53 protein-coding genes and 1 pseudogene (2 of these 54 running past the window's edge) are annotated in these 56,706 nt (G+C 63.8%); 26 read left to right on the top strand and 28 right to left on the bottom strand.

Features of this window, described 5'->3' with window-relative positions; translation table 11 throughout:
• Nucleotides 1-491, bottom strand: the beginning of a protein-coding gene (gyrA, locus tag FJ964_RS00510; protein ID WP_140548249.1) for a DNA gyrase subunit A. Its footprint begins 2,308 nt before the window's first position; the window shows 491 of its 2,799 coding nt (coding positions 1-491); it begins with the start codon at nt 489-491; its stop codon lies beyond the left edge, outside the window.
• A gap of 183 nt (nt 492-674) precedes the next feature.
• On the bottom strand, nt 675-1,505 hold the full coding sequence (locus tag FJ964_RS00505; RefSeq protein WP_140548247.1) for an AraC family transcriptional regulator: 831 nt from the start codon (nt 1,503-1,505) through the stop codon (nt 675-677).
• A gap of 87 nt (nt 1,506-1,592) precedes the next feature.
• Between FJ964_RS00505 and FJ964_RS00500 the strand changes: the two genes are divergently transcribed.
• Together FJ964_RS00500 and FJ964_RS00495 are read left to right on the top strand one after the other, a co-directional pair.
• Nucleotides 1,593-2,129, top strand: coding sequence for a hypothetical protein (locus FJ964_RS00500; RefSeq protein ID WP_140548245.1), 537 nt, complete (start codon nt 1,593-1,595; stop codon nt 2,127-2,129).
• A gap of 324 nt (nt 2,130-2,453) precedes the next feature.
• On the top strand, nt 2,454-3,083 hold the full coding sequence (locus FJ964_RS00495) for a MarC family protein (RefSeq protein WP_140498833.1): 630 nt from the start codon (nt 2,454-2,456) through the stop codon (nt 3,081-3,083).
• A gap of 5 nt (nt 3,084-3,088) precedes the next feature.
• Here the strand turns inward: FJ964_RS00495 and FJ964_RS00490 are convergent, their stop codons facing one another.
• Both FJ964_RS00490 and FJ964_RS00485 read right to left on the bottom strand, forming a co-directional pair.
• The gene (locus FJ964_RS00490; protein ID WP_140548243.1) at nt 3,089-3,514 is read right to left on the bottom strand and encodes an OsmC family protein; all 426 of its coding nucleotides are present in this window, start codon (nt 3,512-3,514) and stop codon (nt 3,089-3,091) included.
• Nucleotides 3,515-3,589: 75 nt separating this feature from the next.
• Nucleotides 3,590-4,111 carry a single-stranded DNA-binding protein gene (locus tag FJ964_RS00485; RefSeq protein WP_140548241.1) on the bottom strand — a complete coding sequence of 174 codons (522 nt, stop codon included), beginning with the start codon at nt 4,109-4,111 and terminating at the stop codon, nt 3,590-3,592.
• A gap of 236 nt (nt 4,112-4,347) precedes the next feature.
• Between FJ964_RS00485 and FJ964_RS00480 the strand changes: the two genes are divergently transcribed.
• From FJ964_RS00480 to FJ964_RS00445, 8 genes are all read left to right on the top strand, one after another.
• Nucleotides 4,348-4,662 carry a metalloregulator ArsR/SmtB family transcription factor gene (locus tag FJ964_RS00480; RefSeq protein ID WP_140548239.1) on the top strand — a complete coding sequence of 105 codons (315 nt, stop codon included), beginning with the start codon at nt 4,348-4,350 and terminating at the stop codon, nt 4,660-4,662.
• Entirely contained in the window at nt 4,659-5,162 is a 504-nt protein-coding gene (locus FJ964_RS00475) for an SRPBCC domain-containing protein (RefSeq protein WP_140548237.1), read from the top strand. Before FJ964_RS00480 ends, FJ964_RS00475 begins: the two co-directional genes overlap by 4 nt.
• Before the next feature lie 32 nt (nt 5,163-5,194).
• Complete coding sequence (locus tag FJ964_RS00470; RefSeq protein WP_140498846.1) at nt 5,195-5,800, top strand: ATP-dependent Clp protease proteolytic subunit; 606 nt, start codon at nt 5,195-5,197, stop codon at nt 5,798-5,800.
• 101 nt (nt 5,801-5,901) lie between these two features.
• Nucleotides 5,902-6,183, top strand: a complete 282-nt coding sequence (locus FJ964_RS00465) for a hypothetical protein (RefSeq protein ID WP_140549356.1) — start codon at nt 5,902-5,904, stop codon at nt 6,181-6,183.
• A 708-nt stretch (nt 6,184-6,891) separates the two neighbouring features.
• Nucleotides 6,892-9,813, top strand: coding sequence for an excinuclease ABC subunit UvrA (gene uvrA / locus FJ964_RS00460; RefSeq protein WP_140498850.1), 2,922 nt, complete (start codon nt 6,892-6,894; stop codon nt 9,811-9,813).
• A gap of 28 nt (nt 9,814-9,841) precedes the next feature.
• Entirely contained in the window at nt 9,842-10,321 is a 480-nt protein-coding gene (locus FJ964_RS00455) for a GNAT family N-acetyltransferase (RefSeq protein WP_140548235.1), read from the top strand.
• Nucleotides 10,322-10,354: 33 nt separating this feature from the next.
• Nucleotides 10,355-11,158, top strand: a complete 804-nt coding sequence (locus tag FJ964_RS00450) for a DUF72 domain-containing protein (protein ID WP_140548233.1) — start codon at nt 10,355-10,357, stop codon at nt 11,156-11,158.
• A 148-nt stretch (nt 11,159-11,306) separates the two neighbouring features.
• Nucleotides 11,307-12,458, top strand: a complete 1,152-nt coding sequence (locus FJ964_RS00445) for a GGDEF domain-containing protein (protein WP_140548231.1) — start codon at nt 11,307-11,309, stop codon at nt 12,456-12,458.
• A gap of 51 nt (nt 12,459-12,509) precedes the next feature.
• Here the strand turns inward: FJ964_RS00445 and FJ964_RS00440 are convergent, their stop codons facing one another.
• The 6 genes from FJ964_RS00440 to urtA all read right to left on the bottom strand — a co-directional run bounded on the left by FJ964_RS00440 (nt 12,510) and on the right by urtA (nt 18,746).
• Entirely contained in the window at nt 12,510-12,686 is a 177-nt protein-coding gene (locus FJ964_RS00440) for a hypothetical protein (protein WP_140498860.1), read from the bottom strand.
• A 230-nt stretch (nt 12,687-12,916) separates the two neighbouring features.
• Nucleotides 12,917-13,612, bottom strand: coding sequence for an urea ABC transporter ATP-binding subunit UrtE (urtE, locus tag FJ964_RS00435; RefSeq protein ID WP_140548229.1), 696 nt, complete (start codon nt 13,610-13,612; stop codon nt 12,917-12,919).
• 69 nt (nt 13,613-13,681) lie between these two features.
• On the bottom strand, nt 13,682-14,428 hold the full coding sequence (urtD, locus tag FJ964_RS00430; RefSeq protein WP_140548227.1) for an urea ABC transporter ATP-binding protein UrtD: 747 nt from the start codon (nt 14,426-14,428) through the stop codon (nt 13,682-13,684).
• A gap of 6 nt (nt 14,429-14,434) precedes the next feature.
• Complete coding sequence (urtC, locus tag FJ964_RS00425; protein WP_140548225.1) at nt 14,435-15,664, bottom strand: urea ABC transporter permease subunit UrtC; 1,230 nt, start codon at nt 15,662-15,664, stop codon at nt 14,435-14,437.
• Nucleotides 15,661-17,277, bottom strand: coding sequence for an urea ABC transporter permease subunit UrtB (urtB, locus tag FJ964_RS00420; RefSeq protein WP_140548223.1), 1,617 nt, complete (start codon nt 17,275-17,277; stop codon nt 15,661-15,663). The genes urtC and urtB overlap by 4 nt, the downstream gene beginning before the upstream one ends.
• Before the next feature lie 158 nt (nt 17,278-17,435).
• Nucleotides 17,436-18,746 (bottom strand): urea ABC transporter substrate-binding protein, encoded by a 1,311-nt coding sequence (gene urtA, locus FJ964_RS00415; RefSeq protein WP_140548221.1) that lies wholly within the window; start codon nt 18,744-18,746, stop codon nt 17,436-17,438.
• Nucleotides 18,747-19,058: 312 nt separating this feature from the next.
• Between urtA and FJ964_RS00410 the strand changes: the two genes are divergently transcribed.
• Nucleotides 19,059-19,457 (top strand): hypothetical protein, encoded by a 399-nt coding sequence (locus tag FJ964_RS00410; protein WP_140548219.1) that lies wholly within the window; start codon nt 19,059-19,061, stop codon nt 19,455-19,457.
• A 49-nt stretch (nt 19,458-19,506) separates the two neighbouring features.
• Here the strand turns inward: FJ964_RS00410 and FJ964_RS00405 are convergent, their stop codons facing one another.
• The 3 genes and pseudogenes from FJ964_RS00405 to FJ964_RS00395 all read right to left on the bottom strand — a co-directional run bounded on the left by FJ964_RS00405 (nt 19,507) and on the right by FJ964_RS00395 (nt 21,517).
• Nucleotides 19,507-20,229 carry a DeoD-type purine-nucleoside phosphorylase gene (locus FJ964_RS00405; protein WP_140548217.1) on the bottom strand — a complete coding sequence of 241 codons (723 nt, stop codon included), beginning with the start codon at nt 20,227-20,229 and terminating at the stop codon, nt 19,507-19,509.
• A gap of 159 nt (nt 20,230-20,388) precedes the next feature.
• Nucleotides 20,389-20,590, bottom strand: a pseudogene (locus tag FJ964_RS00400) (transposase); the annotation flags it as partial.
• Nucleotides 20,591-20,674: 84 nt separating this feature from the next.
• Entirely contained in the window at nt 20,675-21,517 is an 843-nt protein-coding gene (locus FJ964_RS00395; RefSeq protein WP_140548215.1) for an oxidoreductase, read from the bottom strand.
• 50 nt (nt 21,518-21,567) lie between these two features.
• Here FJ964_RS00395 and FJ964_RS00390 point away from each other — a divergent pair, with 50 nt between their 5' ends.
• Entirely contained in the window at nt 21,568-22,194 is a 627-nt protein-coding gene (locus FJ964_RS00390) for a TetR/AcrR family transcriptional regulator (protein ID WP_140548213.1), read from the top strand.
• A gap of 55 nt (nt 22,195-22,249) precedes the next feature.
• Here FJ964_RS00390 and FJ964_RS00385 read toward each other — a convergent pair whose 3' ends face one another.
• On the bottom strand, nt 22,250-24,826 hold the full coding sequence (locus FJ964_RS00385; RefSeq protein ID WP_140548211.1) for a response regulator: 2,577 nt from the start codon (nt 24,824-24,826) through the stop codon (nt 22,250-22,252).
• Nucleotides 24,827-25,071: 245 nt separating this feature from the next.
• On the opposite strand from FJ964_RS00385, the gene FJ964_RS00380 reads away from it, so the two are divergent.
• On the top strand, nt 25,072-25,809 hold the full coding sequence (locus FJ964_RS00380) for a flagellar biosynthetic protein FliO (RefSeq protein ID WP_181172322.1): 738 nt from the start codon (nt 25,072-25,074) through the stop codon (nt 25,807-25,809).
• 132 nt (nt 25,810-25,941) lie between these two features.
• On the opposite strand, the gene dksA is transcribed toward FJ964_RS00380, so the two are convergent.
• Nucleotides 25,942-26,358, bottom strand: coding sequence for an RNA polymerase-binding protein DksA (dksA, locus tag FJ964_RS00375; protein WP_140498888.1), 417 nt, complete (start codon nt 26,356-26,358; stop codon nt 25,942-25,944).
• 271 nt (nt 26,359-26,629) lie between these two features.
• Here dksA and FJ964_RS00370 point away from each other — a divergent pair, with 271 nt between their 5' ends.
• From FJ964_RS00370 to FJ964_RS00355, 4 genes are all read left to right on the top strand, one after another.
• The gene (locus tag FJ964_RS00370) at nt 26,630-27,133 is read left to right on the top strand and encodes a histidine phosphatase family protein (RefSeq protein WP_140548209.1); all 504 of its coding nucleotides are present in this window, start codon (nt 26,630-26,632) and stop codon (nt 27,131-27,133) included.
• 62 nt (nt 27,134-27,195) lie between these two features.
• The gene (locus FJ964_RS00365) at nt 27,196-28,674 is read left to right on the top strand and encodes a YcjX family protein (protein WP_140548207.1); all 1,479 of its coding nucleotides are present in this window, start codon (nt 27,196-27,198) and stop codon (nt 28,672-28,674) included.
• The gene (locus FJ964_RS00360; protein WP_140548205.1) at nt 28,671-29,792 is read left to right on the top strand and encodes a YcjF family protein; all 1,122 of its coding nucleotides are present in this window, start codon (nt 28,671-28,673) and stop codon (nt 29,790-29,792) included. The genes FJ964_RS00365 and FJ964_RS00360 overlap by 4 nt, the downstream gene beginning before the upstream one ends.
• 90 nt (nt 29,793-29,882) lie before the next feature.
• Nucleotides 29,883-30,434, top strand: a complete 552-nt coding sequence (locus tag FJ964_RS00355; RefSeq protein WP_140498896.1) for a hypothetical protein — start codon at nt 29,883-29,885, stop codon at nt 30,432-30,434.
• 83 nt (nt 30,435-30,517) lie between these two features.
• On the opposite strand, the gene FJ964_RS00350 is transcribed toward FJ964_RS00355, so the two are convergent.
• The gene (locus FJ964_RS00350) at nt 30,518-30,784 is read right to left on the bottom strand and encodes a hypothetical protein (RefSeq protein WP_140548203.1); all 267 of its coding nucleotides are present in this window, start codon (nt 30,782-30,784) and stop codon (nt 30,518-30,520) included.
• 264 nt (nt 30,785-31,048) lie between these two features.
• Here FJ964_RS00350 and FJ964_RS00345 point away from each other — a divergent pair, with 264 nt between their 5' ends.
• Nucleotides 31,049-32,887 (top strand): monovalent cation:proton antiporter-2 (CPA2) family protein, encoded by a 1,839-nt coding sequence (locus FJ964_RS00345; RefSeq protein ID WP_140548201.1) that lies wholly within the window; start codon nt 31,049-31,051, stop codon nt 32,885-32,887.
• A 9-nt stretch (nt 32,888-32,896) separates the two neighbouring features.
• The gene (locus FJ964_RS00340; RefSeq protein ID WP_140548199.1) at nt 32,897-33,442 is read left to right on the top strand and encodes a DUF924 family protein; all 546 of its coding nucleotides are present in this window, start codon (nt 32,897-32,899) and stop codon (nt 33,440-33,442) included.
• Here the strand turns inward: FJ964_RS00340 and folK are convergent.
• The 3 genes from folK to folP are packed head-to-tail and all read right to left on the bottom strand — an operon-like array spanning nt 33,434 to nt 35,159.
• Nucleotides 33,434-33,961, bottom strand: coding sequence for a 2-amino-4-hydroxy-6-hydroxymethyldihydropteridine diphosphokinase (gene folK, locus FJ964_RS00335; protein WP_140548197.1), 528 nt, complete (start codon nt 33,959-33,961; stop codon nt 33,434-33,436). The two genes, FJ964_RS00340 and folK, sit on opposite strands and share 9 nt — an antisense overlap.
• On the bottom strand, nt 33,945-34,304 hold the full coding sequence (folB, locus tag FJ964_RS00330; protein WP_140498905.1) for a dihydroneopterin aldolase: 360 nt from the start codon (nt 34,302-34,304) through the stop codon (nt 33,945-33,947). Before folB ends, folK begins: the two co-directional genes overlap by 17 nt.
• Nucleotides 34,305-34,307: 3 nt before the next feature.
• Nucleotides 34,308-35,159, bottom strand: a complete 852-nt coding sequence (folP, locus tag FJ964_RS00325) for a dihydropteroate synthase (RefSeq protein ID WP_140548195.1) — start codon at nt 35,157-35,159, stop codon at nt 34,308-34,310.
• A gap of 119 nt (nt 35,160-35,278) precedes the next feature.
• On the opposite strand from folP, the gene FJ964_RS00320 reads away from it, so the two are divergent.
• Together FJ964_RS00320 and FJ964_RS00315 are read left to right on the top strand one after the other, a co-directional pair.
• Complete coding sequence (locus FJ964_RS00320) at nt 35,279-35,896, top strand: DUF922 domain-containing protein (RefSeq protein ID WP_181172321.1); 618 nt, start codon at nt 35,279-35,281, stop codon at nt 35,894-35,896.
• 238 nt (nt 35,897-36,134) lie between these two features.
• Nucleotides 36,135-37,610, top strand: coding sequence for an MDR family MFS transporter (locus FJ964_RS00315; protein WP_140548191.1), 1,476 nt, complete (start codon nt 36,135-36,137; stop codon nt 37,608-37,610).
• 11 nt (nt 37,611-37,621) lie between these two features.
• Here the strand turns inward: FJ964_RS00315 and FJ964_RS00310 are convergent, their stop codons facing one another.
• The 3 genes from FJ964_RS00310 to FJ964_RS00300 form a co-directional block, all read right to left on the bottom strand.
• A complete protein-coding gene (locus FJ964_RS00310; RefSeq protein ID WP_140548189.1) occupies nt 37,622-38,656 on the bottom strand; it encodes an NAD(P)/FAD-dependent oxidoreductase in 1,035 nt (344 codons plus the stop codon).
• 334 nt (nt 38,657-38,990) lie between these two features.
• Nucleotides 38,991-39,311 carry a 2Fe-2S iron-sulfur cluster-binding protein gene (locus FJ964_RS00305; RefSeq protein WP_137931040.1) on the bottom strand — a complete coding sequence of 107 codons (321 nt, stop codon included), beginning with the start codon at nt 39,309-39,311 and terminating at the stop codon, nt 38,991-38,993.
• Between the two features lie 98 nt (nt 39,312-39,409).
• Nucleotides 39,410-39,778, bottom strand: a complete 369-nt coding sequence (locus FJ964_RS00300) for an Hpt domain-containing protein (protein ID WP_140548187.1) — start codon at nt 39,776-39,778, stop codon at nt 39,410-39,412.
• A gap of 272 nt (nt 39,779-40,050) precedes the next feature.
• On the opposite strand from FJ964_RS00300, the gene FJ964_RS00295 reads away from it, so the two are divergent.
• Nucleotides 40,051-46,203, top strand: coding sequence for a kinesin (locus FJ964_RS00295; protein WP_140548185.1), 6,153 nt, complete (start codon nt 40,051-40,053; stop codon nt 46,201-46,203).
• A 96-nt stretch (nt 46,204-46,299) separates the two neighbouring features.
• The gene (locus tag FJ964_RS00290) at nt 46,300-46,914 is read left to right on the top strand and encodes a 3'-5' exonuclease (RefSeq protein WP_140548183.1); all 615 of its coding nucleotides are present in this window, start codon (nt 46,300-46,302) and stop codon (nt 46,912-46,914) included.
• Between the two features lie 32 nt (nt 46,915-46,946).
• On the opposite strand, the gene FJ964_RS00285 is transcribed toward FJ964_RS00290, so the two are convergent.
• From FJ964_RS00285 to FJ964_RS00270, 4 genes are all read right to left on the bottom strand, one after another.
• A complete protein-coding gene (locus FJ964_RS00285) occupies nt 46,947-47,546 on the bottom strand; it encodes an ABC-type transport auxiliary lipoprotein family protein (protein ID WP_224624716.1) in 600 nt (199 codons plus the stop codon).
• 94 nt (nt 47,547-47,640) lie between these two features.
• Complete coding sequence (locus tag FJ964_RS00280; protein WP_140498920.1) at nt 47,641-49,014, bottom strand: MlaD family protein; 1,374 nt, start codon at nt 49,012-49,014, stop codon at nt 47,641-47,643.
• Between the two features lie 14 nt (nt 49,015-49,028).
• On the bottom strand, nt 49,029-49,847 hold the full coding sequence (locus FJ964_RS00275; RefSeq protein ID WP_140548181.1) for an ABC transporter ATP-binding protein: 819 nt from the start codon (nt 49,845-49,847) through the stop codon (nt 49,029-49,031).
• Between the two features lies 1 nt (nt 49,848).
• Nucleotides 49,849-51,036 (bottom strand): ABC transporter permease, encoded by a 1,188-nt coding sequence (locus tag FJ964_RS00270; RefSeq protein WP_140548179.1) that lies wholly within the window; start codon nt 51,034-51,036, stop codon nt 49,849-49,851.
• A gap of 77 nt (nt 51,037-51,113) precedes the next feature.
• Here FJ964_RS00270 and dgcA point away from each other — a divergent pair, with 77 nt between their 5' ends.
• Nucleotides 51,114-52,097, top strand: coding sequence for an N-acetyl-D-Glu racemase DgcA (gene dgcA, locus FJ964_RS00265; protein ID WP_140548177.1), 984 nt, complete (start codon nt 51,114-51,116; stop codon nt 52,095-52,097).
• On the opposite strand, the gene FJ964_RS00260 is transcribed toward dgcA, so the two are convergent.
• Nucleotides 52,068-53,282 carry an MFS transporter gene (locus FJ964_RS00260; protein WP_140548176.1) on the bottom strand — a complete coding sequence of 405 codons (1,215 nt, stop codon included), beginning with the start codon at nt 53,280-53,282 and terminating at the stop codon, nt 52,068-52,070. The genes dgcA and FJ964_RS00260 overlap by 30 nt on opposite strands.
• Before the next feature lie 129 nt (nt 53,283-53,411).
• The gene (locus FJ964_RS00255; RefSeq protein WP_140548174.1) at nt 53,412-54,227 is read right to left on the bottom strand and encodes a UDP-2,3-diacylglucosamine diphosphatase; all 816 of its coding nucleotides are present in this window, start codon (nt 54,225-54,227) and stop codon (nt 53,412-53,414) included.
• Nucleotides 54,228-54,345: 118 nt separating this feature from the next.
• Between FJ964_RS00255 and FJ964_RS00250 the strand changes: the two genes are divergently transcribed.
• Together FJ964_RS00250 and FJ964_RS00245 are read left to right on the top strand one after the other, a co-directional pair.
• Complete coding sequence (locus FJ964_RS00250) at nt 54,346-55,125, top strand: SDR family oxidoreductase (protein WP_140548172.1); 780 nt, start codon at nt 54,346-54,348, stop codon at nt 55,123-55,125.
• Nucleotides 55,126-55,286: 161 nt separating this feature from the next.
• Nucleotides 55,287-56,706 carry the 5' portion of an NADP-dependent malic enzyme gene (locus FJ964_RS00245; RefSeq protein WP_140548170.1) on the top strand. The gene runs 905 nt beyond the window's last position, so the window shows 1,420 of its 2,325 coding nt (coding positions 1-1,420); the start codon lies at nt 55,287-55,289; its stop codon lies beyond the right edge, outside the window.

Below are 56,706 nucleotides of genomic sequence, written 5' to 3'. Positions count from 1 at the left end.
TCGCTGCCGGAAGCATCGTAAGTATCCTGGAAATCGACCGTATCCTTGTCGATATCCTCCAGCAGTTCATGCGCGACCTTGGTCAGCCGCGACTCGGTGTAGCGCATGGCCGCCGGCGGATCGCCGTCGATCGAGCCGAAATTGCCTTGCCCGTCGATGAGCGGCACGCGCAGTGACCAGTCCTGCGCCATGCGCACCAAGGCGTCATAGATCGAGGCGTCGCCATGCGGATGGTATTTACCCATCACATCGGCGACCGGGCGCGCCGACTTCACATATTTGCGGTTCCAGTGATAGCCGCTCTCATGCGCGGCGAAGAGAATGCGGCGATGCACCGGCTTCAGGCCGTCGCGCACGTCGGGCAGCGCGCGGCTGACGATCACGCTCATGGCGTAATCGAGATAGGAGCGCTGCATCTCCTCGATAATCGATATCGGCTCGATGCCGGTGGGGCCGCCGTCGGCGCCGCGCGGTGTTTTTTGGTCGGTCAAATCGGATCACAATCTAAACAGGAATCACTTGCCGTATATATAGGAAGCGCGGCCGAAACTCCAATGTCGCCGGCACTTTTCCAGTGTCGGTTTTGGCGGTGATTTCAAAAGGATACCGGTGATTGCGACGATATGGCCGAGATGCTTTTCGGAGCCGTCGACGCAGAGGCCCGCCATCTCGTGTCAGCGCCGGCCCGCGCGGCGGGCGCGATAGCCACCGGGTGTCTCCCCCATTTCGCGCCGGAAGCGGCGATTGAAGGTCGACAGGTCCCCGAAGCCGGCCTCGAAGGCGACGGTCGAGATCGCCGCGTCCGAAGCGCAAAGCCGCACCGCCGCCCGGTGCAGCCTGGTCCTCAGCAGAAACCGGTAAGGCGTCATGCCGGCAACCTGCCGGAATGTGCGTAGGAAATGATACGGACTGGTCGCCGTCTCCCGGGCCAGCACGGCCAGCGAAAGTGGCCGGTCGGCATCGATCTCGATACGCCGAACCGCCTTTGCGACCCGTTTCTGGTCGCGGCGGCTGGGTGTCCGCGCCACCTTGGTGGGCCCTGAGCTCGCGGCGACCACCGCCCCGGCAATGCGCAAGCCAAGTTCCTCGAAGGCGGCGGTTTCGCCCACATCGCGCGCGGCCTCCGCTTCGGCCAGCAGCGGCATCAGCGCCGGCAAGGGCGGCAGGCGCGGCGTCTCGAAGGCCAGCGCCCTGGCGCCCGGCACGCCTTCAACGATCCGTTCCATATAGGCTGGACTGAAATGGAAGGAGAGGCAGCGGTCGCCGGCGCCGTGCTCGTGGCCGCATTCGTAGCATGTGCCGGGATTGCCCAGCAGCACCGCGCCTGGCGCGAGCATCGCGGTGCCCTGGCTGGCCCGGTAGCGGAAGGTGCCGCTGGTCACCGCGGCGATGCAGAACGTCCGGTGCTCTTCCTCGAACGGCCGGTCGCCGGCGCCTGCCGTGCACACCACGTCCGACACCTGCCAGCCTGGTCCCGAGGCAATGACCCTGTCGCTCGTCGTCATGGCCCGAAAGATAGCAATTTTTCCCAAGCGCAGAACCCCGCCCCGGCCTATCGCTCGCAGTCTCCTGACAGCATGAAGGCACCAGCCATGACCAACCAGCCCACTTTTACCGAAGTCCTTCATTGCGACGGGCCCGCCCCCGGCCTTGCCGAGAACCTGGATCTCTACGGCCGCTTTGTCGGCGCCTGGACTTTCGATGCCAGCCGTCATCTCGAGGACGGGACGGTGTTGACAGGGCGCGGCGAGGTGCATTTCGGCTGGGTACTGGAAGGCCGCGCGATCCAGGACGTCTGGATCCTGCCCGCACGCGATGCCGGCCCTTCGCCTTCCCTCGGCAAATGGACGTTTTATGGCACGACCTTGCGCGTCTACGATCCCGGCGCAAACGCCTGGCATATTTTCTGGAGCGATCCGCGCAATCAGTATTACAGCCGTCAGCTCGGCCGCGCCGAAGGCGACACGATTGTCCAAGTGGGCGCCGACGGCACCGGCTCCTCGGTACGCTGGAGCTTTTCGCGGATCACGGAAAATTCCTTCCGCTGGCTCGGCGAGCGCTCGCACGATAATGGCGCGACATGGCGGCTCGAAGTGGAGTTTCTGGCGCGGCGCATGGGTGGAAATTGATCATCTTGAACGCCGTAGCGATACGAAATGAGAGCCGTAGCGATCCTTCGCGCCCCCTCTGGCCTGCCGGCCATCTCCCCCACGGGGGGAGATTGGCAGCTTAAGCGACGGCACCCTTCCTGCAACGTTTGAGATAGGCGAAAGCGGCGATTACAGCCGATCTCCCCCTTGTGGGGGAGATGGCCGGCAGGCCAGAGGGGGCGCTGCCCGCCAGCACTAAAAGGTTGAACTTCCAGTCATTCGCTGTCCCTGCAGTTCCCACCGACTGGGCTTTGCTCTACCAATGCAACTGGTGCGGGCTCGGCCCGGCGGGAGGGGTGAGAAATGCCGAGTTTCGACAGCCTGTTCAACGCCTTCGTCACCATTCTGGTGACCATCGACCCGCCGGGGCTGGCGCCGCTGTTTCTGGCGATAACACGCGGCATGAACCGCGAGGAGCGCCAGCAGGTCTCGGTCCGTGCCTCGGTCATCGGCTTCCTGGTGATGGCGCTGTTCGCGGTTGCCGGCGCTTCGATCCTGTCGGTGTTCGGCATCACGCTGCCGGCCTTCCGCGTCGCCGGCGGCTTCCTCTTGTTCTTCATTGCTTTCGAAATGGTGTTCGAGCGCCGGCAGGACCGCAAGGAGAAGATCGGCGACGTCGCCATCACCAAGGACATGATCCACAACATCGCCGCCTTCCCGTTAGCGATCCCGCTGATCGCCGGCCCCGGCGCGATTTCGGCGACTGTGCTGCTCTCAGGCTCGTTTCAGGGTTTTGGCGCCCAGGCGGCACTGGTCGGCATCATCTTCGTCTGCCTCGCCATCACCTATCTGGTGTTCGTGCTGTCGGAGCGCATAGACCGCATCCTCGGCCAGACCGGCCGTTCGATCCTGACCCGCCTGCTCGGCGTCATCCTGGCCGCCCTTGCCGTGCAGTTCGTGGCCGATGGCATCAAGGCACTGATGGCCTCGTAGGCCGCTTATTTTGCGGTCGTATCGATGACTTCAAAGTCGTGGGTAATCGTCGCCGTCTTGGCCATCATGGCCGAGGCCGAACAGTATTTTTCGATCGAGAGATCGATCGCCCGCTTCACCTTGTCGTGCGACAACGCCCTGCCTTTGACGATGAAATGCATGTGGATGCGGGTGAACACCTTCGGGTCGGTTTCGGCCCGGTCGGAATCGAGCTCGACCACGCAATCCTCGACCGCCTCGCGCCCCTTTTCGAGAATATGGACGACATCATAGGCCGAGCAGCCGCCGGTGCCGATCAGCACCAGTTCCATCGGGCTCGGCCCCGGCGTTCTCCCTTCAGGGCCGAACGCGGTCCCCAGCACGACCTTGTGACCCGTGCCGGATTCGCCGACGAAGGTGCGCTCCTCGACCCACTTTACCCGTGCTTTCATTGAATGTGTCTCTCGCTGGAATCCATCGGCCGGCGCGCTCGCCGCGTGCCGGTCATGCTATGATTTATCTGTCTCTCAGAACGGGATTTCGTCGTCCAGCTCGCGCGAAGAACCGCCGCCGCCACCGCCCTTGGGACCACCGCCGCCGCGGCTAAAACCTTCGTTCGGACCGGACTGGCCGAAGTCGGAACCGCGGCTGCTGCCGCCGCCGGAATAACCGCCGACCTGGCCGCCCTCGCCCTGGCCGCGCGCGTCGAGCATCTGCAGCTCGCCGCGGAATCTCTGCAGCACGACTTCCGTCGTGTATTTGTCGGCACCGGTCTGGTCCTGCCATTTGCGGGTCTGCAACTGGCCCTCGACATACACCTTCATGCCCTTTTTCAGGTACTGCTCGGCAACCTTGGCGATGCCTTCATTGAAGATGACGACATTGTGCCACTCGGTTTTTTCCTTGCGCTCGCCGGAATTCTTGTCGCGCCAGCTTTCCGACGTTGCGATGCGGATGTTGACGACCGGCTCGCCCGAATTCAGGCGGCGGATCTCCGGGTCCGCTCCGAGATTGCCGACCAGAATGACCTTATTGACGCTACCCGCCATGATACTTCTCCGCGCTCGTCCGAAACAAATTTTTGTCGCAGCACCTTACAGCTTGCGCACACCCCTTGCCTGCTGTGGCTGCCTTTTCCCACAAGGTTTTTGTTCTCTTTTCGTTCCTATATGCATCGCCGCTCATTGTCAAGGATTGGCAGCAATGCCGCAGCAGCCCGCTCCCTCTCATATGGGCCGCAAAAGACCGCTTGCCAAACCGATAAGTATCGACTTATGCTTTTGCCATGATCGAAGCGGAAATTTTCCGGGCGCTGGCTGACCCCACCCGACGCGCCGTCTATGAACGCCTCGCCACCAGCGAGATGACGGTGTCGCAACTGCGCACCGGCATGACGGTGTCGCAGCCAGCTGTGTCGCAGCACCTGGCCGTGCTGCGCGGCGCAGGGCTGGTGGTCGAGCGGCGGGCGGGCCGCAACGCCTATTACCGCGCCGATCCGCAAGGGCTCGATCCGCTGCTCGGCTGGATCGAACGCTACCGGACGTTCTGGCCCGAACGCATCGAAAGACTGAAGACGGTTCTCAAGGACATGGACCAATGACGCACGCACCAGTGACCGACGAAAGCCATGCGCGGACCGCCCCCGACGCGATCGAGTTCGAGTGCGATCTTCCCGAGCCGCCGGAAAAGGTATGGCGGGCGCTGACCGTGCCCGAATTGCTTGCGGCCTGGATGATGCCCAACGACATCAATCCTGAGATCGGCAGCAATTTCGCCTTTGCCGGCCCCGAAGCGCCGATCGAATGCGAGATCCTCGATGCCGAGCCCGGAAAAAGGCTTCGCTATACCTGGCGGGAACAGCCGCGGCCGGACGAGAAACGGAACCCGCTCGACAGCATCGTCACCTTCACGCTCGCCCGCACCGTTTCGGGCGGCACGCATCTGCATATTATCCATGAAGGCTTTGCCCGTGCGGCGACATCCGCCGCCGGGCCCATGGTGACCATGGCAGGCGCCGGCTGCCGGCTTTCATTCGCTGCGCGTGGCTCCGGCCGCCGCCCCGCAGCCAATTCATTTTGCCTTCTGCAGCGCGCCGCTTGACTGGCCGACACAATGAAAAACGGAGAGAGACGATGACCGGTTTTGCCAATCTGGTGCCGATGGTGATCGAGCAATCGAGCCGCGGCGAGCGCGCCTTCGACATTTTCTCGCGGCTGCTGCGCGAGCGCATCGTCTTCATCAACGGCGAGATCAACGACGGCATGTCGGCGCTGGTCTGCGCCCAGCTTCTGTCGCTGGAATCCGATAATCCCGACAAGGAGATCTCGCTCTACATCAACTCGCCTGGGGGCGTGGTGACCAGCGGCTTCGCCATCTACGACACCATGCAATATGTCAGCTGTCCGGTGTCGACGGTGTGCATGGGCTTTGCCGCCTCGATGGCTTCGTTCCTGCTGATGGCTGGCACGCCCGGACGGCGCATCGCGCTGCCCAACGCCAGCCTCGTCCTGCACCAGCCACTGGGCGGCTTCCAGGGTCAGGCATCGGACATCCAGCGTCACGCCGAAGGCATTCTGCGTACCAAGCGGCAGATGACCGAGCTCTATGCGCGCCATTGCGGCCGCACCTATGAAGAGGTCGAGCGGACGCTCGACCGGGACTATTTCATGACCGCCGAGGAAGCGAAGGCATGGGGTCTCGTCGATCATGTCTACGACACCCGCAAAAAGGCGGCGTGACCGGCACGAGCACGATGAATTGAGCCGCGACGGCCCCGCCATCCGGCGATTTGGTGACCGCCGGTCTGGCCCCTACGGCGTGGCGGCGCTATAACGGGCCGATGATCGACAGCCGCTCGTTCCGACCTCGGCGTCTTGCCGTCGCCATTTTCGCCGGAGCGCTCATGCTGGCCGGCGGCGCCTTTGCCGGCGACAGCCAGCAAGGCAGCCTGCCCGGTGTGGCCGGCGATTACCGCATCGCCAAGCCGGCCCCGCAGCCCGAGCCCGATGACGCCTTCCCAGCCAACGGCAACGGCCAGTTCAAGATCGGCGATACCGATGTCAGGATTTCCGGCAGCATCACGGTCGATATCGGCGCCGGCGGGATCAAACCACCGCGGTAGCTGACATGTCGCGGGCCGTCAGTACCTGCGCGTTCGCTCAAAAGAGCAGCCCCGCCGTGCTTTTAGCAAACGGACGGGGCTTTTCTGGATCTATAATCCAATCTTTCGCCGGGAATGTTTTACCGGCTTTCGATTTCGGATGCTACGCGGCGTTCAGCCGACGATCCGACCAGTAGTCTCTGATTTTGGTGCATCCGGCAGGGTCACGTCGGAAGGCGCTCGCGCCTCCCCGGCATTTATGCCTGCCGCGGCTCCAATCACTGCTGGAGCCTCAAGGGACTGTCCGGTGGCGTCATGCTCCACTCCTGTGTCCGTTGCGACAATCGTCGTCAGAAGCACTGATCGCAAAAGCCCGCGGCGTCTCGCAGGCCGCCTTTGGGCGGCGAGGCCATCGAAAGACAGCCGGCTTCATTGACGTATGGAGTCTGCTCCCCTCGGCCGGGGACGTCAACCGCCCGATGGCCGAACGGGAAAAATGTGATCGACCGACACATCCATCAATCGACAAGGCCCGCCTGGTCCATTGCTTTTGTCAGGAGCGTGTTCGGTCTTTGTTCTTTCCGCTTGCCCGTTCGCGCGAAAGACGGTTAAACGACTTGGTCGAGAATTGTGGCGTCTCTCGACGCGGCGGCAAAAATACCTACATAGGGGATGGCCGGGGAAAACCCGCCGATCCCACAAATTCCAGATCTGAGGCGGCGACCGGCGATGGCCGACCATAAATATCTTTCCATTCGCGGGGCGCGCGAACACAATCTGAAGAATGTCGATCTCGACCTGCCGCGTGACAGCCTGATCGTCATGACCGGCCTGTCGGGCTCGGGCAAATCGTCGCTCGCCTTCGACACCATCTACGCCGAGGGCCAGCGCCGCTATGTCGAGAGCCTGTCGGCCTATGCGCGGCAATTCCTCGAAATGATGCAGAAGCCGGACGTCGACCAGATCGACGGCCTTTCGCCGGCCATCTCGATCGAGCAGAAGACCACCTCGAAAAACCCGCGCTCGACGGTCGGCACCGTCACCGAGATATACGACTACATGCGGCTTCTGTTCGCGCGTGTCGGCGTACCCTATTCGCCGGCCACCGGGCTGCCGATCGAGAGCCAGACGGTGTCGCAGATGGTCGATCGCGTGCTGGCGGTCGAGGAAGGCACGCGCCTGTTCATCCTTGCGCCGATCGTGCGCGGCCGCAAAGGCGAGTACCGCAAGGAATTGCTCGAGCTGCAGAAAAAAGGATTTCAGCGCGTCAAGGTCGACGGCGTCTTCTACGAGATCGCGGACGTGCCGCCACTCGACAAGAAATACAAGCACGACATCGACGTGGTCGTGGACCGCATCGTCGTGCGCGGCGACCTCGCAACGCGCCTTGCCGATTCCATGGAGACCGCGCTGAAGCTCGCCGAGGGGCTGGCGGTGGCGGAGTTCGCCGACAAGCCGCTCGATGCCAGCCAGACCGGCGAGGATTCGGTCAACAAGTCGAAGAACGAGACGCATGAGCGCATCCTGTTCTCGGAAAAATTCGCCTGCCCGGTCTCCGGTTTCACCATTCCCGAGATCGAGCCCAGGCTGTTCTCCTTCAACAACCCGTTCGGCGCCTGCCCGACCTGCGACGGGCTGGGCAGCCAGCGCGCCATCGATCCCAATCTGGTCGTCCCCGACGAGAACGTCTCGCTGCGCGACGGCGCCGTCAGCCCATGGGCGAAATCGACTTCGCCCTACTACGTGCAGACGCTGGAGGCGCTCGGCAAGGCTTACGGCTTCAAGCTCGGCGACAAGTTCAAGGATTTGAGCAGGGAGGCCCAGGAAGCCATCCTGCGCGGCACAGGCGAGCGCGAGATCACCTTCCAGTATGATGACGGCCTGCGCTCCTACAAAACGACCAAGACCTTCGAGGGCGTCATCCCCAACCTCGAGCGGCGCTGGAAAGAGACCGAATCCGCCTGGATGCGCGAGGAGATCGAGCGCTTCATGTCGGCCACCCCCTGCCCGGCCTGTCGTGGCTACAGGCTGAAGCCGGAAGCGCTGGCGGTGAAGATCGCCGGCAAGCACATCGGCGAAGTGACCGAACAGTCGATCCGCAAGGCCGACCAGTGGTTCACCGATCTGCCGGCGCAGCTCAACGACAAGCAGAACGAGATCGCCGTGCGCGTGCTCAAGGAGATCCGCGAGCGGCTGCGCTTCCTCAACGACGTCGGCCTCGATTATCTCACCCTGTCGCGCAATTCCGGCACGCTGTCGGGCGGCGAGAGCCAGCGCATCCGGCTGGCATCGCAGATCGGCTCCGGCCTCACCGGCGTGCTCTACGTGCTGGACGAACCGTCGATCGGCCTGCACCAGCGCGACAATGCGCGCCTGCTCGACACGCTGAAGCACCTGCGCGACATCGGCAACACGGTCATCGTGGTCGAGCATGACGAGGACGCCATCCTGCATGCCGACTACGTCGTCGACATCGGCCCGGCCGCCGGCATCCATGGCGGTGAAATCATTGCCCAGGGCACGCCGCAGCAGGTGATGGCCAACCCGAATTCGATCACCGGCAAATACCTTTCGGGCGAACTCGAAGTGGCGACACCGGCGGTTCGCCGCGAGGCGAAGAAGAACCGCCGCCTGAAAGTCGTCGGCGCGCGCGGCAACAATCTGAAGAACGTCACCGCCGAGATTCCGCTCGGCACCTTCACCGCCGTCACCGGCGTATCGGGCGGCGGCAAGTCGACCTTCCTGATCGAGACGTTGTTCAAGGCGGCCTCGCGCCGCATCATGGGCTCGCGCGAGCATCCGGCCGAGCACGACCGCATCGAGGGCCTGGAATTCCTCGACAAGGTCATCGACATCGACCAGTCGCCGATCGGACGGACCCCGCGCTCCAACCCCGCCACCTATACCGGCGCCTTCACGCCGATCCGCGACTGGTTCGCGGGCCTGCCCGAGGCCAAGGCGCGCGGTTACCAGCCGGGCCGCTTCTCCTTCAACGTCAAGGGCGGCCGCTGCGAGGCCTGCCAGGGCGACGGCGTCATCAAGATCGAGATGCACTTCCTGCCCGACGTCTACGTCACCTGCGACGTCTGCCACGGCAAGCGCTACAACCGCGAAACGCTCGACGTGCTGTTCAAGGGCAAGTCGATCGCCGACGTGCTCGACATGACCGTCGAGGAAGGCGTCGACTTCTTCGCCGCCGTGCCCGGTGTGCGCGACAAGCTCGACACGCTGAAGCAGGTCGGCCTCGGCTACATCCATATCGGCCAGCAGGCGACCACGTTGTCGGGCGGCGAGGCGCAGCGGATAAAACTTGCAAAGGAACTGTCGCGCAAGGCGACCGGCAAGACGCTCTATATCCTCGACGAGCCGACTACGGGCCTGCACTTCCACGATGTCGCCAAGCTCTTGGAAGTGCTGCACGAACTGGTCGACCAGGGCAACACGGTGGTGGTGATCGAGCACAATCTCGAAGTGATCAAGACCGCCGACTGGGTGCTCGATCTCGGCCCCGAGGGCGGCGACGGCGGCGGCGAACTGGTCGCCTCCGGTACGCCGGAAGCGATCGTGCGCGAAAAACGCAGCTACACCGGCCAGTTCCTCAAGGAATTGCTGGAGCGACGCCCCGGAGGCAAGCGCGAAGCCGCGGAGTGATGGCGGGCTGGCATTGGGAATCTCCGGAATGAAGATCAGGAAAGCCCTCGCCCCGGATGTCACCGCCGTCATGACTCTGACCACGGATGCCTACGCGCCCTACACCTCGCTGTTGGGCGCGCCACCGATCCCGGTCAGCGAGGACTATGCACCGCGCATCGCGCGCGGCGAGGTCTGGCTGCTGGAGAGCGGCGGCGAACTGGCCGGGCTGATCGTCCTGGAGCGGCACGAAGACCACGCGATGATCTTCTCCGTCGCCGTGGCGCCAGGATTTCAGGGCAAGGGCTTCGGCACCGCGCTGCTGAAACATGCGGATCAGCAGGCGCGCCTGTGGGGCGTGCCGGAGGTGCGGCTCTACACCAATGCGAAAATGGAGCGCAACATCGCGCTCTATCTGGCCTACGGCTATCGCGAAACGGGTCGCCGGCCCAATCCCTACCGGCCGGGATGGGTGCTCGTCGACATGGCCAAGCCGGTCGACGAGGTCACGACGGCGTCATTTTTCTGAACGCGGCCAGACTTCTGAAACGGGAGGACGACAATGAGCAAATCAGGAACAATCCGCGCCGGCATGGGCGGCTGGACCTTCGAGCCGTGGGATACGTCCTTCTACCCGGAAAAACTCTCCAAGGCCAAGCAGTTGCAATACGCCAGCCGGCAGGTGCCGAGCATCGAGGTCAACGGCACCTATTATTCCAGCTTCAAGGAGCCGACCTTCGTCAAATGGGCCAATGAGGCCCCCGACGGTTTCGTCTACTCGCTGAAGGGCAACCGCTTCGTCACCAACCGCCGCGTGCTGGGCGAAGCAGGTGAATCGATGATGCGTTTCCTCGGCTCCGGCGTCGCCGCGCTCGGCGACAAGCTTGGGCCGATCCTTTGGCAGTTCGCGCCGACCAAGAAATTCGATCCCGACGATTTCGAAGCGTTTCTGAAATTGTTGCCGGAAAAGCAGGATGGCGTTGCACTGCGCCATGCGCTTGAAGTCCGCAACGACAGTTTCATCGTGCCGGAATTCCCGGCCCTCGCGCGCAAATACAAGGCGGCCATCGTCTATGCCGATCATGCAAAATATCCTGACATCGCCGATGTCACCGGCGATTTCATCTATGCGCGGCTGCAGACCGGCTCGGATGACAATCCCGATTGCTACACCCCAAAAGGCCTCGATGAGTGGGCGGCGCGGGCCAAGGTCTGGGCGGAAGGCAAGCAGCCGACCGATTTGCGGCGCGCCGACCCTGCCACCGACGCACCGGTGCAACCGCGCGACGTGTTCGTTTACTTCATCACCGAGGGCAAGGTGCGCGCGCCGTTCGGCGCCATGGCGCTTATGAAGCGGGTCGCCTGAGAAAACGCTGCGCAGACGGCCCACTGGCGGCGGCGCCGGGCCTGAACCGTCGCATCTTCGTCGCTATCGTAACCTTATCGACACTTCCTTGCGTCATGACTCCAGCAACGTCAGGCTGCAGGGTCGTCGCGGGCAAGGAACGAGGGGCATGTCGCTCGACTACAACTCACTTCTGCTGGCGGTCGGTTTCTCCGCTGCCTGCCTGAGCCTGACGTTGTTCGGCACATGGCTCACCGCCCGCACCGACAAGTTCCTGCTCACCTGGGCGCTCAGCGCCATGCTGGTGGTGGGCGAGGTCTTCACCTATGACGCCTATATCGACGCGCCCAGGCGCGGCCTCGGCATCGCCACCTTCACCTTGCTGCTGGTCGGCTTCTCGATGATGCTGGGCGCCGCCTACCAATTCAGAAGCGGCGGCTCGCCGATCCCCAGAGTTTTGATCGGGGGCGGCATTTCGCTGGCAGTGGCGCTGCCGCCCATGGCTCTCGGCTATGACGGGCTCGGCTTCATGTTCGAGAACCTGTTCGCGGCCCTGCTCCTGTTCGCAACCGCCGCCGAATACTGGAAGGGCCGTGCCGAGGCCCCAGCGCTTACCATCGGCGCCGTCGCACTCTATTCGGCGACCGCCATGTCCTTCCTGCTCTGTGCGACGGTTTTGGCTCGGGATGGCAAGCTGATCCTGAGCCATGCGCCGAGGAACTGGGCCGAGGATCTCAGCCTCATCGTCGTCATCGCCAGCATGACCGGCATCGGCGCCTTGTCGCTGGCCCTCAACCAAGGGCGTCTGGCGGGGCATCACCGCCGCAACGCGCTGACGGATCAGCTGACCGGCCTGCTCAACCGCCGCGCGCTGTTCGACCTCTTTGGCGATTCTCCCGTCGGCGCCTTTACCGCCGTGGTCGTGTTCGACCTCGACAGCTTCAAGGCCATCAATGACGAGTTCGGCCACGCGACGGGCGATGAGGTGCTGAAAGTGTTCGCCAAGGAGCTTGCCAGCAACCTTCGCCCGACCGATGTCGCCGCGCGGATGGGCGGCGAGGAGTTCGCGGTGGTACTGAAGCGGACTTTACCCGAAACAGTGGAAAACACGGCCGAAGCGATACGAACCTCATTCGCCGCGCGCCGCATCGACACCGAGAACGGTCCCCTGACGTGCACCGTCAGCGCCGGCTTTGCTTTCGGCACCAAAGAGGGCCTGAGCTTCGACAAGGTGCTCAGCGCCGCCGACAAGGCGCTCTATGCCGCCAAGCGCGGCGGCCGTAATCGCGTCACCGCCTCTCCATTCCGGCGGGCTAGCTGACCCAGCGCATCAATGCCGTGCCCATCACTGTTGAATGGGCGAATGCGGCTTTTACGCCGCCATGACAATTTCATTGAAGGCATCGAGGTCGACATAGAAGACCTTGGTGATCTCCTCGATCAGCTCGTCGTGGTCATAGCCTTGGGATTTCAGGATGTTGATGGCTGTGATGATGTCGACGCGCTCGGTAAGCCGCCGTTTCTGGTAGTCCTCGACGTAACGTTCCATGGCTGCCCCTTAGCCTGTGTGCCCAAACGCGTTGAACGACAGAAATCGCAGGGAGGATGCTAGGAACGCATGCTTGCGCGGAACTTGCCCGGCGCCCACCTCGATCTGCGACAAACCAGACTGATACGGAAGCGGCCGACTCACAAAGCCATCAGAAGACTAGCATCTAGTATTGGGCGTGCCAGCGGGTGTTGAAGAAAGATTGAAAAATCTTTCATCAGGAGATGGATCTAGACCGTCAGGAACTTCCTGACATCCGCCCGGTCGAGATCTTCGGCAGGACCAGTATGCACGATCTGGCCGCGGTCCATGATGTTGACCTCGTCGGCGAGTTCGCGGCAGAAGTCGAGATATTGCTCGACCAGAAGCACCGCAATGCCGGCCTGGTCGCGTAGATAGCGGATGGCACGGCCGATATCCTTGATAACAGACGGCTGGATGCCTTCCGTCGGCTCGTCGAGCACCAAGAGCTTCGGCCGCATCACCAGCGCCCTGCCGATGGCGAGTTGCTGCTGCTGGCCGCCGGAGAGATCGCCGCCGCGGCGGCCAAGCATCTGCTTGAGCACCGGAAACAATTCGAAGACATGCGCCGGCACGTTGCGGTCGGCCCGTTTCAGGGGCGCGAATCCCGATTCGAGGTTTTCCCGCACGCTGAGCAGCGGAAAGATCTCCCTGCCCTGCGGCACGAATGCGATGCCCGACCGGGCGCGGTCATACGCCGCGCTCCGGTCGAGCGCCTTCCCCTCGAAGGCAACGCTTCCGCTCGTCAGCCTGTGATGGCCGACGATCGATCTCATCAAACTGGTCTTGCCGACGCCGTTGCGGCCAAGCACGCAGGTGATCTTGCCGGCGCCCGCCTTCAGCGACACGCCGCGCAGCGCCTGGGCGGCGCCGTAATGGAGCGTGGCATCGGAAACTTCGAGCATGTCAGCGCCTTCTCCAGAACCGGAGGAAGGCAAGATCGAAGCGATGGAATTGCACCCGCCAAACCATGATCATCTCCCCAGATAGACTTCGACGACACGCTCGTCGGCCGATACGAAATCGAGCGTGCCTTCGGAAAGCACCGAGCCCTCATGCAGGCAGGTGACCTTGACGCCGAGCTCGCGCACGAAATGCATGTCGTGCTCGACGACGATCACCGAATGGTCGCGGGCGATCTCCTTGAGCAGACGCGCGGTCTCCTCGGTTTCGGCGTCGGTCATGCCGGCGACCGGCTCGTCGACCAGAAGCAGCTTCGGGTCCTGCGCCAGGAGCATGCCGATCTCCAGCCACTGCTTCTGGCCGTGGCTGAGATTGGCGGCGAGCTCGTCGCGCTTGTCGCCGAGCCGGATGGTACCGAGGATGTCATCGATCCGTCCCGCCTCGGCGGGTGAGCGTCGATGGAACAGCGCCGGGAAGATCGAGCGCGGCCCCTTCAGCGCCAGCATCAAATTTTCCTCGATCGTGTGGCTTTCGAAGACGGTCGGCTTCTGGAATTTGCGGCCGATGCCCATCATGGCGATCTCGGCCTCGTCATGGCGGGTGAGATCGACCTGGCCGTCGAAGAACACCTCGCCCTCGTCGGGCCGTGTCTTGCCGGTGACGATGTCCATCATCGTCGTCTTGCCGGCGCCGTTGGGGCCGATGATGGCGCGCATCTCGCCCTTGTCGAGCACCAGCGACAGATTGTTGATGGCGCGAAATCCGTCGAAGGAAACCGAAACGCCGTCGAGGTAGAGAATGGTGTTCGACTTCGACATCGCCCGTCACTCCGCCGGCTGAGGTTCGAGGCTGGATGAGGACCATTCGCCGGGTGTTCTGGCCGCCGACTGCACGACTTTGGACGGCGCGATTTCACCATCGGCGCCGGCCTCCTCGGCCAGCGATGCCGCGCGCAGCGCCTTGGCGTTGCCGCGCCAGCTATCCCACATGCCGATGATGCCTTTCGGCAAGAGCAGCGTCACGGCGACGAACAGGCCTCCGAGTGCGAACAGCCACAGTTCAGGCAGCACGCCGGTGAACCAGGATTTTCCGGCGTTGACCAGCAGCGCACCGATGATCGGCCCGATGATGGTGCCGCGCCCGCCGACCGCGGCCCAGATCACCACCTCGATCGAATTGGACGGCTCGAATTCGCCTGGATTGATGATGCCGACCTGCGGCACGTAAAGCGCGCCCGCGATGCCGGCCATGACAGCTGAAACCGTGAAGGCGAACAACTTCACATTCTCAGCCCGCCAGCCGAGGAAGCGGGTGCGGCTTTCGGCATCACGCACCGCCATCAACAGCTTGCCGTATTTGGAGCCGACGATCGCCCAGGTGACGAAGACGCCGAGCGCCAGCGTCACCGCGCTGGCCGCGAACAGCGCCGAGCGGGTCGCGTCGGCCTGCACGTTGAAGCCCAGAATATCCTTGAAGTCGGTCAGGCCATTGTTTCCGCCGAAGCCCATGTCGTTGCGGAAGAAGGCGAGCAGCAGCGCATAGGTCATCGCCTGTGTGATGATCGAGAGATAGACGCCGGTGACGCGGCTGCGGAAGGCGAACCAGCCGAAGACAAAGGCGAGCAGGCCGGGCACGGCGAGCACCATGATCGCGGCGAACCAGAAATGGTCGAAGCCGGTCCAGAACCAGGGCAGTTCCTTGTAGTTCAGGAACACCATGAAATCAGGCAGGACCGGGTTGCCATAAACACCGCGCGAGCCGATCTGGCGCATCAGATACATGCCCATCGCGTAGCCGCCGAGCGCGAAGAAGGCGCCGTGGCCGAGCGAGAGGATGCCGCAATAGCCCCAGACCAGATCGAGCGCGAGCGCGAGCAGCGCATAGCAGAGATATTTGCCGGTCAGCGCCACGATATAGGGCGGGACGTAGAATGCGCTTGTAGGCGAAACAACCAGGTTGAGCAGCGGCACGATAATGGCCGCCGCCAGCAGGATGAGGATGGTGATGGCGATGCGGCGGTTCGCGCCCGCGGCGAAGAAGCGTCCCGACATCATGCTTCCACCGCCCTGCCCTTGAGCGCGAACAGGCCGCGCGGGCGCTTCTGGATGAACAGGATGATCAGCACCAGCACGACGATCTTGCCGAGCACCGCTCCGGCATAGGGTTCGAGGAACTTGTTGACGATGCCCAGCGAAAAGGCGCCGACCAGCGTGCCCCACAGATTGCCGACGCCGCCGAAAACGACGACCATGAAACTGTCGATGATGTAGCCGCGGCCGAGATTGGGCGAGACATTGTCGATCTGGCTGAGCGCCACGCCGGCAATGCCGGCAATACCGGAGCCGAGCGCGAAGGTCAGCGCATCGACCCATGGCGTCCTGATGCCCATCGAGGCGGCCATGCGGCGGTTGGCGGTGACGGCGCGCATCTGCAGCCCCCAGGGGGTGCGCTTCATCACATAGAGCAGCATCGCGAAGACGGTGAGCGCGAAGACCAGGATCCAGAGCCGGTTCCAGGTGATGGCAAGCTGGCCGACATCGAACGAACCCGACATCCAGGAGGGATTGCCGACCTCCTGGTTGGTTGGCCCGAAGATCGAGCGCACTGCCTGCTGCAGGATCAGCGAAACGCCCCATGTCGCCAGCAGCGTCTCCAGCGGCCGGCCGTAGAGGAAGCGGATAACGCCGCGCTCGATGGCGAGGCCGACAAGCCCCGCGACCAGGAAGGCAAGCGGCAGCGCGATCACCAGCGACCAGTCGAACAGGTCGGGAAAGGACGTGCGGATCACCTGCTGGACGACGAAGGTCGTGTAGGCGCCGAGCATCACCATCTCGCCATGCGCCATATTGATGACGCCCATGACGCCGAAGGTGATGGCAAGCCCGATCGCCGCCAGCAGCAGCACCGAGCCCCCCGAAATGCCGTACCAGATGTTCTGTCCGGCGTCCCACAGGGCCAGTGTCGAATTGATGTTGGCGATTGCCGCTGCCGCGGCTTCCTTCGCTGCGCCCGAGGCATTGGCCTCTACCGAGGTGAGCAGCGATACCGCGTCGCGGTCGCCGCGCGCGCCGATCAGGGCGATTGCCGCGAGCTTGTCGGCATCCGGCCGATCCGAGCTCAGAATCGACGCGGCACGAGCCTGTTCCAGCAAGGTCTTGACGCTGGCCACCGTCTCATTGGCGATCGCCTTGTCGAGCGGCTCGATGTTCGCGGCATCGGGCGTCTTGAACATGGTGTCGGCGGCGGCGATCCGCACGGCCGGATCCTTGGCGCCGAGCGTCAGCGTGCCCAGTGCATCGCGGATGGTGCGACGCAGCGTGTTGTTGACCTTGATCTTGGTGATGTCGTCCTTGGCCGCTTCACCGGATGATTCACCGCTCAGCGGGTCGAAAAGCTGGACGCGTTCGCCGGCTTCCTTGCCGACGAACACCAGGGAATCGATCTTGCGGATGTAAAGATTCCCATCGGCCAGCGCCGCAAGCGGCCGCTCCACTGCCGGATCGCCGGTGGCCGCCAGGTCGTGAACGACAGCTCCCGTCTCCGAAAAACCCTTGGCGGCGGCGAACTTGGCGATGATGCCACGCAGATCGGCTTCGCCAGCGCCCGACGACGACAGCGTCGCCAGCAAGAACAGCAGTGTCAGGCCAAGTGCGCGGAAAAGGTTCATCGGCGTCAGGCGACTCTTCAGGGTTGAGTTGGACGTCCGGACGGCGGAGGAACCGTCCGGACGCTCGCGGTCATGGACATGGACTTAACAGTCCAGACCGGGTCATGGACTTAAAACTCCAGACCGGGTCATGGACCTGAAGGTCCAGCCCGGGCGGATCAGTTTGTGCCCTTGCCGCCGCATTTGCCGGTGGCGACATTGAAGTTGCCGCAGGACAGAGGCGCCCGCCAATCGGAGATCAAGTCCTTGGAATCGGGCAGGTAATCCGACCACTCGTCGCCCATCACCAGCCCCGGCGTGCGCGAGACCGTCTCGAACTGGCCGTCTGCCTGGATTTCACCGATCAGCACCGGCTTGGTGATGTGATGGTTCGGCATCATCGTCGAATAGCCGCCGGTCAGGTTCGGCACCGAGACTCCGACCATGGCGTCGATCACCTTGTCTGGATCGGTGGTGCCGGCCTTCTCGACCGCCTTCACCCACATGTTGAAGCCGATATAGTGGGCCTCCATCGGGTCGTTGGTGGTGCGCTTGTCGTTCTTGATGAACTTGTGCCAGTCGGCGATGAACTTCTTGTTCTCGGGCGTGTCGACGCTCTCGAAATAGTTCCAGGCGGCGAGATGGCCGACCAGCGGCGCCGTGTCGAGACCGGCAAGCTCCTCCTCGCCGACAGAGAAGGCCATGACCGGGATGTCCTCGGCCTTGATGCCCTGGTTGCCCAGTTCCTTGTAGAACGGCACGTTGGCGTCGCCGTTGACGGTGGAGACGACGGCGGTCTTCTTGCCGGCCGAGCCGAACTTCTTGATCGCCGAGACTTCGGTCTGCCAGTCGGAGAAACCGAACGGCGTGTAGTTGACCATGATGTCTTCCGCCGCGACGCCCTTGGCCTTCAGATAGGCCTCGAGGATCTTGTTGGTGGTGCGGGGATAGACATAGTCGGTGCCTTCCAGCACCCAGCGCTTCACCGAGCCGCCGTCCTCGCTCATCAGATAGTCGACGGCCGGAATGGCCTGCTGGTTCGGCGCCGCGCCCGTATAGAACACGTTGCGCTCGCTCTCCTCGCCCTCATACTGGACGGGATAGAACAGGATGTTGTCGAGTTCCGAAAACACCGGCAGCACCGATTTGCGCGACACCGAGGTCCAGCAGCCGAACACCGCCGCGACCTTGTCCTTGGAGATCAGCTCGCGCGCCTTCTCGGCGAAGAGCGGCCAGTTGGACGCCGGATCGACGACGACCGCTTCGAGCTTCTTGCCGAGCAGGCCGCCCTTGGCGTTCTGCTCGTCGATGAGCATCAGCATGGCATCCTTCAGCGTCGTCTCCGAAATCGCCATCGTGCCGGACAGCGAATGGAGGATGCCGACCTTGATCGTGTCGTCGGCCGCCTTCGCGGGCGCCGACATCGACAGGCCGGCAGCGAACACCCCCGCCGAAAACATTTTTGTTATTGTCGAGAAATTACCCCTCATGCCTGACACTCCCTAGCTGATTGATTGCAACGCAACACTACGAAGCAACCCCCATGCCAATCGCCGGGGCGGTCTCGCGGAAGAAGTTAATGCTCAATTTTTTCAGTGGGTTGACATATCGTACTTAGAGAAATCGTGAGGGCCGGTTAAAAATTGGTTGAGAGAAATTTGCGCAGCGCACACGACTTTTGCCTAATTTTCGTCCAATTTTGTCAAATGCCTAGATTTTGATCTCCGGAAGCCGGCCGCACGCGACAATATTGCGGCACGGCACACAAATGGGGCAAGTTCGATCCTCAACCGAGCGACGTCATGGCATCCGGAATTTCACGCATCTCTACCGGCCTATTGTTTCTGGCGGCGGCGACCGGGGCGGCGCGAGCCGACTTCAGCGACGGCAAGATGCCCGACGGCATTTATCATTGCGAGGTCTACCTGCTCGGCATGTTCCTCAACCTCGGCGACATCACCATCAAGGGAAATGTCTATACCGGCCCAGTCACCTTCGGGACCGCCCAGCAGGGCTACAATTACCAGATGGACGCAAACGGGGTCATCTCCTGGCTGGGACCGCTCGGCGGCTACACCGCCGGCGGCAACTCGTTGTCGCTCACTCAGGCGACTCTGGATGGTCAGGGCCCGCCCTCATTCGACATCATCATGAGACAGCCCGACGGCGCCTTCACCGCCTCGACCTGCACGAAGGACTGAAATGTCCGTTCGGAATTGCACCAGGAATTGGAACGGCTCGGCGGGCCTGTCACGCACCGGGCCGCTCGGCGGCGGCGATTTCCAGCGCCAGCCGCGTCATGTCGGCAAAAAGATCCTGGCGCTCTGCATATTGGGTCTGTTCGCCGCTGTCGATATTGTCGACCACCGTGCAGATCGATAGCGCACGGGCGCCGAAATGCCTGGAGATCCGATAAAGCGCACTGGTCTCCATGTCCACGGCGAGCGCGCCGGCTGCCTGCGCATCGGCAAAACGGGCGCGTCCCTCCGGATGGTGGAAGACGTCGCTGCATGCCGTCAGCCCGGCACGATGGTCAATGCCGAGTTCGGCCGCCTTCGCCAATGCGCGAGCAAACAGCGTCGGGTCCGGCCCGGCAGCAGCGTCATAGAGGCCGAAAACCTGACCGCTTCGGGCGCTTTCGGGCCGCACCGATTGCGAGATGACGAGGCTGCGCAGTTTTACGTCAGCGGTCAGCCCGCCGCAGGTGCCGGTACGGATCAAAGTCCGCACGCCGTAGCCGTCAAGCAGCTCATGCGCATAGATCAGAAAGGAAGACCCGCCGATGCCTGTCGCCTGGATGCTGATCGGCTGACCACGAAACAGGCCAGTAAAGCCAAGGGCACCGCGCCGGCGGTTGATGCAGCGTGGGGCCTCCAGGAATGTCATGGCCATCCATTCGGCGCGCTGGGGGTCGCCCGGCAACAGCACAATGTCGGCGTAGTCACCCTTGCTGGCTTCGATGTGTGGCGTCAACAGCTCGTCCCTGCCGTTTCATCCACAATCATGGCCCTGTCGCAGTATTGCGCAAGAGGCATTCGGGAACGCTAATACACGGAAACTTCGTTTAAGGACGACAACATCACGAAAACAAAGAGTTAAAGCGGTCGGCGACTCCATCAAAGCTGAACTGTTCTAGGACTCATAAGCGCGGAGCCACAGCCGCATCGAGGCGATGCTGGACCATGGCGAGGAAGTTGGCGGCGAGTTTGTCGTAGCGGGTGGCGACACGCCGGAAGCGCTTCAGCTCAGAGAAGAACCGCTCGATCAGGTTGCGCTCGCGATAGAGCCGCTTGCTGAAGCAACGCTTCACTTGGTTGCTCTTCGGCGGGATGTTCGCCCGCCGGTCAGGCCGAGCCGCCCCAATGCAGGCTGATGAAGACGCGCGGCGCGTCTTCATCAGCCGACGCATTCGAAGCGCTCATGATACGAAGCCGGTTGAGCGCGAAAGCTCCTCCCACGCGCTGATTTCGTCCCGCATCGCGTCGAGCTTCTGGTCGACCAGCCCCAGCGCGTCGTCGCCCAGGAACAGCCGTACCGGGGGGTTCGCAGCATCGACCAGCACGAGCAACGCCTGCGCGGCCTTGGCCGGATTGCCCGGTTGGTTGCCGCTCTTGGCCTGTCGCGCGGCGCGCACCGGGTCCATGACCGGGTCATAGTCGGCAATGCAGCGCGGCGTGCGATCCATCGAGCGTCCTGCCCAATCCGTGCGGAATTGGCCCGGAGCGAGCGCCGTCACCCGAATTCCAAAGCCTGCCACTTCCTTGCCGAGCGCTTCGGAAATGCCTTCGAGCGCGAATTTGCTTCCGCAATAGAAGGTGATCCCGGGCATGGTGATGAAGCCGCCCATGGACGTGACGTTGATGATATGGCCGCAACGCCGCTCGCGCATGCCCGGCAGCACCGCCTTGATCATCGCGACCGGCCCGAAGACGTTGGCGGCGAACTGACGCTGGAGATCGTCCATGGAGGACTCCTCCAACACGCCCTCATGGCCGTAACCGGCGTTATTCACCAGCACGTCGATTGGACCCGCCTGCCGTTCGGCCGCGGCGACAGCCGTCGGGACCGTCTCGAAATCGGTCACGTCCAGCAAGAGCGGGTGGGCGCGATCGCGCGCGAGCCCGGCGAAGATCTCGGCGTCGGCCTCCCGCCGCACGGTGCCGATCACCCGATGGCCCGCTTCAAGCGCGCCTCTTGCAAATGCTCGCCCCAGCCCGGAACTTACACCGGTGATAAGGAATGTCTTAGGGGTGGAAGTCATGATTCAACTCCAGGCTATGATTGAAACTATATCATGATATAGATAGCAGCATGACACCGAACAAGACCAAGGTCGCTCCGACCGCCACGCGGGGTGAGCCGCTTCGCCAGCGTGTGATCGATGCGGCGGAGCGACTGCTCCGACAGGGTAAGGCCGATTTCTCGATGCGCGACCTCGCTACCGAAGCCGGAGTCAGTTTCGCGACGCCGTTCAATCAGTTCGGGAGCAAGGCCGCGATCATGCACGCCCTTTCGCGGCGGCGGATCGATACGATGGCCCAGCGCTTTGCCGGGATGTCACCGCCTGCCGATGCCGCCGGCCGCGTGCTGTTGGCCATCGATACGGCGGTCGAGGTGATGCTGGAGGAGCCGGAGATAAACCGGGCCGTGATGGGGTGGATCGGCACGGCCGGCCCGTCCCCCGGAAAGGTCCTGGCGCACTCCGCAACCTTGTGGTCGCTGGCCCTTGGAGCGGGCGAAGGCTTGGTCGCGGCCAGCAGGCAGGAGGCGCTGCGCAGCTTGCCGGAGCAGCTCGCATTTGCCTTTCGTGGGGTTCTATCGTTCTGGACCGCCGGCGAACTGCCGGATGAGGCGCTTGCCTCGAAGGCGCGAGAGATCGCAAAAACCTTGCTGCTCGGATTTGCTGAACGGCCGCTATTCGGCGATTCCGCCTCCTAAGCTGCCCTCAGGGGAACCACCAATCTCGGCTATTCCCAACTTATGGGTTCACGGCCTAAGACTCCAGCATGTCCTTGACGATCGTCGCCAACTGCTTGAGCGAAAACGGTTTCGGCAGGAATCCGAAATGCGCGTCCGCCGGCAGGTTCCTGGCGAAAGCATCCTCGGCATAGCCGGACACGAAGACGAATTTGATGTCCGGCTGGCGCTTGCGCAGCTCGCCGAGCAGCGTCGGCCCGTCCATCTCCGGCATGACCACATCCGAAACCACGATGTCGACCTTGCCGCCGAGCGCTTCGAACACTTCCAGCGCCTCGACCCCGGAGGACGCCTCGTGCACGGTATAGCCGCGCGAGGTCAGTGCCCGCATGCCGCCCATGCGCACCGCATCCTCGTCCTCGACCAGCAGCACAGTGGCCGACCCCGACAAATCCTTGCCTGTCTCGGCCGACTTGGCAGGCGCCGCTGCCGGTGCCTCCCCGGATTCGTCTGCCTTCTTCGCCTCGGCGATGTGGCGCGGCAGGAAAATGCGGAAGACCGAACCCTTGCCGACCTCGGAATCGCAGAAGATAAAGCCGCCGGTCTGCTTGATGATGCCGTAGACCATGGACAGGCCAAGGCCGGTGCCCTTGCCGACCTCCTTGGTGGTGAAGAACGGTTCGAATATCTTCTTCAGCACGTCGGGCGCGATGCCGCTGCCGGTGTCCTCGACCTCGGCCACCACATAGTCTGCCGGAGTGAGTTCGCGGTAGGGGAAGGTCTTGCACTCCTCGGCGGTCACATTGCGGGTGCGCACCGTGAGGTCGCCGCCCGCCGGCATTGCATCGCGCGCGTTGACCGCCAGGTTGACCACCACCTGCTCGAACTGGCCGATATCGACCTTGACCGGCCAAAGATCGCGACCGTGGTCGATCTTCAGCTTGATGTCGTTGCCGACCAGACGGGCGAGCAACATCCTGAGATCGGCGAGCACGTCGGTGAGGTTCAGCACTTCCGGCCGCAGCGTCTGCTTGCGCGAAAACGCCAGCAACTGCCGCACCAGCGAGGCTGCCCGGTTGGCATTCTGCTTGATGTTCATGATGTCGGGGAAGGATGGGTCCGACGGCCGATGGTTGGTCAGAAGCAGGTCGGACGCCATGATGATGGCGGTCAGCACATTGTTGAAGTCGTGCGCGATGCCGCCGGCAAGCTGGCCGACCGCCTGCATCTTCTGGCTTTGCGCCATCTGCCCTTCGAGCGCCTTCTGCTCCGTCGTCTCGACGGCGTAGACGATGGCCGACTCCTCGGCCCCCTCGCCGCCTGTGCCGTCGGCGACCGCATTGACGTAAAAACGGATGTGGCGCTCCTCGTTGCCGGGCAGGAGCGTGTCGATCGGCTCGATATCGGCCTGCCGCTGCCTTGCCTTTTCGAAGGCCCCGGCAAAGGCCGGGCGGTCACGTTCGTGGATGACCGTGTCGAGCCGCATGCGGCGGTCGACGGCGTCCCGGTCGACGACCGATGAAAACAGCGAAAGGAACGGCGCATTGGTGCGCAGGATGCGCCCGCTGGCGTCGACGCCGGCGATTGCCATCGGCGTCGAATTGAAGAAGCGGGTAAAGCGCACTTCCGAGGCGCGCAGGTCCGCCGAGGCGTCCTCGCCTTGCGTGCGGTTGAGCACGATAGTGCGCGTCGGACCGTTGAGGCCTTCGCGGCTGGCTGAAACGCGATGCATGAAGCGCACCGGCAGCGCCTCGCCCGTCATCGTCGTGAGGTCGAGATCGATGACCGCGTTGCGCGTCGTACCGGGGTCGGCCTTGACCGAGCGCACCAGCGCCATGCCGTCGCCGGCGACGATCTCCGGCAGCGAGACGGCGCCGGGCGTGAAGCTGGCAAGGTCGATACCCAGCCATTCGGCGAGCGTGGCGTTGATGTAGGTGACGCGGCCTTCCTGGTCGGCGGAAAAGAAGCCGGCGGGCGCGTGGTCGAGATGATCGATCGCCTTCTGCAGGTCCAGGAAGAAACGCTCCTGCTCGGCGCGTTCCTGCGAAATATCGGCAAGTTGCCAGGCGAGCATCGGCAGCCGCTGGCCCGGCACGCTGAAGGTGCGGGCGCGGGCGCGATACCAGCGCGCGCCGGGCTCAGCGCCGGGCTTGATCGACTGCGCGAGCCGGAACTCGCCGTCGCCCGGCTGGCCGTCACGCAGGCCGGAGGCCAGTCGGTAGATGGTGACCGAAGCTTCCGGAACATCCGAAAGCAGCCCTTCGACCGTCTTCAGGTCGGCCGCGGAAGAGGCTCCGGTCATATCGGCATAGGCGCGGTTGGCATAGACCACGCGGCCCTTGGTGTCCGTGACCAGAAGGCCCTGCGACATCGAATCGACGAATGCCTTCGACAGTTCGTCGCCCGTCGAGCGCGGCGTGATCTGCACGAAGCCGATTGCCGTGGCGAACAGGAAGCCGACGCCGATCATCGCCAGCACGCCGAGCATCCCCAGCAGGAAAGGGTCGCCGAGCCGCTCGCGGAACAGGCCGAAAACGATCGCGGCACCCGTCAGGACGGCAATGAAGATGACGAGCCGGGTGACGGCGCCGGGCCGCGTGTTCTGATCGACGATCGGTACCGGATAGAAATCGCCGCGCGCTTCCTTGGCCATGTGCCCCCTGCTCTTGAAGTCCGGTGTTCCGATACTCGCCGCAAATATGTGCCGACGCCCGCCCCTGTCGGGTTGAATCATATTCTCCTGGTCGCGAAAAGGCCCGCGCCGCAAATGTCAGATAAAAATGATGTCGGCCGGCCCTCCTGTGTTTCAAGCTGTTCATGAAGCGTGAAAGGCAACTTGCGGTAGCCTGCCGCAACGGTCTAGTGTCGCGTCACTTCCAAACCGATCAGGGGGAACCAATGCTGCAATGGCTGGATAGCGTAGCGGGCCCCGGCTATGTAGCGGCACTGCTGTGGACCTTCGCGGCGCTGGTCCTGCTGGTCATCGTCCTCATCATCGTCAAACTCGTTCGCAACCTGACCTTCGGCACCTTTGTCGCGGGCGGACGGAACCGCAAGACGCGGCTTGCGGTCATGGACGCCACCGCCGTCGACAGCCATCGCCGCCTGGTGCTGGTGCGCCGCGACGACATCGAGCATCTGCTTTTGATCGGCGGCCCGACCGATGTCGTCGTCGAGCGTGACATCCGCCTTTCTGCGCCACGCCGTCCCGCGCTGACCGGAGATGGCGGCTCGCAGCAGCCTGTCGCGGTGGCAAAGCCGCGTCCGCCTCAGCCCACCCCGGCGCCGGCGAGACAGGCACCTGCTCCGCAGCCGGTGAACGCAACGCCGCCCGCCCGTCAGCGCGCTCCGGAGCCGCCGAAGCCGGCTGCTGCGCAGGGCTATCAGCCGACCAATGTCATGCCGCTGCCTTCCTACGGCTCCGCAAACGTCAATGCCGTCCGGCATGCCCCGCCTCCGGCTTCACCACCGCCGGGGCAGGAAAGCATCGACGAAACGCTGATGAAGGAACTCGAGGTTTCGCTCGACCAGCCCCGCTCGAGCAGCCCGGCGAATAAGCCGGTGGCAAAAACACCACCGTCGCTCGACGATGAGATGACCAGGCTTCTGGGCGAACTCTCCAGCCAGAAAAGATGAGCAGCACTTGCGCCCGGTCCGAAAAACCGATCGGGGTTTGAGCGCATCACCCGGGTCTGAAAAAGAAATGGCCGGAAAACCGGCCATTTCGACAGCGATATCGCTGAAATCTTCTTGAATGCAGACCGCAGGCTAGTCGTCGCGATAGACCTTCTCGCGGCGCTCGTGCCGCTCCTGCGCTTCGATCGACAAGGTTGCGATCGGGCGAGCATCCAGCCGCTTCAGCGCGATCGGCTCGCCGGTCTCCTCGCAATAGCCGTAAGTGCCTTCCTCGATGCGCTGTAAGGCCGAATCGATCTTTGCGATGAGTTTCCGCTGGCGGTCGCGCGCCCGGAGTTCGATGGCGCGGTCGGTTTCCGAAGAGGCACGGTCGGCTAGATCGGGATGGTTGGCGTTTTCCTGCTGCAGGATTTCGAGAGTTTCGCGCGCTTCGCGCAATATGTCATTCTTCCAGGTGACGAGCTTTGAGCGGAAGTAGGATTTCTGCCGCTCGTTCATGAACGGCTCGTCTTCGGAGGGTACGTAATCGGCGGTAACGGCATCGTTCATTCGACTCACCCAAACAGCCCCAAATTTGGCGCCTATATATTCGCGGTCAAACGCCTGCACAAGCGCAATCGATTACCGATTCACGCAATTGTTAATCTGCCTCGATGAGCGCGATTGGGGTGATTCGGGCTGGTCTTATGCACTGAATCCTTCGAACTCGCGGCCGCCGGCTGATGATTCGTCATGTCCGAAAAACGACTGCCATTGTGCGCCGCGCCGTTCTTGTGGCTAATCACGGCACGGTTCGGGCTGTTGGCACGGTGGAGGTTGGGTGAGCAGGCTTTATCTGTTGAGGCACGCCAAGGCCGGATGGGCGCTGCCCGGCATGCGTGATTTCGATCGCCCGCTCGACGCGTCCGGCCGCGCCGATGCCGAGGCGATGGGCATCGCCATGCGGTCGCGCGCCTATGTACCCGATCTGACGCTTTGCTCCACAGCCCGGCGCGCGAAGGAGACGCTGGACGGTGTGGCCGGTCGGGCCGACACCGGCCGGGTTCTGTTCGTCGACGCGCTCTATGGCGAGGACGCAGCCGCATACCTCAGCCTCATCCGGGACAATGGTGGGGTGGGTTCGATGCTGCTCGTGGGCCACAATCCGATGATGGAGGATCTCGCCATGGCGGTGTCCGGCGATGGCGAGGAAAGCGCCCGCGCCATGCTCAATCATGGTTTCCCGACCTCGGGCTTGGCGGTCGTGCGCTTCAGCGGCGACCTTGCCGCGGCCGCCCAAGGTGCCGGCTATCTCGAGGCATTCCTGACGCCGGCCGACCTCTGACGCCATTCCAAACCACCACGGCAACGCCTATATCGGACCTGTCGCAGCCTCGAGAGACCATTTTGGCATCATCGCTGACCACTTTCACCGACGAGGCGAGAATTGCCCTCGACACGCTTTCGGGCCGCGCCAGCGGGCTTTTTTCGCCGTCGCTGCGGCTGGGCGTCACGGGCCTTTCCAGGGCGGGCAAGACGGTTTTCATCTCGGCCCTGGTTCACAACCTTATTCACGGCGGGCGCCTGCCGCTGTTCGAGGCGCAGAAATCCGGGCGCATCGCCCGCGCTTTCCTCGAAGAGCAGCCCGACGACGCGGTGCCGCGATTTCAGTACGAGGACCATATCGCCGCCTTGGTGAACGACCGCGTCTGGCCCGATTCGACACGCGCCATCTCCGAATTGCGGCTGACCATCGAATATGAATCGGCTTCCGGCTGGAACAGGATGTTTTCCTCCGGAAAACTGTCGGTCGACATCGTCGACTATCCCGGCGAATGGCTGCTCGACCTGCCGCTGCTCGGCAAATCCTTCGCCGATTTTTCGCGCGAAGCCTTTGAAATGGCTGCGTTGCCGGTACGCGAGGACCTGTCCCGGGCCTGGCGGGCGCTATCGGCCGAGATCGACCCGAACGCCGATGCCGAAGAGATGACGGCGCGCCGCCTGGCCGAGGATTTCGCCGCCTATCTCAAAGCCTGCAAGCTCGACGAGCGGGCGCTTTCGACCTTGCCGCCGGGCCGTTTCCTGATGCCTGGCGATCTCGAAGGCTCGCCCGCATTGACCTTCGCGCCTCTGGCCGGCCTGGGCGACAAGCGCCCGCGCAGCGGCTCGCTGCACGCCATGATGGAAAGGCGCTACGAGGCCTACAAGACCCATGTCGTCAAACCCTTCTTCCGCGAACACATCACCCGGCTCGACCGCCAGATCGTGCTGATCGACGCCATGCAGGCGCTGAACGCCGGCCCCGGAGCCATGGCCGACCTGGAGCGCGCGGTGACCGAGATCCTGGCCTGTTTCCGTCCTGGACGCGGCAGCTTCCTCACCGATCTTTTCTCGCGGCGCATCGATCGTATCCTGATCGCCGCCACCAAGGCCGATCACCTGCATCACGACAGCCATGACCGCTTGCAGGCGATCGTGCGGCGGCTGGCGGACCGCGCCGTGGCGCGGGCGAATTTCACCGGCGCCGGCGTCGACGTCGTCGCCATGGCGGCGGTGCGCGCAACACGGGAAGGCACCGTCAAACAGGGCCGCGAGACATTGCCGGTCATCATCGGCACACCGCTCGCGGGCGAGACGATCAATGGCGACACCTTTGACGGGAAAGCTGAAACAGCCATATTTCCCGGTGACTTACCGGAGAAAATTGATGCCGTCTTCGAAGCTCCCGAGGGAGCTCACAGGCAGGACAATACCGACCCGGCGATCCGCTTCGTGCGTTTTCGCCCGCCAAAACTCGAGCGCACGTCCGAGGGCGTCACGCTGTCACTGCCGCATATCCGGCTCGACCGTGCCTTGCAGTTCCTGATCGGAGACCATCTGGCATGACCGCGCCCCGCAAGCCGGCGGCATTCCGCATCGAACCGGAGGCCACATCGCAGCAGGACGCGGCGCAGACACGCCGTGCCCAGGCCGGGGCGCCGGAGGCGCGCCGTGTCCAGACCGACACACAGCGCAAGCTCCGCGCGGTGAAGAGCGATGTCGCGCTGGTCATCCCGTCGGAGATCGACGTGTTCGACGAGCCGGACATCGTTGCCGCCGAACCGCCGCCGGCAGTCGCTCGCAGGAAACGTTCATTGCTTGGCTCCATCTTCTTCGGCGCGTTCGGGGTGCTGGTTTCGCTGGCCGTCGGCCTGTGGACCGATCGGCTCATTCGCGATCTGTTCGCGCGCGCCGAGTGGCTGGGTTGGCTGGCCGCCGGGATGGCGGCCATCGCCCTGCTGGCGCTGGTGGTGATCCTGATTCGCGAGTTCCTGGCGATCGCCCGGCTTGCCGAGGTCGAAAAGCTGCAGAAGCGTGCGCTCGATGCGATTGCGCGCGACGATCCCAAGGCGGCGCGATTGGTGGTCGACGAACTGTCGGCGTTCGTCGCAGCCAAACCCGAAACGGCTGCCGGCAGGCGCGCGCTGGCCGATCTGCGCGACGAGATCATTGATGGCGCCAATCTGGTGCGTCTCGCTGAAGCGGAGATCCTGGGTCCTCTCGACGCCAGGGCCAAGATCATGATCCTGGAAGCCGCCAAACGCGTGTCGCTGGTGACGGCCGTCAGTCCCCGTGCCCTCGTGGACGTGGCCTATGTCGTGTTCGAGGCCGGGCGCCTCATCCGGCGCCTTTCGGAACTCTATGGCGGGCGGCCCGGAACGCTGGGTTTCTTTCGCTTGGCGCGCAGCGTGCTGGCGCATCTGGCGGTCACCGGTTCGATCGCCGTCGGCGACAGTTTCGTCCAGCAGATCGTCGGCCACGGCCTGGCCGCGCGCCTCTCGGCCAAGCTCGGCGAAGGCGTCGTCAACGGCATGATGACGGCACGCATCGGCATCGCCGCGATGGAGACGGCGCGCCCCCTGCCCTTCAGTGCGGCAAAACGGCCGGGACTGGGCGATTTCCTCTCCGCGCTGACATCGTTCGCAAGCAGGAAGGAAAGCGAGAACACCCCTCCTGGCAAGTGAACGACGACCCTGGCAGTGACGAAGCATTAACCAATCTTGTTCATGGTCGCACTGGTTCCAAAACAGCCTCTTTGTTGCCGGGTGTCGTCGATGAAAAGCGTAATTCTGTCCAGCCTGTTGCCCCTGGCGGTCGCGATCACCACTGTCGCCGGCATTGCCGCACAGGCGTCAGCGGCGGAGCCGGACAAGCAGTTCTTCCGGTCCGCCGAAGGCAAATGGGTGGGCCCGGGCGAGATCGTCGCCGGCAAATACAAGGGCACGAAGTTCAATTGCAGCTTCACCGGCTCGACGCCCGACGGCAAGATGGGCATGACGCTCGACGGCGGCTGCCGGGTGGGCATGTTCACCCAGCCAATGTCGGCAAAGATCGAACGCAAGGGGCGCGATTATAAGGGCTCCTTCATGGGCGGCGCGGCCGGTGCCGGCCTCGATATCATCGGCGGCAATGTGGTCGACGCCCGCAAGGTGGTGTTCACCATCAACCGCAACCAGCTGCGCGGCGTCATGCAGGCCCGCATCCCCGACGACAATTCGATGACGGTGACAGTTGCCGTCCGCGTCGCGGACCAGCTGGTGCCGGTGATCGGCATGAGCCTGAAGCGGGTCGACGCGATCGAAGTCGGCTCCATCGCGCCGAACTGAGCGGGTATCAACCGCCTGTAACCAACCACGAAAAAGAGGCGGCGGCCCATCGCCACCGCCTCCTTTGAAGACGTCGAGGACGATCAGCCTTTGATCGCCGCCGTCACCTCGTCATAGGCCTTGCAGGCGTCGGCCAGGGTCGTGGTGCCCTGATATTTGGTCGTCACCTCTTGCACCCTGGCCGTCAGATCGGCCGCCTTGGACGGATCTTTGGTAACCGCCTCCTGCAGCGCGGCGGCCATGTCCTGCGCCTTCTTGGTCGCGACCTCGGCAGTGCACTCAGGCGCCTTGGAGCAAGCCGAACCGGCAAGCACCGCCAGGCCGACGGCAACAAGCAAAAACTTCTTCATGTCAGTCATCTCCTCAAAAAGGGCGCGACTTGATCGTCACACCCTCCACTGGCCGAAGCCGAGCGTGCTTAACCTCCGATTGCAGCCGGATGCAACGCGGTCTCGCGCTCAACTTGCGTAACGTGCCTGCAACATTGCCCGCCGGCGGGATTCGGGCTGTTACATGCTCACCGAAGCCCCTATCCTTGGGACACTGGCGCCCGATCCGAGGCGCATTGACCCGACCGCACAGGCTGCGGTCCTCAAACGAGCGGAATGGCGGGAATGGCGGCAGAGGCAGCGGGCAGCGAGCTTGTTCAGGTGGTGGCGCTGCTCGCCGCGGGCGTTGTAGCCGTTCCTATCTTCAAGCGTATGGGCCTGGGCTCGATTCTCGGCTATCTGGCCGCGGGCGTGGTGATCGGCCCGTTCGGCATCGGTGTGTTTTCCGAATCGGGAGCCATCCTCCACGTCGCCGAGCTCGGCGTCGTCATGTTCCTGTTCATTATCGGGCTGGAGATGCAGCCGTCGCGGCTCTGGGGCTTGCGCCGCGAGATCTTCGGCCTGGGCGCGCTTCAGGTCGGGGTCTGCGCGGTCTTGCTGACCGGTGTGGGAATAGCCGGAGGCTTTTCCATCGCGCAATCCTTCGTCGCCGGCGCCGGTTTCGTGCTGACCTCGACGGCGATCGTCATGCAGCTTCTGGAAGAGCGCGGCGAAATCGCCTCGCCCAAGGGCCAGCGCATCGTCTCCATCCTGCTGCTGGAGGATTTGGCGATCGTGCCGCTGCTGGCCCTGATCGCGTTCCTGGCGCCAGGCGGCACCGACACCAGCCTGTCGGAGCGGCTGGCCGAGGTCGGCATCGGCCTTGCCGCGATCATCGGCCTGGTGCTGGCCGGACGCTTTCTGCTCAACCCTTTCTTCCGCATCCTGGCGGATGCCCGCGCCCGCGAGGTGATGACGGCGGCCGCCCTTCTGGTCGTTCTCGGATCCGCGCTTGCCATGCAGCTCAGCGGCCTGTCGATGGCGATGGGCGCGTTCCTGGCCGGCGTGCTGCTGTCCGAATCGACCTTCCGCCACCAGCTCGAAGCCGACATCGAACCGTTTCGCGGCATCCTGCTCGGCCTGTTCTTTCTCGCCGTGGGCATGTCGCTCGACCTGCATGTGGTGGTTCAGAACTGGCGGCTGATCGCCGTCTATGTCGTTGCCTACATGGTCATGAAGGCGCTCGGCATCTACATCGTCGCCCGTATCCTGAAGTCGGGCCATCGCGAGGCGCTGGAACGCGCGGTCTTCATGGCGCAAGGCGGCGAATTCGCCTTCGTCCTCTATTCGGCTGCCGCTTCCGTCGGCATCATCGACGGCCAGGCCAACGCGACGCTGACGGCCATCGTCATCATCTCCATGGTGCTCACGCCGCTGGCGATCGTCGCGTTGCGGTATCTGACGCCACGTGACGAGCTGTCGCTGGATGGCGTCGACGTCGCCGAAGGGCTGACCGGCAGCGTGCTGATCATCGGATTCGGCCGCTTCGGCCAGATCGCCAGCCAGCCATTGCTGCTGCGCGGCATCGACGTGTCGATCATCGACAACGATGTCGAGATGATCCAGGCGGCGGCTGATTTCGGCTTCAAGGTTTATTACGGCGACGGAACTAGGCTGGACATCCTGCACGCCGCCGGTGCCGGGCGTGCACGCGCCGTGCTCATCTGCGTCGACAAACCCGATGCAGCCGTGCGCATCGCCGAGCTCGTCAAAGCCGAGTTTCCCTTGCTCACCGTGCTGGCGCGCGCCTTTGACCGAGGCACCGCGCTACAGCTCATCCGTACCGGCGTCGACTACCAGCTGCGTGAAACATTCGAATCGGCGCTGGTTTTTGGCGGTTCGACGCTGGAGGCCCTTGGCGTCGACCCGGAAGATGTCGCCGAGGTGGTAGAGGACGTCCGCCGCCGCGACACCGCCCGCTTCGAGACGCAACTCGCCGAAGGCATCCGCTCTGGACAGCGCTTCCTGAAGGGCAATATCGGCACGCCGATCCCGACGCCGCTCTCCACGCCGCGCCGTCCCGGCCAGGCGCTCAACGAGGAAACGGCCGGCGTTCTGCACAAGTCCGAGCCGGCGGATCGATAGGAGAAAAGCATGGATTTGGACAGCAGAGCCCTGTCGGTAACCAGATTCTGGCGTGATGCCGGAGCGGACGCATGGTTCGAAAAAAGCGATGTTTTCGATGGCGATTTCCGCAACCGCTTTCTTGAGCTGCACTACGCGGCTGCACGGCGCGAATGCGACGACTGGTCGGAGCATGCCGAAGGCTCGCTGGCGTTGATGATCCTGCTCGATCAGTTTCCGCGCAACTGCTTTCGCGGCACCGGCCACATGTACGCCACCGACCCGCTGGCGAAGCATTTCGCCCGAAAAGCGGTGGCGGCCGGCCAGGACCTGGCGCTCGAACCGGAATTGCGGGTGTTCCTGTATCTGCCGTTCGAACATTCGGAATTGCTCGCCGACCAGGAACGGTCGGTCGAACTCACCGCGGCCAATGCGCCGGACTACCTCAAATACGCCGAGGAACACCTCGACATCATCCGGCGCTTCGGCCGTTTTCCGCACCGCAACAAGATGCTCGGCCGCGAAACCACGCCGGAGGAAAAAGCCTTTCTGGACGATGGCGGGTTCTCAGGCTGACCCTGCTCTAGCCAGCCACCAGTCGCGGCCCGACGGCAGGCGTTCGATGCCGGCCGCATCGACGGCGGCCAGCCGCTCCGAGACGCTTCGCCCGCTTACGGCAAGATCGGGCGCGATCTCGGCCAGCGGCGCCAGCACGAAGGCACGTTCAAGCATGCGCGGATGCGGCACTTCCAGGCCGGTTTCGTGGATGACGCGGTCGCCGAAAACCAGGATGTCGATATCGATCAGGCGCGGCCCCCAGCGCTCCTCGCGCACGCGTTTCAGCTTGCGCTCGGCATCGAGGCACAGGTCGAGCAATGCTCGCGGCGAGAGCCGGGTCGAGAGTTCCGCGGCGGCATTCAGGAAGTCGGGCTGGTCGAGCTTGCCCCAGGGCGGCGTGCGGTAGAGCGAGGAGACCGAGGCCACGCGAGTGGCGGGATCGGCGTCGAGCAGGCGCAGCGCCGCCGCCATCGAACTCGCCGGATCGCCGAGATTGCCGCCAAGGCTGAGATAGACGGTGTTACTGCGGCCAGACAACGGTCACCTCGACGTAATCGAGCACGCCGGGCACCGGCGCATTCGGCTTGCGGACCGTGATTTCGGCTTTCCTGATCTGCGGGAAGCGTTCTGTCAGGGCTTTTGCGACTTCCAGGGCCAGCGCCTCGATCAGGAAGCGCCTGTGTCCGGTGATGATCTCCTCGATCACCGTGAAGGCAACGCCGTAGTTGACGGTTTCCCCGATGGCATCATCGACCAGCGCGCGCCCGGGCTCCACGGTGAGCGAGGCGTCGACATAGAAGCGCTGGCCGAGTGCCTCCTCCTCGTCCAGCACGCCGTGCCGGGCAAAGAAGGCGCAGTTCTTCAGGCGGATGACATACATGGTTCAGCGTTCCGAAGCGGCGGTTTCGCGCGCCAGCATAGCATCCGCCACGGCCAGCGCGTCCACGTTGATTGCGACATCGTGGACGCGAAACAGGTCGGCGCCCTTCAATCTCAGTATGACGCTCGTTGCCGCAGTCCCAGCCCCTCTTTCGGCGGCATCGCGGCCCGTGACGGTGCCGATGAAGCGTTTTCGCGAGGTTCCGGCCATCAGCGGAAATCCAAGGGCGTTGAGCTCGGAAAACCGCGCCATCAGGTCGAGGTTATCCTCGGCCGTCTCCTTGGCGAAGCCGAATCCGGCATCGAGAACGATATGATCGTCGGCAATGCCGTGCCGGCGGGCGATTTCCAGTGATTTTTCGAGGAATGCGAACTGGTCGGCGATGACGTCGGGCAGTTTCCGGCGATCCCGCCCGGTATGCATGATGATGAGCCCCGCGCCGGTTTCGGCTGCGACACGCGCAATGTCCGGCTCGCGCTGCAAGCCCCAGACGTCGTTGACGATATGCGCCCCGGCCGCCACGGCCAGCCGCGCGGTCTCGGCGCGATAGGTGTCGACCGAAATCAGCACCTCGCCGGAACCCGCCAGCGCCTCGATCACCGGCAGGATGCGCGCCTGCTCCTCGCCTGCCGTGATCGCGGACGCGCCCGGCCTGGTCGATTCACCGCCGACATCGACGACCAGAGCGCCTTCGCCCAGCATGCGGTGCGCCTGGACCAGCGCGGTTTCGGCGGCATCGAACAGACCGCCGTCGGAAAAACTGTCGGGCGTGACATTGAGAATGCCGACCACCACGGCCTTGTCGCCAAGGTCGAGATGACGTCCGTGCGCCAACTGCCATCGCCTCGCCGTCATTGCTCATCAACCATGGGGCTCATCAACCGTGTGGCTCATCAACCATGTGTGATCCGCACCATATCAATTCCGTTGCGCCGGCAATGGCCGTAAAGCAAGGTAGGTCGAGAGGCAACCTGATGAAACGAACCCTGCTTTGCGCATTGCTGCTTGCCGCCACCGCCATTCCGGCGGGCGCGGCCAATCTCGTCAAGACATATAGCTACTTCGCCGTTGGCGGCAGGACGCTGGAAGACATCGAGGCGCAGCTTTCCAAACACGGTCCGCAGGTGAAGAGCACGGGTTCGCGGCATCCCGGCGCCACGCAGATGGCCTTCACCACGCGCATCAGCTATGCCGGGCAGTCCGGCTCGTGCCGGATCGCCGACGCCGCCGTGACCGTCAAGGTCAAGGTCATCCTTCCCGAATGGCGCCGTCCGCGCAAGGCCGACGCGGATGTGCGGCTGTTCTGGGACACGCTGTCGGCCGATATCAAGCGCCATGAGGAACGCCATGTCGAGATCGCCAAGAATCACGCCCGCGAACTGGAAGACGCGCTGAAAGCCGCATACCCGCAGAAGGACTGCGATGCGGCGAAGGCCAAGGCCGCCCAGATCACCGCCGCCATTCTGGCCAGACACGACCGTGCCCAGGTGCAGTTCGATCGTGTCGAAAGCGTCAATTTCGAAAGCCGCATCTTGCGGCTCCTGCGTTATCGCGTCGAGCGCATCGGGAACGGCCGGTTGCCGCCGACCTGAATGTCCCGATGCATGTCGCCTAAAGGGCGGCGGTGCGAGCCAACCGGGCCGAAGCGTAGTGCCAGCTTCGAAAAATTTTCGGGCAACGGTCGAAATCGGCCTATACGGGACGACATATCAGGGGTTGGCAAGGGCACGACCTTTCAATCACGAGCATCACGACCGATCGCGCCGCGCATGCAACCCGGCAAGCCCAGCCGGTGCACCGGACGGCGCGCAAGCATATGGACGAAAGACTATGGACCAGGCTGTCGACAAGCAGGCCGTGGCGGCCGCGAGCGCGCCGCTGACGGAAAGCGAAAAGAACGCCATTATCGGCGGCGTTCTCCTGTCGATGCTGCTGGCAGCACTTGACCAGACCATTGTGGCGCCGGCCATGCCGACCATCGCGCGAGCGCTCGGCCACGCCGAGTACCTGCCCTGGATCGTGACCGGATATCTCCTGACCGCAACCGCCATGGCGCCGCTCTACGGCAAGATCTCCGACGTCTACGGCCGCCGGCCGACCGTCTATGGCGCGATCCTCATCTTCCTCGCCGGCTCGCTGGTCAGCGCAATGGCGCCCAACATGTTCGTGCTGGTGATCGGCCGCGCGATCCAGGGCGCCGGCGGCGGCGGGCTTTTCGCCCTGGCGCAGACCGTCATCGGCGACCTCGTGCCGCCACGCGAACGGGCACGTTACGCGGCCTGGATCTCGGGCACCTGGGCGGTCGCCAGCATCGCCGGGCCGTTGCTCGGCGGCACGTTCGCCGAACATCTCCATTGGTCGCTGATCTTCTGGATCAACATTCCGCTCGGCATCGTGGCCATGGCCATCATCAACAAGCCGCTGCGCAAGCTGCCGGTCGCGGCAAGGCGGCACCGCATAGACGGGCTCGGCGCGCTGCTTCTCGTCGCCGCCACGGCCCTGCTGCTTCTGGCGCTGAACTGGGGTGGCAGCGAATATCCCTGGCTCTCGACGGCGATCCTCGGGCTGGTCGCCAGTTCCTTGGTCTTGTGGAGCGCCTTTGCGCTGCGGCTGCTGCGCACAACCGAGCCGCTGATTTCGCTCGAGGTACTGAGCAACCCGATCGTCCTTGCCGGCACGCTCTCCATGTTCCTTCTGCAGGCGGCCAATATCGGCCTGTCTGTCTACCTGCCGGTCTATCTCCAGTCGGTCATCGGCCTGTCGGCGAGCGAATCCGGCACCGCCCTCCTGGGGCTGATGCTTGGCACGGTGGCGGGCGCGACATTCAGCGGGCGCACCATTCCGCGTTTCGTCCATTACAAGCGGATCGCCATGGTCGGATTGGGCTTCGCCGTTCTATGCCTCGGCGTCCTCAGCCTGGTGGCGGGGCACGCCTCGCTGCTGGTTGTCGAGATCCTGACGACGTGCGTCGGGCTGGGCAGCGGAACCACCTTTCCGGTGGCCACGGTGTCTGTTCAGAACGCCGTCGACCCCAGGCACCTCGGCGTCGCCACCGGCGTGCTGACGTTCCTGCGCTCGCTGGGCAGCGCGCTCGGCGTTGCTATCCTCGGTGCGGTCGCCCTGGGCAACGGGCTGCCGCTGGCGGGCGAAGGCGCGCAGGCGACCGGCGTCGGTGCTGAAGCTGCCGCCTTCGGGTTGATCTTCGTCGCCGCCGTGGTGATGTTGATCATGGCGCTGCTGACGCTAAGCCTGATGCCGGAAAAACCGCTGCGCGGCCATCCTGAGGCCCCCGTGCTGGCGGAGTGAAGCGATACGCGTCAGGAGGCCTCCACCACGCCGAGCTTCTTCTGCAGGCTGGAGGAGGAGGTCGTGTACTGGAAAACGATGCGTTCGCCCGGGCTGACGATACGCTTGGCGGCCTGGGCCATCAGCGCGACCTCGTGAAAGCCCGACAGGATGAGCTTCAGCTTGCCTGGATACCAATTGATGTCGCCGACCGCGAAGATGCCCGGGACCGACGTCTGGAACTTCTCGGTGTCGACCGGAATCAGGTTCTCGTGAAGATTGATCCCCCAATCCGCGATCGGTCCGAGCTTCATGGTCAGGCCGAAGAAGGGCAGCATCCGCGTGCAAGGAACTTCGATGTCGCCGTCCGGCCCCTTGATCAGGGCGGACGACAATTGGCCGTCGGCGCCGGTCAAGCCGGTCACTTGCCCGACCTGGAAATCCAGTTGCTTCATCTCCTGCATGGCGTACATCTTGTTGACGCTGTCGGGCGCGGCGCGGAACTCCGGGCGCCGGTGGACCAGCGTCACGCTTTTTGCCACAGGCTGTAAATTGAGCGTCCAGTCCAGCGCCGAATCGCCGCCGCCAACGATAACGAGGTCGTGGCCGCGAAAATCTTCCATCCGGCGCACCGAATAGAAGACGCTCTTGCCCTGATAGGGCTCGATGCCCGGGATGGGCGGGCGTTTTGGCTGGAAGGAGCCGCCGCCGGCGGCGATCACCACCACCTTGGCCTCGAACACCTCATTCTCGTCGGTGGTCACGCGAAAGCCGCCGTCCTCCAGTCTCTCCAGGCTGGAGACCATGCGATTGTAGGTGAAATCGGGCTTGAACGGCGCGATCTGCTCGAGCAGCTTGTCGACCAGGCCTTGCGCCGAGATCGAAGGCCAGCCGGGAATGTCATAGATCGGCTTTTCCGGATAGAGTTCCGCGCATTGGCCGCCCGGCCGGTCGAGAATGTCGATCAGGTGGCACTTCATGTCGAACAGGCCGAGCTCGAACACGGCGAACAGGCCGACCGGCCCTGCCCCGACAATGAGTACGTCTGTCCTGGTGATGCCGGTCATGATGCGCGCCTCGCTGCTGGATTGGCGTGAGACTGCATGACCACCGGCTTGCTGCCAAGCGGTAGCGGCAAAAATCAGGGCTCCGAACTCGGGTTACAAGGCTTGACGACCGCAAGTCCGGCAGCCCCGCCAGCTTTTCACGGCAGGCAGCTTCTCACGATAGGAATTTTTTCTTGACTGGGTGAAGGCAGCTATGGTAGATATTCGGTTATGGTGTTGAGTTGCGCCAGAGCCCGCCGCACAGGCGGGTTTTCCATTCAAGGCGCCATCAACAGCCGGCGAAGGCCCCTAAGGAGCCCCCTACCGGATTCATTGCCTTGGGCAAAATCGGCTTTTAGCCTTGGCGCTCGGGCACCCGAACCACCAGTCCGTCGAGCGCGTCGCGCACCTTGATCTGGCACGACAGCCGCGAATTCGGCTGGACGTCGTAGGCGAAGTCTAGCATGTCCTCTTCCATCGCTTCCGGCTCGCCGACTTCCGCCGTCCAGGCCTCGTCGACATAGACATGGCAGGTTGCACAGGCGCAGGCGCCGCCGCACTCCGCTTCGATACCCGGCACGGCATTGCGGATGGCGTTTTCCATGACCGTCGAGCCGTTCTCGGCATCCACGTCGAAATGTGTGCCGTCATGGGCAATGAAGGTCAGTTTGGTCATTTGTCACCTGAGGGAGTTTCCGCCGAGATAATCACTCGGGCACACAAGTCAACTGCGGCGAGAAAGCGCCGCACGGTGACGTTTTTCTGCAAACCGGTCTAGCGGTTGATGGCGGCGATGAAATCGCGCACTTCGTCGATCAGCTTGCCCAGTCGCGTAAGCGTCTGGCTGTCTTCCGGCTGCCGTTCTATCTCGGTGGCGCAATCGGCAATGGCGAAGGCTCCGACGCCGCGCGCCGAGCCCTTCAGGCCGTGCGCCAGGAGCAGCCGGTCCTTGATGTCTGCATCGACTATCCTGTCGCGCACCGACAGCGCCTGTTGTACAAAGAGCGCCAGCACCTCCTGTTCGAGGCTGCGGTCGCCCATCGTCTGCCGCGCAAGGTGTGCCAAATCGACCGGTCGGGACCGCCTCGTTCCCGATACATCGCCCCCGGGCATTGAGAAGGCAATGCCGCTTTCGCCACGCATGAACTCGTACTCCGCTTCTTCGGCCGCCTGAAAAACTAGGCGAATCCAATGGACAACGGGTTAATGAATGGCCGGGAAAAATGTTGCGAAAGCGGCGTCGGAATCACGCTTCCGTTAACCTTATATTTAAAGTTTTACGTATCCCGCGGAATGCATGTTTTCTTTACCCCCCTGTGTCATTACGATACGAGGGGTCCATTTTCAGCCTCCTGCGCGTGGGTGCGACAACCAGAATCATAAGCCCGCGGCAGCTAGTACAGGGTAGCGAAGGCATGGCGAAGAAAACAACGACGACCAGATCTCTGGACAACGATGTGGCCAGGGAACTCGAGAAGGCACTCGATCTCGACCTCGGCGGCGACACCGGCAGCGGCGACCTCGATATCGCGGCCTCGATGGAAGATCTGGAAGCGCAGATATCCCAGGCCGCCGACGAATTGGCGCGCGAGGGACGCAATCAGACGCAGGCACCCGTCGTGAACCAAGCCCAGGCCGCGAATCCCGCGCCAAAGACCAGATCCGCCGAACTGCGCCCCGTCGAAACACGCAATGGCGGTCAGCCCGCCGGCTTCTCGCCGGCCAATGACGATCGCCAGAAGGACTATAAGACGCTTCTGCACAGCCTCAACCGGCGCGCCTCGAACACGATCTACTGGGTCATCGCCTTCGTTTCGCTGGCCTGGATCGCCGGCGCGGGCGGATTGGCCAACCTCCTCTTCGGGCCGAGCATCTGGAGGATCCGCACGCTCGACCAGTTCTTTGCCCGTCCCGAGCTGATCGGCCTTGCTGTCGCGGCCATCGTGCCGGTCATCCTGTTCTGGGCCTTCGCCGCCATGATTCGCCGCGCCCAGGACATGCGCATCGCCGCCCAGTCGATGACGGAAGTGGCCTTCCGCCTCACCGAGCCGGAAAACATGGCCCAGGATCGCGTCATGATGATCGGCCAGGCCGTCCGCCGCGAGGTGGCCGCCATGGGCGAAGGCATCGAACGCACGCTGGCCCGCGCCGTCGAACTGGAAACGCTGGTCCACAGCGAGGTCAACCAGATCGAGCGCTCCTATTCGGAAAACGAAACCCGCATCCGCTCGCTCGTCGACGGGCTCGGCAGCGAGCGCGAGGCGGTCGTCAGCCATGCGGAGCGGGTTCGCGCCTCGATCGCCGGCGCGCACGACACCCTCAAGGACGAAATCGGCGCTGCCAGCGACCTCATCCGCGACAGCATTCTCAATGCATCGACCAAACTGTCGATGACCATCACCAATTCCGGCGACACGCTTATCGACCGCATCAACGAAAGCTCGCTGTCGATCTTCGATTCGGTGGAAGGCCGGCTCGACACCATAACCGACAAGCTTTCGACTTCCGGCGAGGCTTTCGCCAGCCTGCTCGACACGCGCATCGCCAAGCTGACGGACACGACAGACGGCCTGACCCGGTCGCTGACCGACCTGCTCGACGATCGAACCAACGGCATGGTGTCGTTGCTTGGGGGCGCCGCGCGCACACTCAATTCGGAATTCGAGGCCAGCCTCAACGGCATCGAGCGCACACTCGCCGAGCGCGGCCAAGCGCTGATCAGCGAGTTCCAGACCCGTGCCGAGGCCCTCGACACCGGCACGCAGAAGCTCAACGCAGCGCTCGAAGCTCGCGCCCGGCAGATCAACGAAACGCTAGTCGAACGCGCGCGCGAGATCGCCCACACCTTCGCCGAGAGCAAGGACACGCTGACGGCGATGATCGACCAGGGCAAGACCCAGATCGGCGCCGACATGGCCGATATCGTCACGTCGACCTCGTCCATGCTCGAAGCGCGCGCCAGCGATTTCGCCGGACGCATGGAAGCGGCGCGCCACGTCGTCTCGCGCTCGTTCGATGCCGATATCCAGCGGCTTGCCGATGCCCGCGTGGGCATAGAGGAAGCGGTCGAAAATCACAGCCGCAGCCTTTCCGAGAGCCGCGAGCGCATGGCGGCCGCGATGCAGGCCGACCTGGCCAAGTTCGCCGAGAGCCGTGCTGGTATCGATGCCGCGGTGACCGACCAGGTGCAGAAGCTGGCCGAGGGCCGCAGCCTGATCGCGCGCGCTCTCGAAGAAGATCTGCGCAAGGTCAACGAATCGCGCGCTGCCATCGACGCTTCGCTCGGCAGCCACCTCGAAAGGCTGGAAGAAGGTCGCAACCGGCTCTCCCAAGCTCTCAACGAAGACTCCGGAAAGTTGGTGCAAGCCCGTACAATCATTGACGAAATGGTTGCTGGACATGTTGGCAAACTGGCCGAGGGCCGCAGCATTCTCTCGCGAGCGCTCGAAGCCGACCTCGGCAAGCTCGTGGACACGCGCGCCGACATCGATGGCCTTGTCGCCGGTCAGGTCGAGAAGATCGCCGAGGGCCGCGCGGTACTCGCCAAGGCGCTGGAGAACGACATCGCCGGCATCAAGGACCTCATCGAGGCGCATTCGGCGAAACTGGTGGAAGACCGTTCGCAGCTTGGCCGTTCGCTGGAGGACGATCTATCCAGCATACGCGGGCTGATCGAAGATCATTCGGGCCGCCTGGCCGAAGATCGCAGCCTGCTGTCGCAGACCCTTGAAGCCGACCTTGCCAAGCTCGCCGAGAGCCGCTCGAGCATCGACGGTCTGGTCGCCGGTCAGGTCGAGAAACTGGCCGAAGGCCGCGATATTCTCAGGCGGGCGCTGGAATCCGACCTCAACGCGATCAAGGGTGTCATATCGAGCCAGTCCGAAAGGCTGGCCGAGGACCGTGGGCAGTTGTCGCGGGTTCTCGAGGCCGACTTGCAGAATGTGAACAGCGTCATTGCCGACCACATGAACAAGCTGGTCCAGGACCGTTCGACCTTGTCGAAAGCGCTTGAGGAGGACCTCGCCAAGCTGGCCGAAAGCCGCTCAAGCATCGACGGGCTGGTGGCCGGCCAGGTCGAGAAGCTGGCCGAAGGCCGCGACATCCTGCGCCGTGCGCTGGAAGCCGATCTCAATACGATCAAGAGCACCGTCGCCGACCAGTCCCAGAAACTGATCGAAGATCGGGGACAATTCGCCCGGGCGCTCGAAGCCGACCTCGAAAGCGTCAACAGCCTCGTCAACAGCCACTCGGAAAGGCTTGTCCAGGACCGTTCGGCGCTGTCGAAGGCACTCGAAGACGATCTCGAAAACGTCAACGGACTGGTCAACAGCCACTCCGAGCGACTTGTCCAGGAGCGTTCGGTGCTGTCCAAGGCGCTCGAGGACGATCTCGCCAAGCTGGCCGAAAGCCGCTCGAGCATCGACGGCCTTGTCGCCGGCCAGGTCGAGAAGCTGGCCGAAGGCCGCGACATCCTCAAGCGCGCGCTGGAGGCTGATTTGCAGAAGCTGTCGGAGAGCCGTGGCGATCTCGACGGCATCATCGCCGGACATGTCGGCAAGCTGGCCGAAGGCCGCGACGTGCTGAGCCGCGCGCTGGAAGACGATCTCGGCAGGCTCGCCGAGACCCGCAAGGATATCGATCGTTCGCTGTCGGGTCACATCGACCAGATCGCGGCGAGGAGCACCGACATCTCCGCTGCGATCGCCGCCGACGTGGACAAGATCGAGCAGGCGTTCAGTCGCCAGACCGGCATCATCGAGGAGCGTGCGGGCACCATGGAGCGTGCGCTGTCGACAGGCGTCGACAATGTGCGCAACGTGCTCGAGAAGAGCGCCGTCTTCGTGGCCGGCGCCTTGCGCGAGAAAGTCCTGGAAGTCACCAGCGTCCTGCACGAGCAGGCGGGCCTCGCCTTCTCCGATGCGGATCGCAAGATCGCCGAGCGCGCCGAGCAGACCTCGGCCGCCCTGCTGGCTCGGGCCGAAGACATCGCCCGCACCTTCGAGGAGGCGGATCGCCGTCTCCACGCCCGTGCGGAAGACACGTCGAGCGCCTTGCTTGCCCGCGCGGACGATGCGTCCAGTTCCTTGCTGGCGCGAGCCCATGAAACCGCCGATCAGCTTGCCGCCCGTGCAAGCGAAATCGCCGGCACGTTCGACGCGGCCGACCAGAAGCTGGCCGCCCGCGCCCAGGAAACCGCCGATCAGTTGGCGGCTCGGGTGAGCGAAATTGCCGGCACCTTCGACGCGGCTGACCAGAAGCTGGTTGCCCGGGCCGTCGAAACGGCACAGTCGCTGGCCGCGCGCGCCGGCGATATCCTGCGCAATTTCGAAGGCGCCGATCAGCGGCTCGGCATGCGCATCGGCGAATCGGCCGAAGCTCTTGCCGCGCGTGCAGCGGATCTCGGCCGCATCTTCGATGCCGCCGACCAGCACTTGGTCTCGCGCATCGCCGAAGGTTCGGAAGCGCTGTCAGGCCGCGCCTCCGAAATCGCCCGCATCTTCGACGATGCCGATCAACGTCTCGTGTCACGCATCGCCACCAGCACCTCGACCATCGGCGAACATGCGCAGAGCATCGTCGGCGCCTTCACCAGCACAGAGCAGAGGGTCGCCGACCGTGCGCGCCAGACCGGCCAGGAACTGGCCGCGCATGCCCGTGAAATCGAGCAGGCGCTCGCCGGCGCCGACGAGCGGCTCGCATCCACCGCCGCAACGGCTGCTGCCCGCGTCGAAGAGCAGATCGCCAGCGTCGAGAACCGGCTGGCCCATACCGCCGAGACGATGGGCCAGAAGCTCAACGAGCAGGTGTCGAGCGCCGAGGCGCAACTCGTGTCGCGCGCCAATGTCATCGCGGAGACCTTCACCGCGGTCGGCCAGCATATCGGCCAGAGCACCAACGACGCCGCCAAGACGATCGGCGCCAACACCCGCGAGCTCAACACCATGCTCGCGGCACGGTCGGCGGAGATGTCGAAGATCCTCGACGAGACCGCGCGGCCTCTGGTCGAGCGTTTCGCCCAGGGCGGCTCGGAACTGCAAAAGAGCATGGAAGAGGTCACCGAACGTGCCGCCGAGAAGCTGCGCAGCGAAAACGCAGCCCTCGTCAACGCGCTCGCCAGCCGCACCGCCGAGACCCTTTCGGCGGTCGAAGGTGCCCGCTCGTCGCTGTCCGACAGCGTCGCCGACCTCATTGGCCGCATGACCACGTCGAGCGCGCAGCTCGGTCAGTTGATCGAACAGGCCGCGCTCAATCTCGGCCAGGTCGACGAACGCCTGACCGGCAGCACGCAAAGCTTCGCGGCAACCACCGAGAAAGCGGCGCAGACCTTCGCCAGCTCGGCAAGGCTGGTCGATTCGAACACGACAAGGCTGACGGAACTGTCGTCGTCGACCTTGCGCGAGGTCGCGTCGATCGCCACCAAGTTCGATGAACACAGCCGCCTGCTCGCCGGTGCTTCGGACCTCCTGAGCTCGGCCCAGAGCAATCTCGAACACACGCTCGAAAGGCAGTCTTCGCTCGAGGATCTCGCCGTCGGCCTGGTCAAGAAGTCGGAAGATCTCGAAAAGGTCATGCGTTCGTTCGAGAATCTGGTCGGTCAGACGCTGCAGAACGCCGAAGGCAAGACACTGGAATCGGCCGACAAGATCCGCAACGCCATCACCGACGTCGTCGATTCGGCCACCAAGCGCTTCGCCGACGCCACCGAGGAGATGCGGCGCACCGCGAGCTCGATCAAGAGCGAGCTCGACCTCACCCGCGCCGAGCTCAAGAAAGGCGTCATCGAGATGCCGGAAGAGGCCAAGGAATCGACCTCGGCCATCCGCCGCGCGGTTTCCGAGCAGATCAACGCCCTGAAGGAGCTTTCGGACATCGTTGCGAAGTCCGGCCGCAGTGGTGGAGAGCCCTCGGAATCGCGCAATTTGCGCCCGGCTCCGCAAGCCCCGGCCGCGCCGCGCGCGGCAGAGCCGCCGCGCCGCGCTCCCGCGCCACAGCCGGAACTTCGCGCGCCGCAGGCGCCGTCGGGCGGCACGGCGCTACGCGGCACGCTTGACCTGGAGCGCCCTGCCGACACGGCGCCGCGCCCGCGTTCCGACGCCGGCGCCCGCACGCAACAAGGCGGCTGGGTGCGCGATCTCCTGAGCGGGGCATCACGCGAGGACGAAGCCAAGCCGGCAGCACCCGCCGACGCACCGCGCGCCGCCCCTGCCCAGCGCTCACCGCTTCACGTCGTGGAATCGCTGAACTCGTTGTCCGTCGATATCGCACGGGCCATCGACCACGATGCGTCGATCGAACTATGGAACCGGTACCGGCGCGGCGAGCGTGACGTGTTCACGCGGCGGCTCTATACGCTGAAGGGCCAGCAGACGTTCGACGAGATCCGTCGCAAGTACCAGACGGAGGCAGAGTTCCGCGCCGCCGTCGACCGCTATTGCGATGATTTCGAGAAGCTGCTGAAGGATGTGTCGCGCAACGACCGGGACAACATCATGGCGCAGACCTACCTGACATCGGATACCGGCAAGGTCTACACCATGCTGGCTCACGCCAGCGGCCGCCTGCACTAGGCAGCGGCAGACAGCCAATGAAAAAAGGCGGGGGACTTGTCTCCCGCCTTTTGGCTTGGAAGGGTGGTAGTCGCATCCGGAACTGGATCCTGACCTGTGAAGACGGCAATCATATTCGACTGCGAGTTTCTTTGCGTTGAGGGCTCGCAACGTCGATTCTGGTGCGCGGCCCACGATCCCGATCCGGTCATCGCGCAGATCGGCGCGGTCAGGCTTGGGCTCGAAGAGAATTTTCCCATCCTGGGCACGCACAAGGCCTATGTCAGACCGATCAACCGGTTTGGCAGGAGATACGCGCTCGACCCTTTCTTCACCGAACTGACCGGCATCACAGAAGAAAAGCTGGAGATCGAGGGGGCAGCGCTAGGACAAGCCCTGGTTGACGTCGATCGTTTCTCGGGTAGGGCCCGATTCTGGTCCTGGGGCAAGGACGAACTGAACATGATGGCCATCAGCTGCTATATCGCAGGCATCCCCGCTTCCATCCCGGCCGCCCGTTTTGACAATGCCGTAAAGCTGCTCATCGCGGCCGGCATGCCGATCGAGGACCTGGCAAGGACGCCGAGCAACAAGCTTGCCGACTATTATGGCGTTCAACACCCGCCATTGCAGGGACACGATGCGCTCGATGACGCGCTGTCCGTAACCTACACCCTGCAGCACCTGATGAGGACTGGAAAGCTGCGGCCGGACGTCTTTGACCGCTTGTAGCCTGGTGGCTGGCGCCCGCCCGGCATCGCCGCTCAGATCGCCGAATCGGTCCAGCGCACGATCTGTTTGGCCGCATCGCCGAACGCAGCATCGAGCGCGCCGACATAGCCTTGGTTGCCGCTGCCCGAGACGGGCGCTGACGCCGTAAAGCTCTTGGACGCACGCACCTCGCCATTGCGATCGTTAAGGATGCGCACGAACAGGTCGACCTCGGCATGATCGCCGCCGTCGACGCGGACTTCGAACGAACGGATCTCGACGATGACCTGGTAGTCGATCGCCAGCCCCTCGCCCGGTTTGCCCACGCCGGCGAAGCTGCCGGAGCGCTGGAACGTCTCCGCCAGCCGTGCCTGCACGATCAGCGGCAACCGGTCCGCCCATTGCGCGCCCTTGAGGTACTGGATCGAGCGTGGGGACGGTTTTATGACGATGTTCTGGCTGTCCAGCGCCTTGAGCGCGGACGGCTGCGCGATCAGGATCTGGCGGCGGCTGTGGCCATGCGCCTCGACCGACGGCGCCGACAGTTCGAAAGTGTCAAGCGGCGCAGGCCCGCCGCCCGGCAGCGCGGCACAACCGGCAAGGGTCAAGGCAAGCAAGGCCACGCCCGATCTGAACACAATCGTCGACTTCACGCGCGATCCCTGCTGTCCCCGGCCTCGCTATCCCTGGATTGTAAAAACAACCCGCGGATGCAGACACTGTTTCTGGGGCGAGCCGAGACCGAAGTCAACGCCGCGCCCTGCCATCATACTGCCGAACCTCGCCCTCGCCGCCCGACAGGATGCGTTGCGGATTGCGGCTGAGGTCGGTAACCGCCTCTTCGATGCGGCTGATCGAACGGCGGCTGTCCTGAACCAGCGCCTCGACATTCGAAAGGCCCTGGCCGGAGAACCGGGCTATATTGTCGGTGATGACGCCAAGCCGCGAATTCAGCGTATCGGCGACCTGCTTGAACGATCGCAACGTGTCCCTGGCATCCGCCATCACGCCGTCCGCCTGGCCCGAGCCGAGCAGCTTGTCGACTTTGGCCAGGATGCCGTCGACGCGCACCGAGGCGTCGTTGAGCCGCTGCGCGAGTTGCCTCGCATCCTTGATCGTCTCGTCTATGTCGTCCGCCCGGTTCGCGAATTTGCCGGTCACCTTGGCGATGTCCGACGCGGCCTTGTCGGCGCTTTCGCTTGCCTTCTGGATGTTGGCCAGAGCCGTGCGCACCTGTGCCGGATCGATGCCGTCGAGCACGCCGTCGACCTTGGCCAGCGTACCTTGCGTCTGCTTGGCGAAATCGTTGACCGACCCGACCGCCGTATCGACGTTCCTGATCACGCCATCGAGCTGTTTGGAGGTTTCCTTGAGATTGCCGGTCACCGTGTCGACATTGGCGACGATGCTCTTGATCTTGTCCTTGTCGACGGCATTGAGCAGCCCTTCGGCCGCCTTCAGCGTGCCGTCGAGCTTGCCCGAGACGCCCTTCAGCTCATCGGACAGCGCGCTGACTGCGGACAGGAACTTGTCGACGCCGTCGGAATTCCTGGCCAGCGCGTCGGAGAACGTCTGCACGTTCTGCACGGTCTGCGTCAGCGGCCCGCGCACATCCTTGGTGAACCCTTCCAGCTGCGTCAGCACCGTGTCGGCGCGCGTGAAGATGTTCTGCGCCGTCTGCAAAAGATTGGTCACCGCCGACGGGTTGGCCACGATCTCGGCGACCTTGCCTTCCTTTTCGGCCTGGTCGAGAAGTTTTACTTCCTTGGGGTCGGCGCCTTTGAGTTCGATATTGGCCTGTCCGGTCAGGCCCGCCAGGCCGATATCGGCCTGCGTCGATTTGGTGATCGGCGTCATGCGGTCGATCTCGGTGTCGGCGATGGCGACCGTCGGATTGTCGACATCGATATAGACGCGCCTGACGTCGCCGACCTTGACGCCGTTGAACAGCACGAAGCTGCCGCGGCCAAGCCCGGAAGCCGAACCCGGGATACGCACGCGCAACAATGTGGTCTCGCCCTTGTCGCCGATCGCCGCCGTCCAATAGACGAAGCCGAACGCCGCCAGGATCGCCACCAGCGTGAAGATGCCGACAATAACGTAGTTGGCTCTGGTTTCCATTGCTTCACTTATGGCTATGCGCGCGCGGCAAGATCAAGTTGTCGGGCTCGTTTTCCGCGGAAATACGACTTTACCCACGGTTCTTCACTTTTCAGCATGTCGTCGATGGTGCCTTCGACCAGCACCTTCTTCTTCCCGAGCACGGCGACGCGGTCGCAGGCGGTGAAAAGCGTGTCGAGATCGTGGGTCACCATGTAGACGGTCAGGTCCATCGTATCGCGCAGCTTGACCACCAGCTCGTCGAATTCCGCCGCGCTGATCGGATCGAGGCCCGACGTCGGCTCGTCGAGGAAGACGATATCGGGATCGAGCGCCAACGCGCGAGCCAGTGCCGCGCGCTTGATCATGCCGCCCGACAGCTCGGACGGGAATTTCTGCGCCGCGTCCGGCGGCAGCCCGACCAGTTCGACCTTGAGCATCGCCAGTTCGTCCATCAGCTTGCGCGGCAGGTCGAGATATTCGCGCATCGGCACCTGGACGTTTTCCAGCACCGTCAGCGCCGAGAACAGCGCGCCGTGCTGGAACAGCACTCCAAGGCGCATGTCGATGCGCAGCCGTTCCGCATCGTCGGCCTTTTCGATATCGACGCCGAACAGCTTGATCGTGCCGGACTGCTTGCGCGTCAAACCAAGGATGGTGCGTAGCAGAACTGATTTGCCGGCGCCCGAGGCGCCGACGAAACCGAGGATTTCGCCGCGCCAGATATCGAGCGACAGTTTGTCGAGGATCAGATTGTCGCCGAACGAAACGGTGATGTCACGCGCCGAAAGCACGATCTCGCTGTCATCGGCGCCCTCCTTGGCCCTGGTCTCGATGCCGTTTCCCACCGCCATTTCAGAACTCGATCGCTGCATAGAACATGGCGAAAAGCCCGTCGAGGATGATGACGACGAAGATCGATTTCACCACCGAGGCGGTCACGTGCTGGCCGAGCGATTCGGCGCTGCCGCCGACCTTCATGCCCTCGACCGAGGCGATGGTGCCGATGATCATGGCCATGAACGGAGCCTTGATCAGGCCGGCGAAAATGGTGCTGAGGTCGATAGCAACGCGCAGCCGGTCGATGAAGGCGGCGGGCGCGATGTCGGAATAGAGCCAAGCCGCCAGGATACCGCCGCCGAGCGCGGCAAAATTGGCGATGATGGTCAGGCAAGGCAGGGCGATCACCAGCGCCACCAGGCGCGGAAACACCAGCACGCCGATGGGGTTGAGCCCGATGACCTTCAGCGCATCCACTTCCTCGCGCATCTTCATCGAGCCGATTTCGGCGGTGATGGCACTGCCCGACCGGCCGGCGATCATGATTGCCGTCATCAGCACGCCGAGTTCGCGCAGGATCAGCACGCCGACGAGGTCGACGACGAAGATGTCGGCACCGAAATAGCTGAGCTGGTAGGCGCCCTGCTGGGCAACGATGGCGCCGACGATCGCCGACATCAGCACCACCACCGGAATGGCTCCGACGCCCATCCGGTCGATCTGGTTGAAGATCGCCGCCGGATTGACGGCATGGCCGCGGCCGAGCTTCATCTGCGCGCCACGGATCGTGGCGCCCAGTATGTTCATCGAGGCGAGAAAATCGTCGCGCATTTCGTAGACGCGGCGGCCGACCGCCTCCAGCGCGCGAATGACGATGTTCGGCGGCCCGACCGGCCCCGATTCGGGCTCGCGCCGCACCGCATCGCCGACCGCGCCGAGCAGGATCGAGGCGACGTCGCTCTGGCCCTGCAGCCTGACCTCGACACCTTTCTTCTCGAAAGCGCTGACCAGGCGGTCGATCAGCCACGCGCCGGCGGTGTCGATCTTCTCGATGTGCGAGAGATCGAGCGCCAAGGTCTTGAAACCGCTCCGTTTCTCGATTTTGCGCATCTCTGCGTCGATCACGGCCACGGTGCGCGTCGTCCAGATTCCCGAGAAGGCGCACCCGAGAACGCCTGCTTCCTCACCGACCGACACGCGCGGGTCGTGGTCAGCCTCCGAGGCGGTCTTGCCGCTTGCGTCGCGCTTGCCGATGGTCAACATGGCGTCCTGTTTAGCCTGACGGGTCCGGCCTTGTCGATTTGCCGACGACCCTTCTCGCACAGCCGGAGCAGAAAATTATGGCGCGTGTCATTTCGGTCGAGGCCGAGCGTTTTCCGATCGCCGGCACCTTCACCATTTCGCGTGGTTCGAAGACCGAAGCCGAAGTGATCACCTGTACGATCAGCGAAGGCGATTACACCGGCCGTGGCGAATGCGTGCCGTACAAACGCTATGGCGAGACCATGGATCGGGTTCGCGCCGCGATAGAGGCCATGCGCGGGCAAATCTCCGCTGGCATCGACCGGACCGCCCTGCTCGGGGCCATGCCGGCGGGCGCGGCGCGCAACGCCATCGATTGCGCCTTGTGGGACCTGGAAGCCAAGATCGGCGGCAAGGCGGTGGCGGACGCAGTTTGGCCGGCTCCTTTACATCAGCTCGAGACGGCCTACACGCTGTCGCTGGACGAACCCGAGGCGATGGCGGCCCAGGCCCGCGCCAATGCGGCGCGCCCCTTGCTCAAGGTGAAGATCGGGGGCGACAACGACATTGCGCGCATCCGCGCCGTCCGGCAGGCCGCGCCCGACAGCCGCATCATCCTCGACGCCAACGAAGGCTGGAACGACGACACCATCGCCGCGAACCTCGCCTTTGCCGCCGAGCAAGGCATCGCGCTTATCGAACAGCCGCTGCCGGCGGGCCATGACGGCATCCTGCGCCACATTGCCCATCCGGTGCCGATCTGCGCGGACGAGAGCGTGCATGAGGCGGGAGATCTGGCCGCTCTCGCCGGTCTCTATGATGCCGTCAACATCAAGCTCGACAAGTCGGGCGGGCTGACGGCGGCGCTCGTGCTGCGCGACCGCGCCCGTGAACTGGGTTTCGGTGTCATGGTCGGCTGCATGGTCGGCACGTCGCTGGCGATGGCGCCGGCGGTGCTGCTCGCCCAGGATGCCGATTTCGTCGACCTCGACGGACCGCTGCTGCTTGCGCGGGATCGTGTGCCCGGCCTCGCCTATGAGGGATCGCTGGTTTCACCGCCCGATCCGGCGCTTTGGGGCTGAGTGCGCCGCGAGGCCGATCAGCACGAGGCCGATGATCGCGATCGGGATCATGGCCAGGAAGCCGTCGACCCCGAAACGATCGTAGAGCGGGCCGGAGGCGAGCGTCACGGCGGCCATGAAGAAGCCGTTGAAGAAATAGGCGATGCCTTGCGCGGCACCCGTACGCTCTTCCGAGACCGTTTCGCCGATCATCTTCTGCAGGCCGATCAGCACCATGGCCACCGACACCGAATGCAGGGTCTGGACGCCGAAAAACCCGGCGACGCCGAGGCCGAGCGGCCAGATCAGCGGAAAAGCGATCCAGCGCACGACCGCGCCGATGCCGGCAATCACCATCACCCTGACGACCGACATGGAGGCGAACATGCGGTTGAAAAACACGAACATGCAGACTTCGGCCACCACGCCCCAGGCCCAGAGAAGCCCGACGACGGTGTCGCCTATGCCGATCGACTTCCAATAGATCGATACGAAGCCATAAAGGAAGGCGTGGCTGGCGGTGAGGATGCCGACACCGAGCGTGAAATAGACGAAATAGGCATTGAAGAGACTTGGTGCCGAGTGCTGGATCTCCGCGGCCGAAAGAGGTGAGGCAAGGCGGGGCCGGCCAAGGCGCGGCGCCAGCAGCCCGGCAACGAGCGCGGCACCCAGTGCCGCGAAAATGATTGCCGGGACGGCTTGCGCCCCTGCCGCGGTCAGGATGAAACCACCCGCCACGTTGGCGCAGAGATAGGAGATCGAACCCCACTTGCGCATGCTGGTGTAGTTGGAACCGAAGCGGCGCACGCCCGAAAGCGCGAGCGAATCGGCCATCGGCGAATGCGGCGTCCATACGATCGTCAACGCCAGCGATACCGCAAGCACGACGGCGTAGGAGGCCGGCAGAAAATAGCCGGCGGAAATGATCATCGATGCCGCGACGAGCGCGATATAGACATCGGCGCGGTCCCTCGCCCGGTCCGCGAGCGCGGTGAGCAGCGGCGTCGTCACGACGCGCAGGAACATCGGAGCCGCCAGGATGACGGCGATCTGCTCGGCGTGAAAACCTTTCGCCTGCAGCCATAGCGGGAAGTAGGGCAGATGCGTGCCCTGCGACACGAACAATGTCGCGAAGATCAGGCTCATGCGCAGTTCGAAATGGCGAGGCTTGACGAGCTGTTCGGGTGAAAGCGGCGGCAGCGGCATGAATCGATCCAATAACGCTGCCGTCCACGAACGGCGAGCAGTGTGGATTGACCCTTAACATGAGGAAAAACCGAACGAAACCGATTGGCCTAATCGATTAACACCGGAATCCGTGCCTGGCACCGGCAGTCAGGCGGCCTGCACCACCCGGTCCTCGATCAGCATCGGGATGAAGGGTTCGTCCGGCGCCTCGGGCAAGACATGCGCCCAGGTCAGGATTTCCATCCGGCCGTCGAAATATTCGACCACCGCCGTGCAGCTTTCCACCCAGTCGCCGGTGTTGATGTACTGGACGTCGCCATAGCTCTCGATCGCGGCATGATGGATATGGCCGCAGATGACGCCGTCGACATGCGAGCGCCGCGCCTCTTCGCTGAGCACCGCCTGGAACGAGCCGATGAAGTTCACCGCCTTCTTGACCTTGACCTTTGCCCAGGACGAAAACGACCAGTAAGGCAGGCCGAGCAACTGGCGCAGGCGCGTGATCACCCGGTTGACCTGCATGGCGGCGTCGTAGGCATGGTCGCCAAGATAGGCGAGCCAGCGCTGATTGTGCACGACCGTGTCGAACTGGTCGCCATGGATGACGAGCAGCCGCCTGCCGTCGGCGGTTTCGTGAATGGCGCGGTCGGCGACGACGATGCCGCCGAAATGCACGCCCTGGAACTGGCGCGCGAATTCGTCGTGGTTGCCGGCGATGTAGGTGATGGTGGCGCCCTTGCGCGCCTTGCGCAGCAATTTCTGCACGACGTCATTGTGGCTCTGCGGCCAGTGCCAGCTGCGCCTCAGACGCCATCCATCGACGATATCGCCGACGAGATAAATGATGTCGGCATCGTGATGTCTAAGGAAATCGATCAGGAAATCGGCCTTTGCCGCCTTCGACCCGAGATGGACGTCGGAGATGAACATGCTGCGGAACGTGCGGGGCTCTTGGCCGGACATCGCGAATTCACCGTTGCTTTCGCGAGCCTATGCCCCGATTCATGCAACAACCGTATGACGGTTGCGATTGGTCCAGCCCTAAAGCTAGCCTGCCGGGCGAATCACAGGAGAAATCATCATGGATCTCGGTATCCGCGGAAAGAAGGCCATCGTCTGCGCTTCGAGCAAGGGGCTCGGAAAAGGCTGCGCCATGGCGCTGGCCGAGGCTGGTTGCGACGTCGTCGTCAACGGGCGCAACGCCGAACTGGTGGCCAAAACCGCTGCGGAGCTGCGTGAGCGTTATGGCGTCGTGGTCGAGGAAGTGGTCGGTGACGTCTCGAAACCCGAGGTGCAGAAGGCGCTGCTCGCCGCTTGCCCCGCCCCCGACATCCTGGTCAACAACAATGGCGGCCCGCCATTCCGCGATTTCCGCGAGCTCGACCGCGGAAAAATGCTCGAAGGCGTCACCCAGAACATGGTCACGCCGATCGAACTGGTGCAGGCCGTGATCGACGGCATGGCCGCGCGCGGTTTCGGCCGCATCGTCAACATCACGTCGCTCTCGGTCTATGTCCCCATTCCCGGCCTTGATCTGTCGTCCGGCGCGCGCGCCGGCCTGACCTCCTTTCTTGCCGGCGTGGCGCGCACGGTGGTCGACCGCAACGTGACCATCAACAGCCTGCTGCCCGGCAAGCTGGATACCGACCGGCTGCGCGGTCCGCACGAGGCCGGCAGCGTTGAAGACCCGGCCGCGGCAGCCGCCCGCAAGGCGCGCATCAGTGCCGACGTGCCGGCCAAGCGGCTCGGCACGCCGGAAGAATTCGGCCAGATATGCGCCTTCCTGTGCTCGGTCCATGCCGGCTATCTGACCGGCCAGAACATACCGGTGGACGGCGGCCTGTATGTCAGCGCCTTCTGAGACCCGGTAGCGCGGGCGCCGAAGAAGTTCCACTCAAGCTGTTGAAATAGATCGCTTATCCCTGCTTCGTCGATGTGAATGGCGATTGCGTCATTTGGCGTCGCGAAAAACCTTGGCCGCATGCTAAGAAGGCGGCACGCAGGATCGCAGGGAGGCCCGGAATGAACGGCGAGAGCAAGAAAACGGCACGTTCGGACCTCGATGAAGCCGCGCTCTACTTCCACAAGCACCCGACGCCGGGCAAGCTCGAAATCCAGGCCACCAAGCCGCTCGGCAACCAGCGCGACCTGGCGCTCGCCTATTCACCCGGCGTGGCGGCCCCTTGCCTCGAAATCCGCGACGATCCTGCGACCGCGGCCGACTACACGGCGCGCGCCAATCTGGTCGGCGTCGTCTCCAACGGCTCGGCCGTGCTCGGCCTCGGCAATATCGGGCCGCTGGCCTCCAAGCCGGTCATGGAAGGCAAGGCGGTCCTGTTCAAGAAATTCGCCGGCATCGACGTCTTCGACATCGAGATCGACGCGCCGGAGATCGAGCGCATGGTCGAAACAGTGGCGGCGCTGGAGCCGACCTTCGGCGGCATCAACCTCGAGGACATCAAGGCGCCGGAATGCTTCGAGGTCGAAGAGCGGCTGAAGGCACGCATGGGCATACCGGTTTTCCATGACGACCAGCACGGCACCGCCATCATCGTCGCCGCCGCGGTGCTCAACGGGCTGGAATTCGCCGGCAAGACCATTGCGGACATCAAGATCGTCACTTCGGGCGCCGGCGCGGCGGCATTGGCCTGCCTCAACCTGCTGGTCTCGCTTGGCGCCAAGGTCGAGAACATCTGGGTCACCGACCGTTTCGGCGTCGCCTACAAGGGGCGCACGGATGAGATGGACCGCTGGAAAGATCCTTATGTGAAGGACACCGAGGCGCGCACGCTGGCCGACGTCATATCGGGCGCCGACGTGTTCCTCGGACTTTCGGCGGCCGGCGTGCTGAAGCCGGAACTGCTGCAGCACATGGCGCCGAAGCCATTGATCCTGGCGCTGGCCAATCCCAATCCGGAAATCATGCCGGAAGTGGCGCGAGCGGCGCGCCCGGACGCGATGATCTGCACGGGCCGGTCCGATTTTCCCAATCAGGTCAACAACGTACTGTGTTTCCCTTACATCTTTCGCGGCGCGCTGGACTGTGGCGCCAGCGCCATCAATGAGGAGATGAAGATGGCCGCGGTGCGGGCCATCGCCGCCCTAGCCCGCGAAGAACCTTCCGATGTCGCCGCGCGCGCCTATTCCGGCGAGACGCCGGTGTTCGGACCCGAGTTCCTGATCCCCTCGCCCTTCGATCCGCGCCTCATCCTGCGCATCGCCCCTGCCGTCGCCAGGGCGGCCTGCGACACGGGTGTCGCGACAAGGCCCATCAGCGACTTCACCGCCTATATCGACAAGCTCAACCGCTTCGTCTTCCGCTCCGGCCTGGTGATGAAGCCGGTGTTCTCCTCGGCCAAGGCGTCGAGCGCCAAGCGCGTCATCTACGCCGATGGCGAGGACGAGCGCGTGCTGCGCGCCGCGCAGGTGGTTCTGGAGGAAG

The sequence above is a fragment of the Mesorhizobium sp. B2-3-2 genome, assembly GCF_006442295.1.
In the GTDB taxonomy this organism is placed as follows: Bacteria; Pseudomonadota; Alphaproteobacteria; order Rhizobiales; family Rhizobiaceae; genus Mesorhizobium.
This window is presented reverse-complemented; position numbering and strand designations above follow the sequence as displayed.

Coding starts and splice junctions, on each gene's coding strand:
- urtE (WP_140548229.1), bottom strand. CDS start 13,612: ATGCTCGAAGTTTCCGATGCCACGCTCCATTACGGCGCCGCCCAGGCG.
- FJ964_RS00390 (WP_140548213.1), top strand. CDS start 21,568: ATGACACCGAACAAGACCAAGGTCGCTCCGACCGCCACGCGGGGTGAG.
- FJ964_RS00500 (WP_140548245.1), top strand. CDS start 1,593: ATGACCAACCAGCCCACTTTTACCGAAGTCCTTCATTGCGACGGGCCC.
- FJ964_RS00275 (WP_140548181.1), bottom strand. CDS start 49,847: ATGGCGGTGGGAAACGGCATCGAGACCAGGGCCAAGGAGGGCGCCGAT.
- urtB (WP_140548223.1), bottom strand. CDS start 17,277: ATGAACCTTTTCCGCGCACTTGGCCTGACACTGCTGTTCTTGCTGGCG.
- FJ964_RS00360 (WP_140548205.1), top strand. CDS start 28,671: ATGACCGCGCCCCGCAAGCCGGCGGCATTCCGCATCGAACCGGAGGCC.
- FJ964_RS00355 (WP_140498896.1), top strand. CDS start 29,883: ATGAAAAGCGTAATTCTGTCCAGCCTGTTGCCCCTGGCGGTCGCGATC.
- FJ964_RS00455 (WP_140548235.1), top strand. CDS start 9,842: ATGAAGATCAGGAAAGCCCTCGCCCCGGATGTCACCGCCGTCATGACT.
- dgcA (WP_140548177.1), top strand. CDS start 51,114: ATGGCGCGTGTCATTTCGGTCGAGGCCGAGCGTTTTCCGATCGCCGGC.
- FJ964_RS00250 (WP_140548172.1), top strand. CDS start 54,346: ATGGATCTCGGTATCCGCGGAAAGAAGGCCATCGTCTGCGCTTCGAGC.
- FJ964_RS00440 (WP_140498860.1), bottom strand. CDS start 12,686: ATGGAACGTTACGTCGAGGACTACCAGAAACGGCGGCTTACCGAGCGC.
- FJ964_RS00310 (WP_140548189.1), bottom strand. CDS start 38,656: ATGACCGGCATCACCAGGACAGACGTACTCATTGTCGGGGCAGGGCCG.
- FJ964_RS00255 (WP_140548174.1), bottom strand. CDS start 54,227: ATGTCCGGCCAAGAGCCCCGCACGTTCCGCAGCATGTTCATCTCCGAC.
- FJ964_RS00495 (WP_140498833.1), top strand. CDS start 2,454: ATGCCGAGTTTCGACAGCCTGTTCAACGCCTTCGTCACCATTCTGGTG.
- urtA (WP_140548221.1), bottom strand. CDS start 18,746: ATGAGGGGTAATTTCTCGACAATAACAAAAATGTTTTCGGCGGGGGTG.
- FJ964_RS00345 (WP_140548201.1), top strand. CDS start 31,049: ATGGCGGCAGAGGCAGCGGGCAGCGAGCTTGTTCAGGTGGTGGCGCTG.
- FJ964_RS00295 (WP_140548185.1), top strand. CDS start 40,051: ATGGCGAAGAAAACAACGACGACCAGATCTCTGGACAACGATGTGGCC.
- FJ964_RS00445 (WP_140548231.1), top strand. CDS start 11,307: ATGTCGCTCGACTACAACTCACTTCTGCTGGCGGTCGGTTTCTCCGCT.
- FJ964_RS00350 (WP_140548203.1), bottom strand. CDS start 30,784: ATGAAGAAGTTTTTGCTTGTTGCCGTCGGCCTGGCGGTGCTTGCCGGT.
- dksA (WP_140498888.1), bottom strand. CDS start 26,358: ATGAACGATGCCGTTACCGCCGATTACGTACCCTCCGAAGACGAGCCG.
- urtC (WP_140548225.1), bottom strand. CDS start 15,664: ATGATGTCGGGACGCTTCTTCGCCGCGGGCGCGAACCGCCGCATCGCC.
- FJ964_RS00315 (WP_140548191.1), top strand. CDS start 36,135: ATGGACCAGGCTGTCGACAAGCAGGCCGTGGCGGCCGCGAGCGCGCCG.
- FJ964_RS00490 (WP_140548243.1), bottom strand. CDS start 3,514: ATGAAAGCACGGGTAAAGTGGGTCGAGGAGCGCACCTTCGTCGGCGAA.
- FJ964_RS00380 (WP_181172322.1), top strand. CDS start 25,072: ATGCTGCAATGGCTGGATAGCGTAGCGGGCCCCGGCTATGTAGCGGCA.
- FJ964_RS00450 (WP_140548233.1), top strand. CDS start 10,355: ATGAGCAAATCAGGAACAATCCGCGCCGGCATGGGCGGCTGGACCTTC.
- folP (WP_140548195.1), bottom strand. CDS start 35,159: ATGACGGCGAGGCGATGGCAGTTGGCGCACGGACGTCATCTCGACCTT.
- FJ964_RS00300 (WP_140548187.1), bottom strand. CDS start 39,778: ATGCGTGGCGAAAGCGGCATTGCCTTCTCAATGCCCGGGGGCGATGTA.
- uvrA (WP_140498850.1), top strand. CDS start 6,892: ATGGCCGACCATAAATATCTTTCCATTCGCGGGGCGCGCGAACACAAT.
- FJ964_RS00385 (WP_140548211.1), bottom strand. CDS start 24,826: ATGGCCAAGGAAGCGCGCGGCGATTTCTATCCGGTACCGATCGTCGAT.
- FJ964_RS00465 (WP_140549356.1), top strand. CDS start 5,902: ATGATCGACAGCCGCTCGTTCCGACCTCGGCGTCTTGCCGTCGCCATT.
- FJ964_RS00505 (WP_140548247.1), bottom strand. CDS start 1,505: ATGACGACGAGCGACAGGGTCATTGCCTCGGGACCAGGCTGGCAGGTG.
- FJ964_RS00260 (WP_140548176.1), bottom strand. CDS start 53,282: ATGCCGCTGCCGCCGCTTTCACCCGAACAGCTCGTCAAGCCTCGCCAT.
- urtD (WP_140548227.1), bottom strand. CDS start 14,428: ATGTCGAAGTCGAACACCATTCTCTACCTCGACGGCGTTTCGGTTTCC.
- FJ964_RS00340 (WP_140548199.1), top strand. CDS start 32,897: ATGGATTTGGACAGCAGAGCCCTGTCGGTAACCAGATTCTGGCGTGAT.
- FJ964_RS00320 (WP_181172321.1), top strand. CDS start 35,279: ATGAAACGAACCCTGCTTTGCGCATTGCTGCTTGCCGCCACCGCCATT.
- FJ964_RS00480 (WP_140548239.1), top strand. CDS start 4,348: ATGATCGAAGCGGAAATTTTCCGGGCGCTGGCTGACCCCACCCGACGC.
- FJ964_RS00485 (WP_140548241.1), bottom strand. CDS start 4,111: ATGGCGGGTAGCGTCAATAAGGTCATTCTGGTCGGCAATCTCGGAGCG.
- FJ964_RS00395 (WP_140548215.1), bottom strand. CDS start 21,517: ATGACTTCCACCCCTAAGACATTCCTTATCACCGGTGTAAGTTCCGGG.
- folB (WP_140498905.1), bottom strand. CDS start 34,304: ATGTATGTCATCCGCCTGAAGAACTGCGCCTTCTTTGCCCGGCACGGC.
- FJ964_RS00280 (WP_140498920.1), bottom strand. CDS start 49,014: ATGGAAACCAGAGCCAACTACGTTATTGTCGGCATCTTCACGCTGGTG.
- FJ964_RS00475 (WP_140548237.1), top strand. CDS start 4,659: ATGACGCACGCACCAGTGACCGACGAAAGCCATGCGCGGACCGCCCCC.
- FJ964_RS00305 (WP_137931040.1), bottom strand. CDS start 39,311: ATGACCAAACTGACCTTCATTGCCCATGACGGCACACATTTCGACGTG.
- FJ964_RS00470 (WP_140498846.1), top strand. CDS start 5,195: ATGACCGGTTTTGCCAATCTGGTGCCGATGGTGATCGAGCAATCGAGC.
- FJ964_RS00270 (WP_140548179.1), bottom strand. CDS start 51,036: ATGTTGACCATCGGCAAGCGCGACGCAAGCGGCAAGACCGCCTCGGAG.
- FJ964_RS00410 (WP_140548219.1), top strand. CDS start 19,059: ATGGCATCCGGAATTTCACGCATCTCTACCGGCCTATTGTTTCTGGCG.